Consider the following 57,671-nt stretch of genomic DNA (forward strand, 5'->3'; position numbering starts at 1 on the left):
TCTACATTTTCAAATTTCGGTTTCCGTGCAGTACAGGTCGGTCTGCAGAATATTCCTGTGGTTTTTACACCCATCCAGAATATCCCTTCAAATGAAACATCTTTGATATAAGATGCCTCGTACATTATTTTTTCTGTAAGTTCCATCATGAGATAAAAAGAGGTGAAAAACTTCTTACGTTTGTAATTTCCTGACTTGCTTTTTCGAGCTCTCGGTAGATATGTCTGTACATAAAAGCACCTGAAGTAACTCTTTTTACCCCTAATGCTTTAAGCGTATCAAAATCGGGTAAATCAGGAAGAGCCATAACATTCACGGGAAGAAAAGTAGCTTCTGTAATAGTTCTGATCTCCTTTTCAGCTGTCATGCCCGGAATGAAAACGCCATCGGCTTTAAGTTCTTCAAACAGTTTGATTCTCTCTAAAGTTTCTTCCAGCGCATTTTCAATATTCAGTAAAAAAGGATCTGTGCGTACATTGATAAATACCTTATCTCTGTTTTCTCCTAATTTGATAAAAATATCTTTTAATTTTTCATAGAAAACATCTCTGTTTATGAGTTCTCGTATTCCGTCAATAACGTTGGTATCTTCAATATTAATCCCCGATATTCCAATTTCTATAAGTTTCATGATATTTGAAACTACCGTATCATTTTCAATACCATATCCGGATTCCAGATCTACCGACAAAGGAATTGAAACGGAAGCTCTGATTCTCTTGATGATATAAAAATATTCTTCAAAGGTCATCTCTTCTCCATCTTCATATCCTAAACTCAGTGCGACTGCCGAACTTGAGGTTGCCAATGCTTTATAGCCCAGCTTTTCGTATACCTTTGCGCTTTCTACATTCCATACATTACCCAAAAGTAACGGTTCTTCACCATGATGTAACTGTTTAAAACTGATCATAATTTTTTTATTCAAAAGTAGAAAGATTACTACCTGTTCTACAACCGAAAAATGAACACCTATTTTTTATAATTCTCCGAATGTAAATTTTGGTTTAAAATAAGATGGCCTTTTCAAGCTCCAGCAGTTTTTGTTTTCTCCAGATTCCTCCTGCATAGCCTACCAATTCACCGTTTGAGCCTATCACACGATGACAGGGAATCAAAATCGCAATTTTATTGATTCCATTGGCTGTTCCTACGGCACGTATCGCCTTGGGGTTTCCCAGTATTTCTGACTGCTGCTTGTAGGTTCTTATCTCTCCCATCGGAATTTCACGCAGCAGCTGCCAGACCTTCTCCTGAAACTCTGTTCCGGTAGTAAACAACGGAACTTCAAAACGGGTTCTTCTTCCCTCAAAATATTCTTTCAGTTCCTTCTCCAGCTGTACAAAATGAAAATGTTCTCTTTCTACAATATCAGCTTTTAAAACTTTTGACAGTGCCTTCAGCTGTTTTTCGATATTCTTCCGGTCTGTAAATTCAAGCAGACAGATTCCCTGATCCACGGCACAGGCAATCATTTCACCCAAAGGGGTTGATATATTTTTTTGGTGTATCATTTCCATTCGTTTAAAAGTAAGCATTTTTGGAAATCATACTTGTTTTTAATCCGTTAAAATTCTTTTTATCTGTTCAACATGCCTTTGATTGTGGTAAATAACAAACCGGAAAGTATCTCCCAACTTCAATTTGATCAGCTTTGAGATACTGATATTTGTTTTTGTCTTTTCCAGATCAACGTTTTGTGCTTCTTCCAATAACTCAAGCATTTTTGTCTGCTGTTTTATGAATGTATCCACTACACCTTTATCCAGATTACTGTGGATAGGATTCATGGCTTTAAGCGTTTTCATTGTATTCAATTTTTCTTTGGGAAGCATGCTTTTAGCAAAATAGTTCCCGAGAATTCCGGGCTTAAAAAATGTTGATGAGGACTTTCCGGCAGAAGAAATAGCACGGCTTATTTCAGGAATATAGAAATCACCATAGCGGTTGAGATGTTCCAGGCATTCCAATATACTCCAGCTGTCTGCGGAAGTTCTGAAATTCAGATCATGTTCAGTCTTTGAAGACAACATTTCAGCAAACTGTAAATGCTGCTTTGTTCTGTTTTTTAACTCATCCAGTAATTCTGAGGTTGAAATTTTCATTACGTTTTTTATGCAAATATGCTGATCTGGTTGTTCTTAAATCTTGACTGAACTCAAGATTTTTTCAGTCTGGACAAGGTTTCCGGTGACATTCTCAGATAATTGGCGATATATTTATTGGGAACTTCCTGAAACAGCTTCGGACTTCGTTTTAAAACTCTTTCAAAGCGTTCTCCGGGAGCATTGATCAGCAGATCTTTTTCTCTTTCAAGCTGCTGTAATACGAGATCTTCAAGGACATTCATCCAGAATTTCATATGTTCTTCGTCCGATTGTACGAACGCATAGAAATCCTGTTTTGAAGCTATTCTTACCGTTGTTTTCTTAATCGCCTGAATATAAAGATCCGAAGGCTTTCCCGATAAAAAAGAATCCAGGCTGACAATAATATTTCCTGTGTATCCGAAACGAATGATCCTTTCTTCATTTTCATCCATCATATAAATCCGGACACTTCCATTTTCTATACAATAAATAGAGGTATCTGTACTGCCTGAAATCTTCAGGAACTCATTTCGTCTGAATGCTTTCTTTTCCCAATGGATTCCACTTTGAAGCAATTTTTCAACCATTTCATTTTATTATTTGCTTTTCCAAAGATAATAGGTAATTTTAAAGTTTTAAAACACTAATCACTGATAATGCTCAAAAGAACAGTACTTTTCATACTGCTTTCTGCCGGATTGTATGGTATGAAAGCACAGCAGACCATCCCCTTCCGGATCACAAAACACAATAATATCATTGTAAAGACCCTTGTCAACAAAAAAGATTCGCTCAATCTCATGTTCCAGATTGCCATGAAAGATTATGCAATTTCTCCTGATGGCAAACAGAAAGCAGCACATATTATTTTCAATAAAGAAGAACTCAGCGATAATAATACTGTTGAGATCGGAAAGATCATCCAGGAAAATGTGCGTTTTTTTGACAATCAGCTGACAGGTCATGAAGCAGACGGAAAAATCGGGACCGGAATTTTTGAAGGGAAAGCCTTTAAAATTGATTATGACAACAACCAGTTTGTGATCTACGACAAAATGCCGGATCTGAAAGACTACCAACCCATCAATATCATTCTGGATCATGAAGGGTTTTATCTTGCTGCAGACAATATCCTTGAAGGCGATCAGCAGCAGGAAACCTATTTTGTTTTACAATCCGGGTTTTCAGGAGCTATTCTTTATAGTAATGAGTTTGCTGAAGAAAAACATCTGGAGAAAAAACTAAAGGTAACAGGAGAAAAAACACTAAAGAATTCTCAAGGTAAAACGTTAACGACCAAACAAGCTGTTCTACCCTATTTCAAATTGGGAAATAGCGTGTTCAAAGATGTTTTCGTAGGATATTTCTCCGGGGAACTGAAAATACAAAATGTAAGTTATCTCGGTGCTGATATGCTTCGCAGATTCATCTGGATCTTTGATGCTGAAAGGAAAATGGCTTACATTAAACCCAGCAAATATTTTTCAGAACCTTATTACAAAATGAATTAGAATATGATAAACACTTTAATGCTAAAAAAGATTATAAAACCCCAAACCGTCGCTGCGCTTTTATTTTTGCCATTGGCTATTGTAAGCTGTAAGAAAGAAGAAAAAAAAACTGTTACCACAGAAACACATCTGACGAATGATTCTGTAAAAACGGTAAAAACTGAAGAGAAAATAGATTATACGGATTTTAATATTTTCAGTCTGTCTGTCATTTCATCCGCAGAAAAAGATTCTGATATGGATATTTTCATTTCTGTTTCGGATATCTATAAGGGAGTACAGCCTGTACCTGAAGCTATTATGAAAAACCAGAAACATATGACTTATGAGGAACGCCAGCATTTTGAACTGGATGCTCCCAGCAGAAAAAAACTGCTTGAAGGAATTCATCTCACAGAAAATGATTCTCTGTACATCTATGAGTATCGTTCTAATCAACTTCAAAAAATGCCAGTCAGCCAATTAAAAGCCGTGGCTTATTTAAGTCCTTATTCCGATGATCAGGATTTAGACCCGGATTCTTATATGATGGGATTCCAGGTAGCCACTCATCAAAAAACAACAGAATACGACCGTTATACTAATGCTATCGCTTATTTTGGGAATAAAAATCCTTTCGTAAACCATAAAATGAAAGCTGTGAAATGGCAAAAAGCTGATGCGGCCAGTTCAGGAAAATATTTTAGTCAGTCCAAACTTACCAAGGGAAAAACCTACCAGGCACAATATGAAAATCTGACCTATTATCTTCAGGATTATCTTGAAGAAGGAAATATCACAGAACGTAAGCTTGCGGTCATCAATGATCGTAAGGAAAAAATTGCGGAAAAGACCTTCAGCCTTGCAGGAAGTGATGGCGGAGAGTTTCTTCCTCTGTATGGAATAGATGCTGATGAAGCCAATGTTTTCCAATATACCGGCCACCTGTTCAAAGGAAAGCCTCCTGTTATTTTTGGATTCATGGCACAGTCGTTTGGCTGTCCTTCCATCAGCTTTTTAGATCAAAAGGAGAAGGATTTCCCGATTAATTGTGATAACAGGCATTAATTCACTGAAAAATTATTCAGATTTCTACCGGAATAATCCATTATACACTCAGTTGTCCATTCCGTAGGAATCTATACTCTTATCATCTAAATAAAAGAAATCGGAATGACAAACTGTGAGGATAGTTCTTTAGAATAAATCTGCTTTAGCCAAAGCTTACTTTAGAATCAAGATATAAAAAACCAAATCTGTTGGTAAACGGATTTGGTTTTTATTTTCAATGCATTATTGCTCAGGATAATAGTTGTCTTTCAGATTCATAAAATAAGTTTCGGGCTCTTTAAAACCATTACTTTTCATAAATTTGATCACTACATTCAGATAGGCCTCTGAAGGAATAAAATCTGTTCCCATCTTTTCGGAAAACTTTTTATAGTCTTCTTCAAGCAGTTTGGGATTTTTGGCAAGTTGTTTTATATCGGTTCTGAAACCTTTGAATATAAACTTTAATGCTTCATAATTTCCGGGATAGGAAACAGTTCCGTGGGTTTCTCCTTCGAAAAAGCTATGTTTATAGTTTAATGATCCGTTTTTTTCTATCATTCCTTTAAATTCTTCAATAGCCTGGGTCATATCGGAGTTCCAGTTTTTCTGCTGTTCTTCATTGTCTGCCTGAGAAACATACAAAGATTTTTTTGCAGGAAAGTTCTTATTCTTTTCCAGATACTCTTTCGTTCTTTTGATGGTTACTTTATTGTCCCACCATAAACTGGGATCATTCGCAACATAAGCATTGAAATAATCCGGATGTAAAAGGAAGGTATTGATCGCAAACAGACCTCCGAAAGAATGGCCTACCAACACTGAATAATCCTGTGTTCTGTAGTTTTTATTAACGAATGGCTTCAATTCTTCCTGCATGAATTTCAGAAAGTCTTCACTTCCGCCACTGTCTGCAAAAAGAGTGACATTAGGGTTTACAGGACTTTTCTTTTCAGACTTTGTCGGGGTAAGATCTCTTGTTCTTTCTGTATTTTTTATGCCTATCACAATACATTCAGGAATGTCGGCATAGGGAGTTCTGGCAATGAAATCCGTTAATCCTGTGTAATATTCAAAATTGATTTCTCCATCCAGAAGATAGATCACCGGATATTTAGCAGGATTGATAGTATTGTCGTTATAGGTTTTAGGAAGATGAATCCAGATTTCTCTGTTTTCGTTTAAAACTTTTGAAAATAGTTTTTGTTTTTCTCCTATCACCAGTTTGTCCTGAGCTTTTCCGGAAGTAAATACTAAAAGTAGTGAGAGGGCAATAATTTTAAACCAGCTGTTCATGGTGCGAATCTTTTCTGTGTTGATGAATGTTCTTAATTTCTTTATTCTTTTTGGGCGATTTGTTTCCTCTGCCCCACCAGATCAGGAATCCGGTAACCGGCAGACTTGTACAGATGATTCCGATAATGAATGTGAATATTTTACCGAACATTCCGCCCCAATACCCTACATGAAGGTCAAAGTTCATGTGCTCTATCACTTCGTGCTTCTGTACTTCTTCAGGATAATCAATTTCTTTTCCGGTGTATTTGTTGGTTTCCATCCTTTTTCCGTTGATAAGGCTTTTCAGACCAATAAACTGAGCTGCCACCACATGATAGACCGTTGCAGAATCATTTCTCGGAATACTCATTCTGAACTGTTTTGCATCAGGAAACTCCTTAAATTTTCTGTCAAGAAAATCAGTATAGGTCAGAGCTTTTTTCTCCGGATCAAACTTAGGTTCATATTTTTCTGCAATGGTATGGGCATCCACGGCTCCTCCGAAAGCCTGCTGGGTAAGATCGGTTAAGACCTTGTATGCCATAATCAATCCTGTAATGGTAATAAACACAGCCGGAAGCAATGAATAAAACCCAAAGACATTATGGAAATCGTAGTTTTTCCTGCGCCATTTCGTTCCGGATTTGATTTTAAAAGCAGTTGTTCTGGTTGTTTTGTTCCATTTTTTTGGCCACCAAAGAATCAGTCCACCGATAAGCTGAACAAAAAAGATGATGGAAGCAACGCCAACCACCGTTTTCCCAAACTTTCCTGCCAATAGCTGCGCATGAATATGGGCTACAACATAGAAAAACTCATAGCTTTTGGTAGAACCGATTACTTTTCCGGTGTAAGGGTCAAGATAATGATAGGCAAATACACCTCGTGGACCACGGCCTTTTTTCTTTGGTTTGTCTGCCTTGTCCGCACTTTTATCTTTAGGAGGCTTCGTTGCTGAAGCTACTCTGAAACTTCTGTCAGCATCTTTGTAGGTATCAAAATAGAACGCTTTTCTGTCCGGAACCTGCTGGTGAAAGTGGGCAAGCAACTCTTCGGGGGTCATTTTTTCTGCATTAGCCGGAGCCTGGACATATTTTGCGCTTCCGCCGCACAGATCAATGATTTCGTCACAGAAGACAAATACAGTTCCCGAAAGAGTAACAGTAAGCACAATGATTCCGGAAACCAGGCCGAGCCATAGATGCAGCCAGCCGGTGATCCTTTTGGTAAGGGATTTACCCTGCTTTTTTTTAGGATTCGTTTTATTATTTTTCATATCTGTTTTCATCCAATCAACAATGTAAGTGTAGAAAATGCAAAGGCGCAATTGTATTTATAATGGCGTGTTTGTAAAGTGAAAAGAGTTATTTCTGCTGCCGTTTACTTTAGCATATTTCAAGGCTTCAGAAATAGATATATTATAAATCAAAGCTTTGCACCTTTGCGGTTTTCCTCCTTATATTTTCGTTGAGATTATTTTTGTTTTTTTAGATTTAAAATTTGAATGCAAAATTGGCAAGAATTTCTCTTGGCTTCTGTGGCTGTCCGTAGAAGTTCCAGTATTTTTCATTCAGCGCATTATTCATTTTCAGACCGATTCTGTATTTTTTCCTGTCATAAAAAACTGTAGCACCTACCGTAGTATAAGAAGGAGCAAGAAAATGATTGGTGATGTTGATATAGGTCTGGTCTACAAAATTAAATCCGGCTCCGAAACCAAGTCCTTCATATGCACCATCCATAATTTTGTAGCTTGTCCATAGATTGGCAACATGTTTTGGAGTCCAGGCAATTCTTTTTCCGCTGTCTTTGCTGCGGTCATCATATTTGTTATCGTTATAACCATATCCGGCAACGATATTCCATCCTTTGAAAGGGTTGGCAATGATGCCTATTTCCAGTCCCTGACTTTTGATATTCCCATCCTGAATACTTCCTATTCCGCCTGGATCTGCAACCAGTCTGTTTTTAACATTAATATTATAGTAACTCACGGTCGTCAGTAGTTTTTTATGGAACAGATCCACTTTAAAACCAGTTTCAATCTGATTTCCCTGTTCAGGATCCCACTTTGTCAGGATACCCACTTCATTCAGTGATGGAGCATAGTTTTTAAATCCATTCACATAATTGGCAAAGAATGAGATCTGATCTTTTACAATTTCATACACCAATCCGAACTTTGGTGAAAACTGGGTCTGGCTGTAACCGGAAACTTTATTTTCAGGATATCCGTTTTTGGTAGAGATCTCTACACCATTTACCACCATATCATCATTTTTATAGCTGTCTACTCTCAAACTGGCCATTACCAGCAAATTATCTGTGATATTTAAAACATTGGAAATATAACCGCTGATGGTTCTGAATCTTGTAATATCCGATTCTGTGGATTTTCTTTCCTTATTCATGAATTTGTTTCTTGAGATAGGATCCCATGCGGAAGAGCTGTCGAGATTCACTTTATCATAAGGCATGAAAACATTACTGTATCCGTTGGCCTCATAGTAAGGGAACTGATATTTTGTTGTTTGCTGGAAGTAATCTATTCCTACTACCAGACGGTTTCTTAACCCTGCTATTTTAAAATCTCCTGTAAAATTCTGCTGGATATTGTCTGTGGTCACTTTAAAGCTGTCAAAAGGACGGATCATTCTTTCTACCTGATTATTATTCAGATATCTGAGTACTAAAAAGATAGATTCGCTTTCATTGGCTTCTCCTCTTTGGTAAGATGTCCTTGACGTCCACTGGTCATTGAATTTATGGGTAACCTCAGCCATCGTTACAAAGTTGGTTCTTTTGGAGCCGATATCATTACTAGTAAACGCTCTTTTGTAGGCTACTTCCAGGTCTTTCATGGAGTGTAAGGTCAGCTTTTCTGAGTTTCTTACATAAGCATTCAATGTTTTATCCGGAGCATGGAACTCGGTATCAAGTGTCACTGTGGTTTTGTCGCTTACTTTATACAGAACGCTTCCGGAGAAGAATAATCCTTTGTTATACCCTGCATCCTGAAAAGAATCCTGGGAATAGGCTGCCACATTGAATCTTGCCAAAGCTGTTTTTTCTTTGTTCAAAGGGGTGTTTACATCGGCTGTGATTCTGTTCATTCCCCAGCTTCCGGTGGTATAATTGATAATTCCTCCGAAATTTTCCTGTGGTTTTTTCGTAACGATATTCACCACACCGCCATAATTGGCTAATGTTCCTCCGAATAAAGTTCCGGATGGACCTTTTATTACTTCTACTCTCTCGATATTAGCGATCTCAGACTGCACTCTTGGGTTTTGAGTCAGTCCGTTTCTGAAACTGGCATTGGAACTGAAACCTCTCATAAAAATATCATTTCCACTGTCGTTTACACTATTGCTTACGACCACTCCTGGAGCAGAAGCCATCGCTGTGTTGAAATCCATGGCTCCCATTTCACTGATGATTTCTTTGGGAACAAGATTATAAACAGTAGGGTTTTCAAGATTTTCCAGAGGAAGCCTTGCGATAGATTCAGATTTTTTTGTTCTGTAATTGTGAGTTCCCTGGAGCGATACGGATTGAATTTCAGCCACTTTAATGGTATCTGTTTGCTGGGCACTCAGCATCGTTACGGCTAATAGAGCTGCAGAAATAATAGTTTTTTTCATGTTTATAATTAAGTTAGTTCTACAAAATTATTTTATTTTTATTAATTCTAAATAAAAACATGACACAAATCATAAAACTTCTACCATAGAATAGCCTATAAATAAAGGGTTTTCGAAAATTCCGAAAACCCTTTATTCAATCAATATATAAGTTTTTTTATTTATTTTTCCAATTTTTAATCATTTTCATATAGCGATCAATATTAATTTTTTCCTCCCGCAAAACATTACCTTCTATTTCTTTTGCGTTTGTATTATCCGCATACACAATTGTTTTGCCCAATACGGGATATATAATGAATAATGAGTCAAAAGTTTTGCCACAGCTTTCATTATAATAATTTTTCTCAATAACAATCTTCTTTATTTTTTCATTTTCAGAAAAAAAATATCTTTTGGTATTTTCTCCACATTCTGGATGATTATTAAACTCAAGACCTTTTAATTTTCCATCTTTAAGATAGGCATAAGCAGGATGTAAAATATCACCATTGGATAAAACCTGATCAGAATCAAAAACAAATTTTTCAAATTCTTTTTTGTAATTTTTGCTAACAGGATTACATTGAAATAGTAATAGCAGTCCGAAAATACTCAGGACACAATTCTTTTTTACCATAAGGCCAATAAAAATAAAGGTAACTTATTGCTAAAGTTTTAATTTAACTGTCTTATATAACAGCAGCGGCCATCATCGACATATAATAATTGGCGCAATGCAGTGCATTAATTAAAACGATTTCTTTTTCCGGAAGGGTTTCATAGGCATCAGAGGTGGTGATCTGGTATTCGTAATTCATAGAAGTCCATTTCAGATGGGGTTTTATGATCATCAGCTCGATGCCGTCCTGAGCTGTAAGGACAAATGATTCTTTAAAAATGCCTCTGTGTTTAAAAAGATAGCCATTCTTCACGCCGTCAAAATAAGTCTGCACTACAATTTCCCCGTTCCAGTTCATTCTGAATTTCAGAAGGACTCTTTCCTGATCTTTCAGCTCAATGGTAGTTCCCCAAAAACCTTTCGGCTCTACCTGATAGATCTTACCATTTGCAATTTCAATGACAGCATTAAATTTAAACCAACTTGTGTAAGCAAGTTTCCCAATTAATTTTTCTTCTTTTGTAATTTCAAAAGTTAAAGAATTGCTTGATTTTGCATAATATTCTGCCATGGTTATATTTTGATTTGGTGGAATTGTATTAGTTTTTAAATAATAATAACAGCTTGAATTTTAACGCTCTAATTTATAAATAATTCGGCAAACATAAATGCATTTTTAGGTTGATGTGATTAAAATAATTGATAATTAATCGAAAGTTGTGTGTTTTCAATCAAGTTTTTCATAATAATGGTTTGAATCTGCATTTAGACTAATTTTAGGCTTTTCAAAAATCCCATTTAAAAAATAGGTTTTGTAAGCAGCTGGTTGACCAAAATCAGTATAATGAAGTTCTATTTCAGGATTTATTCCATTATATAATTTATATGTACCCATTCCATAAAATTTACTTCTAAATGTATTGTCTTCATATAAAACTAAAGTATCAGCAGTGTGAGGAGCTTCCACACAGCAAATTGGCTTATCAAAATTCATGTTAATATATTTTCCATAGATATCCTGCTTTTTTAATGGAAAATTGATATTGAGAATACATATAACTCCTAATACAAAAGTGAGCGCAAATAGTGTTTTTTTCATAGAATAATTGATAATACCACAATATTCTTTTTAACCGAAATATTGACTAAACTAAATTATAGAATTTATATAGAAAAACCTCATAAATTGCTGAAATGTATGAGGTTTAAACTGTTTTTCAGATCAATTTCATTTAATCTTTGTAAGTGTCATTGTTTCATCATGATCTATACTTTCAGGCCGTTTCCCATTCATGTTGATCAGCATAAGGAATTTTGAATCGTTAACAGGTACGATAATTCCTAGCAGTCTTCCTTTTTCCTGATTATCTTTTAGTGCAATAAAATCAATATGAATTGGTGTCGTTTCCACATCAATTTTATATTTGAGTTCACCCTTTTGTCCATTATTAGGACCTCCGTGAATGATAAAATTCTTGCCGTCAATTTCTTCCCCGTTAATTGTAATAGATACATATCCATCTTTAGTAAAGCCTGCTTTGCCTTTACTCTTCCAGTAATCAATGGATTCCCAGTTTCCAACAATATTAAACTGGGATTTTTGAGCTTTGGCCTGAAAACCCATAATAAGTATAAACGCTATTACGCTTTTTAGAAAAGTCTGTTTTATTTTCAAATAAAAATTCATAGTAAACTTTTAATTAATTTTATAAACATAACCCTTACTGATATATCTGCTTTTATTTATTAATTCTGAAGGATAAAAAATGGTTCCATTAATCTCAACACTTTTAATCCTATATCTCCAACTACCATTATGGCTTGTGTAAATTTTTGTTGTTGAATTTGGATAAAGTTCAAGGACAATGGAAGAATCTTTTATTTCTATTTTTTCAAGAGACTTTGGATTTTTGATTTTATAGAAAGATCGAGGGGACAATATTCTATTTTCATAATTAAATGCAAAGCTATTAACCTCATTATCAATTGATTTTGAGATAGGATAACTGTAATTGATCTTAATTATTTTTTTAGATCCAGTCAGGTTTTGAATATAGAAATCAGTTATCCAGGAACATCCTGAAAGCACTGTTATGAAAATACAACATAGAAATCCTATCGTAATTGATTTTATACTCATTATATTGAAGTTTAAATGGCTTTTGCAAAAATAAACAGAATCCTCTCTGTTTAGATTAAATGATAAAAAAATTCCGCAAGAAAACTTGCGGAATTTAAGTATTTATTCTGGCTCGAAATTACATTGTCTCCATTTTGAAGCTCATGCTTTCGATTACTTTTAGAATTGCTTCTACCGTATCCATTGAAGTTAAACAAGGAACACCGTTTTCCACACTCATTCTTCTGATCTGGAATCCGTCTCTTTCTGCCTGCTTACCTTTTGTAGTGGTATTCACAACATACTGAACTTTTCCTTTCTGGATCAGGTCGATAAGATTTACACTTTCTTCTCCTATTTTGTATCCGATCTTGCAAGGGATTCCTTTTTCTTCGAAGAACTTCGCAGTACCTTCCGTAGCCCAGATTCTGAATCCAACTTCATGGAATCTTGCTGCAAGAGCTGCTGCTTCATCTTTATGCTTATCAGCTACTGTGAACAGGATAGATCCGTGCATAGGAACTTTTCTTCCCGCTGCTACCAATCCTTTGTAAAGTGCTTTTTCAAGGGTTGTATCTTTTCCCATAACTTCTCCTGTAGACTTCATTTCAGGGCCTAAAGAGATATCAACTTTCGTTAGTTTTGAGAAAGAGAATACCGGCACTTTTACAAATACTCCTTCTTTGTTTGGAACTAATCCGTTTTCGTAGCCTAAATCTTTCAGTTTTTGTCCCAGAATTGCCTTTGTAGCAAGATTCGCCATTGGAACTTCTGTGATTTTAGATAAGAAAGGAACTGTTCTTGAAGAACGAGGGTTTACTTCGATTACATATACATTTCCTTCGAAAAGAACGTACTGGATATTCATTAATCCGATAACATTCAGTCCTTTTGCCAGTCTCTGCGTATAATCTACCAAAGTATCGATTTCACTCTGAGAGATATTCTGTGGAGGATATACCGCGATTGAGTCTCCGGAGTGAACCCCTGCTCTTTCGATGTGCTCCATAATTCCAGGAATCACTACCGTTTCACCGTCACAGATTGCATCTACTTCAATTTCCTTTCCTACCATGTATTTGTCTACCAATACAGGGTGCTCAGGGCTTGCTTCTACTGCATTTTCCATGTAGTGAGCCAGTTCTGCTTCTGCGTATACAATTTCCATTGCTCTACCTCCAAGAACGTAGCTTGGACGTACCAATACCGGATATCCGATTTCGTTGGCAATTTTTATAGCTTCTTCTTTCGAAGTTGAAGTTCTTCCTTTTGGCTGAGGAATTCCAAGCTCCTGAAGTGCTTTTTCAAACTTATCTCTGTTTTCAGCTCTGTCAAGATCTTCCAGTGAAGTTCCTAAGATCTGTACTCCGTGAGCGGCTAGTTTATCGGCAAGGTTAATCGCTGTCTGCCCTCCGAACTGTACCACTACTCCTTTTGGTTTTTCAAGCTCGATGATGTTCATTACATCTTCTTCTGTAAGCGGTTCGAAGTAAAGTTTATCTGAAATTGAGAAGTCTGTAGAAACTGTCTCAGGGTTGTTGTTGATGATAATCGCTTCGTAACCCATTTCTTTGATTGCCCATACCGAGTGAACGGTTGCGTAATCAAACTCAACACCTTGTCCGATTCTGATAGGTCCTGAACCTAGTACGATGATTTTTTCTTTGTCTGAAACAACACTTTCGTTTTCTTCTTCGTAGGTTCCATAGAAGTAAGGTGTTTCACTTTCAAATTCAGCAGCACAAGTGTCTACCATTTTGTAAACCGGCATGATTCCGTTTTCTTTTCTGAAGTTGAAAACCTCACGCTCTTTTACATCCCAAAGAACAGCGATATTGATGTCTGCGAAACCTAATCTCTTCGCTTCAATCAGGGTTTCTTTATCAAATTTGTTGTCAGCGATTACTTTTTCGAAATCAACCAGTTTTTTTAGTTTCCAGATAAAGAACTTGTCGATTTTACTCCATTCTACAATCTGCTCCCAGTCGTATCCTCTTCTTAAAGCATCTCCGATGATGAATAATCTTTCGTCATCACATACTCTGATTCTTCTTTCGATTTCTTCAGCAGTAAGTGCCTGAGCCTGCTTTGTTTTTAATCCTAAATGTTTGATTCCTGTTTCTAATGAACGGATCGCTTTTTGTAAAGATTCTTCCAGGTTTCTTCCGATCGCCATTACTTCACCAGTTGCTTTCATCTGAGTAGAAAGTCTTCTGTCTGCCGTTTCGAATTTATCGAATGGGAATCTTGGGAATTTCGTTACCACATAGTCAAGAGCCGGCTCAAAACATGCGTATGTTTTTCCTGTTACCGGGTTCATGATTTCATCCAGAGTTAATCCAACTGCGATCTTCGCAGCAATCTTTGCAATCGGGTAACCTGTTGCTTTACTTGCCAATGCTGATGAACGGGAAACTCTAGGGTTTACTTCGATGATATAGTAATCGAATGAATGCGGATCCAAAGCTAACTGTACGTTACATCCACCTTCAATTCCTAATGCTCTGATGATTTTCAGTGAAGCATTTCTCAGTAACTGATATTCTCTGTCTGAAAGCGTCTGAGAAGGTGCTACTACGATTGAATCTCCTGTGTGAACACCTACAGGGTCTATATTTTCCATGTTACAAACCACAATGGCGTTGTCGTTTGCATCACGCATTACTTCGTATTCAATTTCTTTGAAACCTGCGATTGATTTTTCGATAAGACACTGTGTAACCGGGCTGTGTTTTAATCCCAATTCAGCGATTTCTTTCAATTCAGCTTCTGTGGAAGCGATACCACCTCCGGTACCACCCATTGTAAAGGCAGGACGAACAATTACAGGATATCCGATTTCATCTGCGAAAGCAAGCGCTCCTTCTACCGTATTGACAATATCAGATTCCGGTACCGGCTCGTTCAGTTCTCTCATCAGCTCACGGAAAAGGTCTCTGTCTTCTGCTCTGTTGATGGCAGAAAGCTTGGTTCCCAATACTTCCACTTTGCACTCTTCAAGAATTCCTGATTTCTCCAGTTCTACCGCCATATTCAGACCTGTCTGGCCTCCAAGAGTTGGTAATAAAGCATCCGGACGTTCTTTTCTGATGATGTGGCTTACAAACTGTAATGAAATCGGCTCGATATATACTTTATCAGCGATTTCCACATCCGTCATGATCGTTGCAGGGTTTGAGTTGATCAAAATTACCTTGTAGCCTTCTTCTTTCAGAGACAGACAAGCCTGCGTTCCTGCGTAATCAAATTCAGCAGCCTGACCAATGATGATAGGTCCTGAACCGATTACTAAAATTGTTTTTATATCTGTACGTTTTGCCATTTTTCTTTTTTTAGATACAAGATGTTAGATGTCAGATTTCAGACTTCCAACAGGTTGTTTTACTTTTTTAAATTAGATTTGAATGTATAAATCATTCTTTGAATTTCATTTAGATTTGATATTAAACCATTAACATTTTCTGCTTCAAGTAAATTTAATTCTCTAGTTAAAATTAACTGGGTCTGTAACTCAAAGGAGGATGCATTTGCTATTCCAAGAAAATGATAAAATTCTCTATCATTATTTCTTCCTGCACCTTCAGCTATATTTGAAGGAATAGAGATTACAGATCTTTTAAATTTGAGAAATCAAACCAAACTTTTCATCTTTAGGTAACTCTGCACAAATGATATAAACCTGTTTTGCAAGTTCAATAGATTTCTGCCAAAAGACTAATTTTTCAAAATTATGCATGATAAAGTCTGCTATCTGATGTCTAATATCTGAAGTCACTCTTATTTCTTAAAGTCCTCCATCATTTGAATAAACTCATCAAACAGGTAGTTTGCATCTTCAGGACCAGGGCTCGCTTCAGGGTGATACTGAACGGAGAAGCAAGGGTGGATTTTGTGTTTTAATCCTTCGTTTGTTCTGTCATTCAGGGCGATGTGCGTTTCGATAAGGTCTGTCCCTTTTAAACTTTCCTGATCTACCGCATATCCGTGGTTTTGAGAAGTAATGGCTACTGTATTTTTCTCCAGATCCAATACCGGGTGGTTTCCTCCTCTGTGTCCGAATTTCAGTTTGAAAGTTTTGGCTCCACAAGCAAGACCAATTAACTGGTGTCCTAAACAGATTCCGAAGATTGGGACTTTTCCTAATAATCCTCTGATCATGTCTAAAGCATGGGGTACATCTTCAGGGTCACCAGGACCGTTTGACAACATAATTCCGTCCGGATTCATCAACAGGATTTCTTCTGCTGTGGTATCCTGAGAAACCACGATGATGTCACAGTTTCTCTGAGACAGTTCTCTGATAATTCCCAGTTTGGCTCCGAAATCTACCAATACTACTTTGAAACCTCTGTTTGGATTAGCATAAGGTGTTTTTGTAGAAACCTCCTCAACCTGATTGGTAGGGAAAGTTGTTGATTTCAATTCAGAAGCTACTGCCGTTTCGTCAGCATCAGCATTTACAATTTTTCCTTTTACTACTCCATGGTTACGAAGAACTCTTGTCAGTCTTCTGGTGTCGATTCCTGAAATTCCTGAAAGGTTTTTCTTTTTAAATAATTCATCTAAAGTGATCTGAGTACGGAAATTGGAAGGAAGATCGCAAAGTTCTTTTACGATAAGCCCTTTGATTGCCGGCTCGATACTTTCATAATCATCACGGTTAATACCATAATTCCCGATAAGCGGATAGGTCATACAAACTATCTGACCGCAATACGATGGGTCAGAAATCAATTCCTGATACCCTGTCATTCCGGTATTGAAAACTACTTCCCCTGCAGTTTCCAATTCTGCTCCGAAACCTTCTCCATGAAACACTTCACCGGACTCCAGTATTAATTTTTTCTTCATTTTAAACTTTTATCTCTTATTATTTTATTATACGTCATTAACAGGTCGCCCTTACAGGGCTCTTTACCTTTTTACTTTTTACTTTTTACTTTCACCTTGGCTCTTTCACCTTGGCTCTTATTTAAAAGTATACCCTTTGCTTTCCAATGCTCCTTTTAAGATGGCCATTCTTGCGAATACTCCGTTTTGCATTTGCTTGAAAACTCTTGATCTTTCGCATTCCACAAGATCCGAATCTATTTCCACTCCTCTGTTGATGGGAGCCGGATGCATGATGATCGCTTCTTTTTTCATCGCCTTTTCTCTTTCTTTCGTCAGACCATATCTTTTATGGTATTCTGAAGCGGTGAAGCTCATTGCGGAATCATGTCTTTCGTGCTGGATTCTTAATAGCATTAACACATCCACTTCGCCGATCAGTTCATCTACCGACATATAAGTTCCGTTGATCAAAGCTCCTTCGTCAAACCACTGTTCCGGTCCTGAGAAGTATACTTTGGCTCCCAGTCTTCTTAGCGCCTCTGCATTTGAGTTGGCTACACGGCTGTGTTTTACATCTCCTACAATTCCTACTTTCAATCCTTCAAACTTTCCGAATTCCTGATAGATAGTCAGCAAATCCAGCATACATTGTGAAGGGTGGTTTCCTGTTCCGTCTCCTCCGTTGATCACCGGAATGTTAATATTTTTCAGTTCTTCAAAGTATCTGTCTTTCTTATCGCGGATTACTACAAGGTTCACTCCTATACTTTCAATAGTCTTTACAGTGTCATAAAGACTCTCCCCTTTGTTTACCGAACTGTGTGATGCATCAAAAGGAACTACCTGAAGTCCCAGTTTTCTTTCTGCAAGATCAAAACTTGTTTTTGTTCTTGTACTGTCTTCGAAGAAAAGATTTGAGCAAAAAACTTCTCCTTCAATTTTAGCAGTTTTACCGTTTGCAAAAGCCAGTGCTTCTGTCAGTATACTGTTGATTCTCTCGGTGCTTAGTTCTGTAATCGTAAACATATTTCTAATTTTTGGGCATAAAAAAAGCGAAGACAACAATCTTCGCTAATAACAATAAATATCGTAAAGGGCGCTTTCGCCCGGTAAATCTAATGATATAAATGCTTTTTTATTCATTAGGTGCAAAGATACAACAATTTTATGAACTGGCAAAAATTATGTTTAAAATAAATTAAAAACTTCAGTCTTCCCTTATTCTCATTTAAAATTAATATTTTTGTTAACACTCAAATTTATTCTATGGATTTAAAAGACAAAATGATTCTCAGCATTATTCAGGAAGACTCTACATTATCGGTAAAAGAAATTTCCGAAAAGATAGGTCTTACCTTTACTCCTACGTATGAGCGAATCAAACAACTGGAGAAACAGGGGATCATTCAGAAGTATGTGGGACTTTTAAACCGTGAAAAACTGGGTTTAAATATTGTAGTCTATTGTAATGTGCGTCTCAAGGAACAATCCAAGAAAGTTTTGGAAACTTTTGAGAACCATATCGGAAAATATGATGAAGTACAGGAAATCATCAGTCTTTCCGGAGAGTACGACTATATGTTGAAGATTATTGCCAAGGACATCAATTCTTATAACGAATTTGCGGTTAATGTTATTTCAAACATTCCCAATATCGGGCAGTACCACAGTTCCATTGTCCTTCACGAGGTAAAAAAATCTACCAAATTTAAAATTGATCTGGAATAATCCCTTCTATTTTAAACTCATTATTCATTCCTATTTCAATTGCTGAAAATCTTTGATTTTCTTGCGTCTTAAAAGAGTAATATTTATTATACAATTCCTTGCGCCTTTGCGTATACCAACCTTTTCATTTCTACTATTTTGTTAGAAAACGCAAAGACGCAAAAGAAATTTATAAACTTTATGCTGTAAGGCGCAAAGATTTTATCTCCGGTAAAATTTTATACAGCAGATTTAATCTCAATTTCCAACCATAGTCAGTTTAAAGATCAATCATCAAATTCAAAGAGCAGAGTAAAATCCAACCATTAAGATCACTTAAGCAGATAAGATTTAAGATTAAGGCTTCCACAACGAAAAGACAGCAGGCTAAAATAATTTTAGAAATTCTACTGATTTTTGCCTAAGTTTTGATGACCTTAATGGCTTAGATTCTAACCCAATAATTTATTTTTCAGTTTATTGAACTGATATTCTATTTTATCCAGACAAAGATTTCCTATACTTCCCTGATGGGTATGTTCAAGATTTCCGGGTTCAAATTCAAACGTATTGTTTTCAATCTCCTGCCCTACTTTTACATAAGCATCACGGAAAGAGCTTCCGCTTTTCACCTCTTCATTGATCTTTTCCACACTGAAAAGGTATTTGTATTTCTCGTCCTCCAGAATCCCGTCTTTCACCTTAATATTCGGTAAAGTATAGCTTAAGATTTCCAGACATTCCTTTAAAGAATCTATCGCAGGGAAAAGAATTTCTTTTGTCAGCTGTACATCTCTGTGATATCCTGAAGGCAGATTGCTTGTTAAAAGGATCAGTTCGTTTGGAAGTGACTGAATTCTGTTGCATCGTGCACGAACCAGCTCAAAGATATCCGGATTTTTTTTGTGCGGCATAATACTGCTTCCCGTAGTAAATTCTTTTGGAAAACTGATAAAATCAAAGTTCTGGCTCAGATAAAGACATACATCATAAGCGAACTTGCCAAGCGTTCCCGCTAAAGTAGCCATCGCCATGGCCAGCATTTTTTCTGACTTTCCACGGGTCATCTGAGCATATACAGAGTTGTAATTCATGGACTGGAAGCCTAAGTTATAGGTGGTACTTTCACGATTGATCGGAAAAGACGAACCATAACCAGCTGCTGATCCCAGTGGATTTTTATTAATGATATTCTTCACTGAAAACAGCATTTCCACATCATCCAAAAGCGCTTCTGCATAAGCTCCGAACCACAACCCAAATGATGAAGGCATCGCAATCTGAAAATGGGTGTATCCCGGAAGCAGAACATTTTTATGCTGATCTGCCAGCTGAATTAAAATCTGAAAAAACTCGTCTGTAAGGGCTGTAATTTCACGGATTTCATCCAATAAATACAATTTGATATCCAGTAAAACCTGATCATTTCTTGATCGTGCCGTATGGATTTTCTTTCCCGTATCTCCTAATTCTTCAATCAGGATCGCTTCTACCTGAGAATGGATATCCTCAGCTTCTTTATCAATTTCAAAAGTCCCATCCTCAATTTGATTTAAAATACTATTTAAAACAGATAACATCTGCTCTGATTCTTCTTTTGTAATAATGCCGGTTTCTGCCAGCATTTTACAATGTGCCATAGAACCTTTAACGTCATATTTGGCTAAACGCTCGTCGAAGTCAAGATCTTTACCGACTGTAAATTGATTGACTAATATATTGGTGGCAAGGTCATCCTTCTGCCATATTTTTTTCATGATAATATTTGATTTAAATATTTGTTGGTTTTGACATGCCCGGCAAGGCAATCCTTATTACTAATAACTATAAAAAAACATTTCCTTATGTAAAGCTTTCATTTTTAATTTTCTTTTTGCATAAATCTTATTAAAAACTGAACTTCTAGAGCCTGCCGGACGGAGTCAAAACATATATTGAGCTGGAAGCCTGAGGCTGGAGGCAGGAAGCTAATAACATACTGCAAAAACTTCCCTCTTCCTACACCCATCTTCCATTTTTATAACACTTTTTCTAAAATGCTGATGTAAATTTCTATTCCTTCTTCTATTTCATGGATATAGATAAATTCATCTGCTGTATGAGAGCGCCTGCTGTCTCCAGGACCTATTTTCACTGATGTACATGGAATAATCGCCTGATCTGAGGAAGTAGGTGAACCATAGGTTGTCCTTCCGACTTCAATTCCTGCTTTTACAAACGGGTGATCCATTTCGATCTTGGAGGAATTCAGCCTGAACGATCTTGCTTTTAATGTAGATTTCATCTGAGACTGAATGATTTCAAATGCTTCCTGATTGGAATATTCATCCGTTACCCTCACATCCAATGTAAAATTGCACGATTCCGGAACCACATTATGCTGTACTCCTGCATGGATTCCTGATAAAGTAACTTTAACTTCGCCCAGATATTCTGAAACCTTCGGAAATTTAAAGGAAAGAATATTCTGCAGATCCTGCATACATTTTACAATTGAGTTATCATCATTAGGATGAGCGGCGTGAGAAGGAGTACCTTTCATTTCTCCATCAATCACAAGAAGTCCTTTTTCTGCAATCGCCAGGTTCATCTGCGTGGGTTCTCCTACAATGGCGAGTTCTACGTTGGGTAGCTGCGGAAATAAGGCTTCGATTCCATCAAATCCTGAAATCTCCTCCTCTGCCGTCAAAGCAATAACTAAATTATATTTTAAATCTTCTTTATCATAAAAATGTAAAAAAACCTGTGCCATAGAAACCAGAGAAGCTCCTGCATCATTGCTTCCCAATCCGAACAGTTTACCTTCTTTTTCGATCGGTACAAACGGATCAAGTGTATAAGCTTTATTAGGCTTTACCGTATCATGATGGGTATTCAGTAAAACAGAAGGCTTAAACACATCAAAGTGTTTGTTCACCGCCCAGATATTGTTTTTAAAACGTTTGGTAGGAATCTGATGTTTTTTGAAAAAATTTTCAATCTCTACCGACGTATTGAATTCATCTTTACTGAATGAAGGAATCTCAATCAAATTTTTAAGCAATCCGACCGCGTTATTCAACAGTTCTTCTTTATTATAAACAGATTTCAGTTCCTGCATGATGATTTTCTATATGGTTTTTCAGTTCTGTTTCTTTGATCAGAAACACTTTATTTACATTATTTTTTATCGCTCCAAGAGCATTTTCAAGTTTGGGTAAAATCCCTTTATGAAGTTTTCCTTCTTCTTTTAATACCGTGAATTCTTCTTCATTGACACTTCTGATCACCGATTCCGGATCATTCACATCTTCCAAAACACCTTCTTTATCAAAACAATACAACAGTTCAACTTCATATTTCTCAGACAAAGCCTGCGCCATCACAGAAGCAATGGTATCTGCATTGGTATTGAAAAGATTTCCTTTTCTGTCGTGGGTAATCGCAGAAAATACAGGAACAAGATCCAGTTTGATGAGTTTTGAAACCAGCTTTCTGTTTACACTTTTCTTGGTAATATCCCCCACAAATCCAAAATCGATTTCAGGATGTTCTCTTTTCTTAGCTTTAATTAAATTTCCGTCTGCCCCCGAGAATCCTATGGCATTGCATTTTTTCTGCTGCAGCTTTTCAACAATATTTTTATTAATTCCTCCCGCATACACCATCGTTACAATGTCCAAAGTTTCTTTATCCGTAATCCTCCTGCCATTGATCATTTTCTGCTCAATGCCCAGTCTATCAGCCAGCGTTGTTGCCAGCTTGCCACCGCCATGAACAAGGATTTTCTTTTCAGTAATTTCAGAAAACTGTTCTAAGAATTGGCTTAATAATTCCTCATCATCAATTAAAGCTCCGCCAATTTTTATGATGTATAACTTTTCTTTCATTGTAAACATTTTGGGATACTTGATCTTTTCTATCCTTGTCAAGGTTTTGAACCTTGACAAGGATTATTTTAAGCTTTTAATTCATCTAAAATTTCACTGAATACGGCTTGTGCAGAGAAAATCCGGTTTTTTGCCTGCTGATAAATGATAGAATGGTCTCCATCCATCACCTCATCACTCAATTCTACATTACGGCGAACCGGAAGGCAGTGCATTACTTTCGCATTATTGGTATTGGCTAATTTTTCATTCGTGAGCATCCAGTTTCCCCTCACTTCTGGCATTGCAGCATAATCATCAAAAGAAGACCAGTTCTTCACATAGATAAAGTCTGCATCTTTCAACGCTTCATCCTGATCATGGATTACTTTCACATCTTTGGTAAAGTTTTTATCTAAATCATACCCTTCGGGATTAGCAATCACCAATTCCACATCCATTTCCTGCATCCATTCTGCGAAAGAATTTCCAACAGCATGAGCGATAGGCTTGATGTGTGGCGCCCATGTTAATACTACTTTTGGTTTATAGTCTTTTTTCCAGTTTTCTGTAATGGTGATGCAATCTGCAAGACTTTGTAAAGGATGGCGTGTAGCTGATTCCAGAGAAATGACAGGTACTTTTGCATGCTTTTCAAACTGGCTCAGGATGCTTTCATTCACATCATCTTCTTTGCTCTTCATCCCTGCAAAACAACGTACCGCAATGATATCACAATATTGATTTAACACTTCAATAGCATCTTTGATATGTTCTACCGTGTCTCCGTTCATTACCGCTCCATCAGCAAATTCAAGATTCCAGGCTTCCTGTGCTGCATTTAACGTCAATACATTCAACCCAAGATTTTGAGCTGCAATCTGACTGCTCAGACGGGTTCTCAAACTTGAATTTAAAAATACAAGTCCGATTGTTTTTCCCTTTCCTTTTTGTGTTTCAGTAAGGGGGTCTGCTTTTATCTGTAAAGCTTTTTTTATGATTTCCTGTAAGTTTTCTACATCACTTACAGAGGTAAATTTTTTCATTTTAAACTAATTTTAAAGATTGTGTTTACACATTGATTGTTGATCTAACCACAAAAGGCACAAAAGTTTTTACTAAAACACTTTAGAACACTTAAGTTTTAAAAGTTGATTATTTTGAAAATATATAAGCTCACAGAAGAAGAAAATCAAAGATTTTCGAAAACTTAAGTGCACTTCTTAAGCCTGTAGTATTTTCTTAAAATCACTTAAGTGTTTAAATTCTTTTGTGACTTTTATGGTTTAAATATTTCCAAGCACTGCTTTCAAAGCATTGATGAAAAGATCCGTTTCCTCTTTTTTGATATTCAGTGCCGGAAGAATCCTCAACACGGTTTTATCATTAGAGTTTCCTGTAAAAATATAATGATCAAAAAGGAGTTCTTTCCTTACTTCTGAACAGTCTCTGTCGAGTTCTATTCCGATCATCAATCCTTTCCTTCGGATAGATTTAATATGTGGTAAATCTTTAATTTCATTTTCAATATACTCACCCATCTGTTGCGCATTTTCAAGAAGATTTTCATCTTTCATGACATCCAGCACAGCAATAGAAGCGGCACAGGCAAGGTGGTTTCCTCCAAATGTCGTTCCCAGCAAACCGTTGCTTGCCTGGAATTTAGGATGGATTAAAACTCCGCCCACAGGGAAACCATTCCCCATTCCTTTTGCTGTAGTAATAATGTCTGCCTCAACACCAAATTCCTGATGGGCAAAGAAATATCCACTTCTCCCATACCCGGACTGCACTTCATCCAAAATAAGAACAGTATCATATTTTTCACATAATTCTTTGATTTTAGATAAAAATTCCGGTGTTGGAATCATAATTCCTCCTACTCCCTGAATTCCTTCGATGATTACAGATGAAATTTCATTTCCAAATTTTTCAAAGGTTTCTTCAAGCTCTTGTATATCATTCCATTCTGATTTGATAAATCTTTCAGAAAAATTAACCGGAGCTACAATTTTCGGATTATCAGTCACTGAAACCGCTGCAGAGGTTCTGCCGTGAAATGAGCCTGAAAAGTAAAGCACTTTGCTTTTTCCGTTATGAAATGAAGCCAGCTTCAATGCATTTTCATTGGCTTCTGCTCCGGAATTACACAGGAAAAGGTTATAATCTTCATATCCTGAAAGTTTACCCAGTTTTTCCGCTAACTCCGTCTGCAATTCATTCTGAACAGAATTGGAATAGAAAGAAATTTTTTCAAGCTGATCTTTCAGCTTATTCTGATAGTGTGGATGGTTGTGCCCGATAGAAATCACAGCATGACCTCCGTAAAAATCAAGATATTGCTCTCCTTTGTCATCCCACAGAAAAGATCCCTGTGCTTTAACCGGATTTATGTTGAATAATGGATATACGTTGAATAAATTCATTTTTTTATTTTTTATTTTTCTTTTGTCTTAAAACAAAAGAAACAAAAGTTCAAGACCTGGAAACTTCCGCTAAAAATTAGTTCTATTCACTAAAAATTCTAAAACTTGTGCGAAATTCGAATTGGTTCTTCGGTTCTCTATTTTCCTCGCACTTCGAACAGTAGAATTTTCTTAACGTTCATAGAATTAATTTTCTTAACGCTCCATTTTCCTAAGTCGGATTTACTTTCTGTTAAAATTCTCAATTACTTACCGTCAATTTAAAATGCTATCGGTTTCAGGTTTAATCCTGCATTTTCCTCCCAGTTCATAGCCAGATTCATATTCTGTACGGCCTGCCCCGAAGCACCTTTTAACAAATTGTCAATCGCTGAGTGAATAACGACCACATTTCCACTCTTTTCGATTTGAATCACACAGCCATTGGTATTGACAACCTGCTTTAAATCCACTGCCTTCCTGCTTACTGTAACAAAAGGCTCCTCTGCATAAAAATCCTGATACAACTGTTCTATTTCCTCCAGCTCCAGATCCGTCTTCATGGTGGAACTTGTAAAAATCCCTCTTGCAAAATCTCCTCTCCAAGGAACAAAGTTCAGGTTTACTTCTTTATTATTGAATGAAATCAGCTGCTGTAAAATCTCATCCACATGTTGATGTGTTAAGGTTTTATAGGCTGAGACATTATCATTTCTCCAGGTAAAATGAGTCGTTGCCTGCAGAGACTGCCCGGCTCCTGTAGAACCCGTAATCCCTGTGGTAAAGACTTCATTCAACACTCCTTTTTCCGCCAATGGCAGCAAGGCCAACTGAATAGCCGTAGCAAAACATCCCGGGTTGGCAATACTCTTAGCACCCGTTAGTTGTTTTTTATTAATTTCAGGCAATCCGTAGATAAAATCTCTTTTTCCGAAATTTCCTTCTAAACGAAAATCGTTTCCAAGATCAATCACCAGCGTTTCATCTTTGACAGGGTTCTGCGTTAACCAGTTTTGACTTTCTTTATGTGGAAGACACAGAAAAAGAATATCTACGTCTTCAGGCTTATCCGTCAAAACCATTTCACAAACCGTCGTTAAATCCGGGTACAGATCCGAAATTCTTGTTCCCGAATTCGAACGACTATATAAAAAACTCAATGTCACATGGGGATGAAAAGCCAGTAAGCGTATCAGCTCACTTCCTGTATAACCGTTGGCACCAATAATTCCTACTGTTTTCTTCATTTTAATTCTGACAGCATTTTGTTCTGCCTTTCATTACATCGTCCTTGCGGAACTAGTTGATATTTTGGTTAATCTGGTGGTAAATATTTAAAGAATTGCTTACAATCTTCGTATATCCTTTTACATCTTCTCCCGTCCATGCTCTGTTCGCTTCTCCATAGCTTCCGAATTTGTCGGACATCAGATCATGATCAGATTCAATTCCATTCAAAATAAATCTGTAAGGATGAAGGGTTACAAATACTTTCCCGGTTACTGTTTTCTGAGAATCTACCAGGAAAGACTCAATATTTCTCATGACAGGATCTAAGAAAAGTGCTTCATGAAGCCAGTTTCCATACCAGTCGGATAACTGCGACTTCATCATTTGCTGATATTTTGAAAGCGTATGTTTTTCTAATAAATGATGCGCTTTGATAATCACCGATGCTGCAGCTGCTTCAAACCCCACACGTCCTTTAATTCCAACAATAGTATCACCTACATGGATATCACGGCCAATCCCATATGCTGAAGCTAATTCTTCTATTTTTTGAATGGCATATACAGAGTGCTCAAAGTTTTCTCCATTGACAGCTATAACCTCTCCGTTTTTAAACTCAATTTCAAGTTCTGAAGGCTGAGTTTCTTTAATCTGGGATGGAAAAGCTTCTTCCGGCAGGTAATTTCTGGATGTCAGTGTTTCTTTACCACCTACTGAAGTTCCCCAAAGGCCTTTATTGACAGAATACTGCGCCTTCTGGAATTCCATTTCATAACCGTGTTCTTTCAAAAACTCAATTTCTTCCTCACGGGACAAAGCCATATCACGAATTGGAGTAATAATTTCAATATTTGGACACATCACCTGGAAAATCAAGTCAAAACGAACCTGATCGTTCCCTGCTCCTGTACTTCCGTGAGCAATGGCATCTGCCTGTACTTCAATGGCATATTTTGCAATCTCTTGCGCCTGAATAGTACGTTCAGCACTTACCGATAGAGGATATGTATTATTTTTCAATACATTCCCGAAAATCAAATATTTCACACATGAATTATAGTAATCTTCCTGAGCGTCTACACACCTGTACTCTTTTACTCCAAGGTTTAAGGCTTTTCTTTCCAACTCTTTTTCTTCTTCTTTTGAAAAACCTCCGGTGTTTACAGTAACAGCATACACATCATACCCTAGTGTTTCACTAAGATATTTAGCACAGTAGGAAGTATCTAAACCTCCGCTAAACGCTAAGATGACTTTCTTTTTCATCTGGACTCTTTTTATTATTATTAATGGTCGCGTGGAATTCATCAATTTTTTTTTGAATCATTACATCATATTTATTTTCAGGCAGATTATTCACTACCTCCTCTTTTTTTTTATCATTTTCAGGAACAAATAACATAGCTGTACACAGACAGTTTTTGCGCTCCTTCATCATTAAAATCTCATAGTTCACGCAGTTTTTGCAGCCGTTCCAGAATTCTTCATCCTGAGTCAGTTCAGAATAGATCACGGGTTTATATCCCAAATCACTATTTATTTTCATTACTGCCAAACCTGTTGTTAATCCAAATACTTTTGCATCCGGATATTTATCTCTAGATAACTGGAAAACTTTCTGCTTGATCTGAGTCGCTACTCCCCCGTTCCTGAATTTCGGTGATACAATCAGGCCCGAATTGGCCACAAACTTCCCGTGCGACCAGGTCTCTATATAACAGAAACCTACCCACTCACCGTTTTCAGTGGCTACCACAGCATTGCCTTCTGAAATCTTCTTACTCAAATATTCTATGGAACGTTTTGCGATACCCGTTCCTCTACGCTGTGCAGAATCATACATTTCCTGCTGTATTTCACTCACATACATTAGATGTTCGCATGAGGAAATTTCTATTTCCATTTATTTATCTAAATTTTTTGGCAAATTTAAAATATAATTTCTTTTAAATCCAAATAAAAAAGATATTTTTTTTGTTTTAAAATTTTAAACAGGTAAAATTATCTTTATTGAAAAATATACATTTGCTAATTTATTATATATTTGCTAAAATAATATAGTTATGGAAAATACCTGTCCTAAATGCAAGAGTATCAAAGTAGTAAAAAGCGGCATTATCAACAATAAACAGCGCTTCCACTGCAAAGACTGCAATTATTATTTTACCGTTAAAAAACTGGGAAAGCAAATTGACGATTACTACGTAACCAAAGCTCTTCAGCTTTATCTGGAAGGCTTAAGTTACCGTGAAATTGAAAGAATTATCGGGGTTTCCCATGTTACCATAAGCTCATGGATTAAAAAATACAATATCACCAGACCGCCCCATTCTGAATTCCATCCTGTTTATAAGATACTAAAGCAAAGCGAACTGATTGAATATATCGCCCAGGAAGAGAATATTAAAAACTCCGGAATTATCATCACCCAATTTGCCGATAAGTATATGCTGATTAAGTGGGAACGGTTTAAGAAGTAGTACGGGGTACGGGGTACGGGGTACGAGTTACGGGGTGCGGGGTTTCGGGATGCGAGTCATGAGGTTTAAAAACAGAGGTAAAAATACTCTTATAAATAACTGTATATCAAATATTTAAAAAAAAGTATGATTTTAAAATCTTAAACACCAAACCTCGAACCCCGAATCCCGAAAATCAAAGTCTATCAAATACCAACTATACTATTACCACTAATATATATTAAATTTTCATAAATAAATTATTAATTACAATTTGGCATTCACAAAAAACAACGCCAAAAATTGATAATTTATGAAGAAATTACTTACATTCATTGGATTAGCTTTAATCAGTAGTTCCTTATACTCACAAGGTTCTCCTGATTATGGCAGTGGCTTAAAACTTAACCTCAACCAAAACGGGGATAAATTCGTCAGATTTATTTTATGGGACCAGTTTTGGGTAAGAAATACATCTATGAACCCCGGAACCATGGTAGGCGGTGAACCCACTGACAACTCATGGAGTCTGGGAAACAGAAGGTTACGTGCATTAACATACGCACAGATCTCTAAGAGATATATGATCCTGCTCCATTTCGGAATTAATAATCAGACTTTCATCAATGGCGGCGCTTCAGGCACCTCAGGAACAGGAGGTTATGGAAACGGAAAGAAAACCCAGCTGTTCTTTCATGATGCCTGGAACGAATATGCAGTTATTTTACCTGGAGAAGCGGGAAAATTCAGTTTAACTTTAGGGGCCGGACTACACTACTATATGGGGCTTTCCCGTATGACCATGGCTTCCACGCTTAACTTCCTTACATTAGATTCTCCTGTTTTTTCATGGCCTTTGATTGATAATTCAGATCAGTTTGCAAGACAGCTTGGAATGTTTGCCAAAGGAAAGTACGGAAAACTGGAATATCGTTTCAGTTTAAATAAACCTTTCGCCACAGATCTTGTTCCTGTGAATGTAACAGATCCTTCAAAAGCAGTAGCCGTAGACAATAATGGAAATCCAAGTTTTTCAAAAGCAGGGTATGTTGAATATCAGTTCCTTGATGAAGAATCCAACACACTTCCTTTTAAAGTTGGATCTTACCTGGGAACAAAAAAAGTCTTCAATGTAGGTGCCGGTTTTTATCATCAGGCTGACGGAACAAGAACTTCTGTCAATTCAAACATTGAAAAACATGATATTACCCTTTTTGCTGTAGATGCGTTTGCAGATATTCCTTTGGGTGAGGCAAAAAATAAAATGGCCGTTTCTGCCTATGCCGGATATTATAATTACAATTTCGGACCGAACTATGTAAGAAATCTGGGAACCATGAATATTGGCGCCTCTGATCCTAATTTTATAGGGAATAAAGCCATTGCAGGACCAGGAAATCTACAGCCAACCATTGGAACAGGTAATATTATCTACGCTCAGGCAGGTTTACTATTACCGAGTCAGGCAGAAAAGCCAAAAATCAGAATACAGCCTTTTGCTGCTTATACTCATAAAAGTTTTGAGGCTTTTGATAAATCTTCATCTCAGTTTGATGTCGGAGCCAATTGGTTTATAGACGGACATCACGCAAAAATAACGACACAGTATTCCACAAGACCTGTTTATACAAATCCTACGGAAAGTCCTTCTTCTAAAGGAGAATTTATTGTACAGTTTCAAATCTACCTTTAAAATTTGAACCATTAAGAATTAAGATGGATTGGGAATTGACTAAGTCGAATCTTCGATTTCTGACGAATGAAGAATCTTACTGACATCCAGACACACATGAGATTCTTCATTACATTTCATTTCATTCAGAATGACACTTTTTTGAAATAGTTTCATTCAAAGCCCTTAACGGTTCAAAAAATTCAAATTAATAATCCTATTCCACTAACATCAAAAACTAATCAATATGAGCGAAAATCATCACGAAAGCTACGAAAATATGACCGACAGGCAGAAAAACCGCACCATCTGGAGTGTGATCACTGCCTCATCTCTCGGAACATTGATAGAATGGTATGACTTCTATATCTTTGGAAGTCTGGCCGTTGTTTTAGCCACCAAATTTTTCCCTGCGGATAATCCTACTGCCGCATTTTTATCTACCCTGGCCACTTTTGCTGCCGGATTTGTAGTAAGACCTTTCGGGGCATTATTTTTCGGGAGACTGGGAGATCTTATCGGAAGAAAATATACTTTCCTGGTTACGTTACTGATTATGGGATTTTCAACTTTCCTGATCGGATGTATTCCAAGTTATGAAACCATTGGATTTCTGGCGCCGGTTTTGGTTTTAATTTTAAGATTACTTCAGGGGCTTGCTTTAGGAGGTGAATACGGAGGTGCTGCCACGTATGTCGCAGAATACGCACAACCTCATCGCCGCGGATACTGGACCTCCTGGATCCAGACTACAGCAACAGCCGGACTTTTCATTTCATTAATTGTTATTCTGATCACCAAGACCACTCTTTCTGCAGAAGAATTTGATACGTGGGGATGGAGAGTTCCATTCTGGATCTCCATTTTGATGGTGGCCGTATCTTACATTATCAGAAAGAACATGAAAGAATCTCCTCTTTTTGCGAAAGCCAAAAGTGAGGGAAAAACATCCAAAAACCCTTTAAAGGAAAGTTTCGGAAACAAATACAATTTCAAATTTGTACTATTGGCTTTATTCGGGGCTGCGATGGGACAAGGTGTGATCTGGTATACAGGACAATTCTATGCCATGAGTTTCCTTCAAAAGGTCATGAATGTAGAATCAGCGCAGGTAGATTCATTGATGGCTACGGCTTTATTTTTAGGAACACCCTTCTTTGTATTCTTTGGATGGCTTTCTGACAAAATCGGCAGAAAAGCAGTGATGATGACCGGAATGCTGATCGCTATTTTAGCGTACAGACCTATTTACGACAGCATGTTTAAAAGTGTAAACCTCGAAAACAAAACAATTGCAGCAAATGGAATTACAGAAAAAAGAACGGCGAAAATCCACAATGATATTGCGACAGACAGCCTGGTGACTTTTCACAAAGAAACACTTTATACAGACGGAACTTTAATTAAAAAAGACAGCGTAGTTCATTGGTCTCCATCAGGAGTTGCTATGAAAGACGGAAAACCGGAGGAAGCCAAAGTTTCTCAAAGTTTAAAATTAAGTGACAACACCAAATGGTACCTGGTATTCCTTGTTTTCATCCAGGTGATCTTTGTAACCATGGTTTACGGACCTATCGCGGCTTTCCTTGTTGAAATGTTCCCTGTGAGAATCCGTTACACCTCAATGTCATTACCTTATCATATTGGAAACGGGGTATTCGGAGGACTTCTTCCGGCGGTAGCCACTTATCTGGTAACTACAGGAAAAGAAGCAGGACATACAACATGGTATCTGGAAGGACTCTGGTACCCGATTGGAGTCGCTGCCGTATGTTTGATCATCGGATTATTTTATCTTAAAAATAAGAACAATAATCTTCACGATTAGGTACTGAATCACTCAAATTTTTATTAATTTTAAAACTACTAAAATGAACGGACTAAAAAAAATATTAGGCATTCTCTGGATCGCAATAGCAGTAATTGTGGGTTACTTCGGAATTACCGTACTGGGAATCCCGAAAATAACTTCCGGAAAACAGGAAGATCTGGTTTTTGGCATCATCATTCTTTTTGTACTGATGCCGATTATCTCAGGCGGAATGGCAGTTTTCGGTTATTACGCCTTAAAAGGAGAATATTCTGACGATAAAATTTAAAAGCAAAAAACAGATCATTGATGAATGCGGCATTCATCAATGATCTGTTATCAATTATAAAAAAATGGATATCACGATTAAAGCAATTCCCCGTCCTTCTCAGGATAAGAACGTTATTAACCTCATCTGCAGATTAAATACTTCTCTTATTACAATCTCTGGTGAGAGTGGAAGCAAAAGTGCAAACCTTGATGACTTTTCTCAGGAGAAAGCTTTGTTCCTCATTGCTGTAAGTGATGAAAAACCCATAGCCTGTGGAGGTTTTCGCCCCCTTTCACCAGAAATATGTGAAATTAAACGCATGTTCTCCCTGGAAAAAAACATAGGCCTGGGCGGAAAGATTCTCTCGGCGTTAGAAAAAGCCGCAAAACAATTCGACTATAAATACATCTATCTGGAAACCCGTAAAAAAAATGACAATGCCGTAAAGTTTTATCTGAAAAACGAATATAATGTCATTGAAAATTATGGAATTTACATCGGACGTGAAGAAGCGATATGCTTCAGTAAGGAAATAAAATAATTATGAAAAAAAGACACGAACAAAAACTTATCATACTGAGCGTAGGGCTTATGATTGCTTTCAGCATTCCTATTTCACTGCTTTTCAATAGTGACAGGGAAGTTTTGGGCTATCCTATGATCCTTATTTACCTGTTCGTGGTCTGGATGATTTCCATTGTGATTTCTTTTGTAATTGTAAAAAGACATGATGAGTAGTTTCGCATTATTTTTTGTCGTTCTGTTTTATCTGGCCCTCCTTTTCTTAGTTGCCTACCTGGCAGAGAAGAAAAGAAGCAAGCTTTGGATCAATAATCCATACATCTATGCTTTATCTCTTGCTGTATATTGTACTGCCTGGACGTATTATGGAAGTATCGGTGTGGCAGCGACAAGCGGATTAAACTATTTGCCAATTTACATTGGACCTATTATGATTATTCCGGCATGGATCTATATCAATACCCGGATTGTAAGAATTTCAAGGGTCAACAAAATAAGCAGCCTGGCCGATTTCATTTCATTGAGATACGGGAACAGCAGAAGCCTGAGTGCCATTATCACGATAGTCTGCCTTCTGGCGATAGTTCCTTATATCGGCCTGCAGATTAAAGCCATTTCTGAAACCTTCCATCTGGTAACTGAAACTCCGATGTCGAAAGACATTCTGACTGATAATGCAACTTTCGTGGTAATTTTAATCGCTTTATTTTCTTCTTATTATGGAACACGATATGTAGATGCTTCAGAAAAAAGGCTTGGAATTATCTCCGCCATTGCTCTGGAAAGTTTTTTAAAGCTATTTTTTATTATTATTCTCGGATTTTTTGTCATTTATTATGTTTTTGATGGTTTCTCAGATATTTATGAGAAAGCCAGTAAATTTGAAGATTTTAAAGAAAAAAACACCTTCAACGGAATTGAAGGTGCCCTGAACTGGATGGTTCTCTGCATGATTTCCGCAACAGCGATCTGCATTCTCCCAAGACAGTTCCACACTGCTATTGTTGAAAACAGGCAGGAAAAGCACATCAGAACAGCTATTTGGTTTTTTCCACTTTACCTTCTAATCTTTACTGTATTTATTTTCCCGATTGCCTGGGGAGGAAGATTAATTTTTGACGGACAGAAAGTAAATCCTGAGTTCTACTCTATTCTGATTCCACAACATTTCGACAATACTTTGATCACAGTATTCGTCTTTCTTGGAGGATTAAGCTCATGTATCTCCATGATCATTATCTCTGCCATTACTTTATCCATCATGCTTTCCAACAACCTCATCATTCCATACGGATTGCTGGGAAAATTAAAATCTGAAAGCGAGGAGCAAAATACAAGAATCATCACCAATATCAGGAAGTTCAGTATTTTCGCATTGATCATTATGGCTTTTGCCTTCTACAAGTATTTCATTTTGAAAACTTCCCTGGATTCGGTAGGATTAATCTCATTTGTCGTGATTGCACAGCTGGCACCTGCATTTTTCGGAGCTTTATTCTGGAGAAGAGGAAGCTATAAAGGTGCTGTTACAGGACTTTTAGCCGGATTGGTAATATGCTATTTCGGGTTGATTATTCCCCAGTATTATTTTTCGTACAATCAGGAATTTAAAGGGGTATTGAGGGATATGTATAATGCTTTCGGTTTTTTTACCATTCCTTATTTAGGAAGAATTCCACAGATCTTTTTCTGGTCGATGCTGGTCAATACAAGCCTGTTTACCATTGTTTCCGTAAGTTCAAAAGGAAATTACCGTGAAAGAAACTTTGCTGAGCTTTATGTAGACATCGATAAGTACATTCAGAATCACGAAAATGCTTTTATCTGGCGCGGAACAGCCTACATATCTGATATTCAGAATATTCTGGAACGTTTCTTAGGTAAGAATAAAACGGAACAGGCCTTAAGGATTTTTAATTTAAAATATAACATCGACTCCAATACTGAGACTGCCGATTCAAGGTTTATCAAATTCTCAGAAAACCTTTTGGCCGGAAGAATCGGTACAGCTTCCGCAAAAATATTGATTGAAGGAGTAACCAAGGAAGATAAAATATCTTTAAAAGAAGTTTTAAACATTCTCGAAGAATCGCAGGAAAATATCAGCTTGAATAAAAAGCTTACCGAACAGTCTGCAGAACTTCAGAAACTGTCTAATGATCTGAGGACTGCCAATGAAAGTCTGATTATTAAAGACCGTCAAAAAGACGATTTTCTGGATTCTGTCGCTCACGAGCTAAGAACTCCGATTACGGCCATCCGTTCAGCAGGAGAAATTTTAGCGGATGACGATGATATCCCTTTTGACATCAAACAGGAGTTTTTAAACAACATCATCACAGAATCCGACAGATTAAGCGAAATCATCAATGATATTCTTTATCTGGATAAATTGCAGCATGGTGAAATCTCTTTGCATATTCAGGAAAATAATATTGTTGACACGTATAAAAAAGCATTGAGTCCGCTCCTTCACCTGATACAGCAGAAAAATATTCATTTAAGTGAAGTTAATCTCCTGAATCAGTCTATATTTGAATATGATGAAGCAAGAATGATTCAGCTGTTTCAGAATATCTGGGGAAATGCTTTAAAATTTACGGAAGAACACGGCACCATTCAGACCAAATTGTTTGAAAAAGATCAGCAGCTGATCATTACCATCTTCAATACCGGAAAGCATATTCCGGAAGAGGATCTGGAAATGATTTTTGATAAATTTTATCAATCGAAAAACCAAAACATATTAAAGCCTACAGGAAGCGGACTGGGATTAGCCATTTCCAAAAAAATTGTAGAGGCACATGGAGGAAGTATAAAAGCAGAAAACAGCGGGCTGGGCGTAACTTTCACCATCAACATTCCCAAAAAAACTAAAAAAGAGATTACAGATGAAGTTGAACACCATTAAAACCTTCTTATGAGAAAGATAATCATTGCGGATGACGAACACAAAATATTGATGTCGTTGGAATACAGCTTTAAGAAAAACGGATATGATGTTTATATTGCCCGTGACGGAATGGAAGTCCTTGACTTTTTGAAAACCATGGTTCCGGATGTGATTCTTCTCGATATTATGATGCCGAATCTGGATGGCTACAGCACCTTGGATCTTATTAAACAGGATGAAAAACTGAAAGACACCAAAGTGATTTTTCTAAGTGCTAAAAATAACCCAAGAGATATTGAAAAAGGATTGGAAATGGGAGCTGACGCTTACGTTACAAAACCCTACTCGATTAAGAAACTGATGCAGCAGATTGAGGAGATGTTTTAAGAGATTGCTTCGCCTGCGGCTCGCAATGACATGCAGACACTAAACACAACTATTGACCTTGATATTGATATGAATAAAGATACCTTATTTAAACAAAGCATAGAAAACAAAGAAGACTTCTGGAAGGAACAGGCCGGGAAAATACAATGGTTTGAATTTCCGCAGCAGATTCTTTCCAATGGTAAGAACGATTACCCACAGTGGTTTTCTGACGGAAAGCTCAATATGTGTTACTTATGCATTGACAGACATATTGAAGACGGCTTCGGAGATCAGGTTGCGATCGTTTATGATTCTCCTGTAACCCATCAGAAGAAAACCTACACATTTCATCATGCAAAAGAGGAAATAGCAAAACTGGCTGGAGGATTGGTTTCTTTAGGATTAAAAAAAGGAGACACAGCGGTTATTTATATGCCTATGATTCCGCAGACGCTCTTTGCCATGCTGGCATGTGCAAGAATCGGAGTTATTCATAATGTGGTTTTCGGAGGCTTTGCTCCTCACGAGCTTGTTGTCAGAATTGATGACTGCAAACCGAAAGTTTTAATCACAGCCACGGCAGGTGTCGAAATTGCAAAGAGAATCCCCTATCTGCCGCTGGTAGAAAAAGCGATCGAGCTGGCTCAGGACAAAGTAGACAATATCGTTGTATACAACAGAAAATTAGTAGATAATCAGGATGAGATGTTTGACGGATTGATTGATTATGAAGAACTGTTAGAAAAATCAGCTCCTGCGGACTGCGTTTCTGTAGAATCCACTCATCCGCTTTACCTTCTTTACACCTCAGGAACTACCGGAAAGCCTAAAGGGATCGTTCGTGACACGGGAGGTTATGCCACTGCATTACAATTCTCAATGACTTATATCTATGGTGTAGAACCGGGAGAAACGTATTGGGCTGCTTCAGACTTCGGATGGGCGGTTGGCCATAGCTTTTCCGTGTACGGACCCTTAATCAATAGAAACACGACTGTTATTTTTGAAGGAAAACCCATCATGACTCCTGATGCAGGAACTTTCTGGAGAATTATCTCAGAATATAAAGTTTCGGTGATGTTTACGGCCCCTACTGCTATCAGAGCTATTAAAAAAGAAGATCCGAACGGAGAACTGGTAAAAAAATACGATTTAACCCATTTTAAAAAACAGTTTCTCGCTGGTGAAAGATGCGATGTTGCCACTTTGGACTGGTTTGCAGAACATATTGGTGTTCCGGCAATAGACCATTGGTGGCAGACAGAATCCGGCTGGCCAATGCTGGGGTTGTTGACTCATGATGAAAATTATCAGATCAAAAGAGCATCTGCAGGAAAGCCTGTTCCGGGATATGATATTAAAATATTTGATGAAAACGGTTACGAACTCAATCCTCATCATGAAGGTTATCTGGTGATCAAACTTCCCCTCCCACCTGGCGCCATGCTTGGAATATGGAAAGACTACGCCCGTTTTGAAAGCAGTTACCTGTCTCAGTATAAAGGGTATTATTTTTCGGGAGACGGTGCTATTCAGGATGAAGACGGCTATATTTTCATTACAGGAAGAGTGGATGATGTGATTAATGTAGCAGGACACAGGCTTTCGACCTCTGAAATGGAAGAAATTGTTTCCTCACATCCTGATGTTGCCGAATGTGCCGTTGTAGGTATTGATGATGATTTAAAAGGACAGGTTCCTTTTGCCACAGTGGTTTTGAAAAACGGCTCGGCGATTTCTGAAGAAGATATTGAAAAAGATATCGTTCAGATGGTTCGCAACAAAATCGGAGCAGTTGCTTTTTTAAAAAACGTAATGGTTGTCAAACGTTTACCCAAGACGAGATCCGGAAAAATTTTAAGAAAGCTGATCCGGACACTGCTGGACGGTAAAGATTTTCAGATTCCATCCACTATTGATGATGAAAAAATCATTGAGGAAATCCAGGAAAAAATCCAGGTTTATAGAGCTTAAATAGGAAATTAAACATAAATTTAAAATATAATAAATTCAAATTTCAAAAAACGATAGGGATATGAGAAATTACTTAATAGAAGATTTACCACAATATTTTGAAGACTATAAGAAGTCTATCAAAAATCCTAAAAAATTCTGGGATAAAGTTGCAGATCAAAACTTCGTGTGGTATCAGAGATGGAGCAAGGTTGTTAAGTACGACATGAATGAAGCGAAGATCACCTGGTTTAAAAATGCGAAACTCAATATTACCAAAAACTGTCTCGACAGACATCTTACCATCAGAGGAGAAAAAACAGCAATCATCTGGGAACCCAACGATCCTAAGGAAGAAGCACAGTATATTTCTTACAGCGAATTATACACCCGGGTGAATAAAACGGCCAATGTTTTGCGCGATATGGGTATTGAAAAAGGAGACAGGGTCTGTATTTATCTTCCTATGATTCCTGAACTGGCTGTTACGATGCTTGCCTGTGCAAAACTGGGAGCTGTTCATTCTGTTATTTTTGCAGGATTCTCAGCTTCAGCAGTGGCTTCAAGGGTCAATGACTGTGAAGCCAAAATGGTTATCACATCGGACGGAAGCTACAGAGGTAATAAAGTTCTGGATCTGAAAAGCATTGTAGATGATGCGCTGGAAAAAACGCCGACCGTGGAAAAAGTTCTTGTGGTAAAAAGAACCCACAACGAAATTAAAATGCAAGAAGGAAGAGATTACTGGATGGCCGATCTGTATGAAAAAGCTTCTCCTGATTTTGTTACTGTCATTATGGATTCTGAAGATCCTCTTTTCATTCTTTATACTTCCGGATCTACAGGAAAACCTAAAGGAATGCTGCACACCTGCGCCGGGTATATGGTGTACACCGCATATACTTTTAAAAATGTATTCAACTATAAAGAAAATGACATTTACTGGTGTACGGCAGATATCGGATGGATCACAGGACACTCCTATATTCTTTACGGGCCGCTGCTGAATGGTGCTACTACAGTGATCTTTGAAGGCGTTCCTACTTATCCGGAACCGGACCGTTTCTGGGAAGTGATTGAAAAACACAAGATCACTCAGTTTTATACGGCACCTACTGCGATCCGTTCCTTAGCAAAAGAAAGTGCTGAATGGGTGGATAAGCATGATCTGAGTTCTCTGAAAGTCATTGGTTCTGTAGGTGAGCCCATCAACGATGAAGCATGGCACTGGTTCAACGATCATGTGGGAAAGAAAAAATGTCCGATTGTAGATACATGGTGGCAAACGGAAACCGGAGGAATTATGATTTCACCTCTTCCTTTTGTGACGCCTACAAAGCCTACTTATGCTACTCTTCCACTTCCAGGTGTACAACCCGTTCTGATGGATGATAAGCGCAATGAAATCACAGGAAATCAGGTGACAGGAAATCTTTGTATCCGTTTTCCATGGCCGGGAATCGCAAGAACCATCTGGGGAGACCACCAAAGATATAAAGAAACTTATTTTACAGCTTTCCCTGGAAAATATTTTACAGGAGACGGAGCTTTGAGAGATGAAGTGGGCTATTACAGAATTACCGGGCGTGTAGATGATGTAATTATCGTTTCAGGGCATAATCTTGGGACAGCTCCTATTGAAGACAGCATCAACCAGCATCCGGCTGTTGCAGAATCCGCCATTGTAGGTTACCCTCATGACATCAAAGGAAATGCGCTGTATGGCTATGTAATGCTTAAAGAAACCGGAGAAGGACGTGATAAGGAAAATCTTAAAAAGGAGATCAATCAGTTAATTTCGGATCAGATCGGACCCATTGCGAAACTGGATAAGATACAGTTTGTTTCCGGGCTTCCGAAAACCCGTTCCGGAAAGATCATGCGTAGAATTCTAAGAAAAATTGCCGAAGGTGACTTCAGTAATTTTGGAGATATCAGTACGCTTTTAAATCCTGAAATTGTAGAAGAAATTAAAAACGAAAGAATTTAATTAATCATTATTTAACCAATGGAAGCCCCGGAATTTATTTCGGGGCTTTTTATTATAGTACAGTAAATAAAGGAATTTAAATACATCATCATCCGATGCTATTGTCTATTATCCAATTGTTAAAATTAAACACCCGTTCAATAATTATTTTTAAATATTATCTTTTTCTATTAAAAACAGAATGTTAATTAACAAATTATATTGCCTTAAATGCAATGATAATCAGAAAATTATTAGTAACTTTAATGGGAACTTAAAACCAATTAACTATGTCACATATATTAGCTGGAGTATTTGGTCATCACAGCGACTACAAAAAACTGGAAAGTGATCTGGAAAATTCAGGATTTGAAAACTCAGATTATATTGTATACCTTACTGATGGTTCCGGTAATTCTCAATTTCTGGCAAGTGTTACCGTAAATGACCTTAATCAGATTGATCTTGCACGTAATGCATTTATTCAGAATGCTGCATTGAAATCCTATTTATTTGAAAACATGAAGATCAATGAAACCAATTATGATACCATCAAAAAATATATTGATGCAAGAAACAGAGCAGAAATCCACAGCAGCCCTGATATTAAAATCAAAACGTCAAGTGACGGTATGAATTCTGAAGTGAAATTCTAATCGATATAAAATCTAATAGCCGGAGATCCGTAGTGTTATACTGCGGATCTTTTATATTTGAAAAAAGTAAAAAATTTCGTATTTTCGTCTAATTATAGGCATGTGCACAAATGAGCTACGATTTAGAACAAGAGAATAAAGAGATCCTTGCCAGATATAAGGACCTGATCTCTAATACATACAGAACATTGGATGAGGAAAATAACAAGCTCATCCGAAAGGCATTCGATATCGCGCTGGATGCTCACAAGGATCAAAGGAGAAAATCCGGAGAACCTTACATCTACCACCCTATTGCTGTTGCTAAAATTGTAGCAACAGAGATTGGTCTGGGTGCTACTTCTATTGCCTGTGCACTTCTGCACGATGTGATTGAAGATTCTGATTATACCTACGAAGATCTGAAAAAAATCTTTGGTGAGAAGATTGCCAATATCGTGAATGGACTGACGAAAATTTCCATCATGAACCACCAGAATATCTCTGTGCAGTCTGAAAACTACAGAAAACTCTTACTGACATTATCTGAGGATTTCAGAGTGATTCTGATTAAAATTGCAGACCGTCTCCATAATATGAGGACTCTGGAAAGCATGGCTCCGGATAAGCAGAAAAAAATTGCTTCGGAAACAGTGTATATCTATGCTCCCATGGCTCACCGTCTTGGATTGTATAATATCAAATCTGAGCTTGAAGATCTTTCTTTAAAGTATAATAATCCGGAAGTCTATAACGAGATCACGGAGAAATTGGAACTGGCCAAGGAAAGCCGTGAAAGGTATATTGAAGAATTTAAGAAGGAAGTATCCGAAAGACTTCATGAAGAAGGCTTAAATTTTAAAATCAAAGGCCGCGCGAAAGCTATTTCTTCCATCTACAGAAAAATGCTGAAACAGGGAGTTTCCTTTGAAGAGGTTTTTGACAACTACGCCATCAGAATTATTTATAAATCGGATGCGAAAAATGAAAAATTCCTGGCCTGGAAAATTTACTCTATTGTTACGGATGTATACCACAGTAACCCATCCAGAATGCGTGACTGGATTACCCAGCCCCGCTCTACAGGATACGAAAGTTTACATTTAACGGTTTTAGGTCCTGATAAAAAGTGGATTGAAGTACAGATCCGTTCCGAAAGAATGGATGAAATTGCTGAGAAAGGGGTTGCTGCACACTATAAATACAAAGAAGGTTACAAACAGAGTTCTGATGACAGAAATTTTGAAAAATGGGTAACTGAGATCCGTGAAGTACTGGAACAGCAGCAGAATCTTTCCACCTCGGAGCTTCTGGATAACATTAAGCTTAACTTATATTCCAAAGAAGTATTTGTCTTTACGCCAAAAGGAGAAATTAAAATCCTTCCGACTAATGCTACCGCTCTGGATTTTGCCTTCTCTGTTCACTCCGATCTGGGAATGAAATGCTTAGGTGCCAAGATCAATGGAAAACTGGTTCCTATTTCCTACATCCTTCAAAACGGAGATCAGGTAGACATCCTGTCTTCTCAGAACCAGAAACCTAAATCGGACTGGCTGGAATTTGTTGTGACATCTAAGGCCAAATCCAAGATTAAAAGTTATCTGAACTCTCAGAAAAACCAATTGGTGGAAGAAGGAAAAGAAATTCTGCAGAGAAAACTTCGTCATGCCAAAATCAATTTTAATGATGAAGAAATTAATAAACTGCAAAAGTTCTTTAATTTAAAATCATCTCAGGAGCTCTTCCTTAAATTCCAAAGTAATGAACTGGATGTAAGCAGCCTGAGAAAATATATAGAAAGTAAAAACGTATTCAACAACTTACTTTCAAGATTCAGAAAATCGCCCAACAAAAATCTGCATTTTGACGATCCGAAAGAGGAAAACCTTGATATGATTGTGTTTGGGAAGGACGAAGAGAAACTTAACTACACGTATGCAAAATGCTGTACCGTAATTCCGGGAGACAAAATCTTCGGATTCATCACGATTTCAGACGGAATCAAAGTGCATAGTGACAACTGCCCGAATGCCATCAATCTGAGAGCTCAGTATGATTACCGTGTTATTCCTGCCAAGTGGGTGAATGCGGAAAGCTTCAAAAACAGAGTAAAAATTGAAATTGAAGGGCTGGACAGAATGGGGATGATTAATGATATCACCACTGTCATCAGCGGAAGTATGGGGATGGATATGAAAAGTATGTCTATTGAATCCAACAATGGTGTTTTCACGGGAAATATCAACCTCGAAGTCAAAAATAAAGGTCAGTTAGAAGAGACCTTTAGAAAACTTAAAAATATTAATGGTGTTTCCAGAGTGAGACGGGTACAATCGTAAACATGAATTTATCTCTTTATTTTAAAAAATTTTTCAACAACAGTCAGTCCTCAGGAATTATTCTTATTTTCTGTGTGCTTATTTCATTGCTTATTGCCAATTCGTCTGCTGCAGAAAACTTTCAGCATTTTTTAGACCAGGAAGTGGGCACTCATCTTTTTGGGTTGGAATATCCTGTCAGCATCTGGATCAATGACGGATTAATGGCAGTTTTCTTCCTTCTGGTTGGCCTTGAAATAAAACGGGAATTGGTAGAAGGTGAGCTTTCTTCTTTTAAAAATGCCTCCCTTCCTATTTTTGCAGCCGTAGGCGGAATGCTTATTCCCGCTGTTATCTACAGCATTTTCAATACAGGAACGGAATACAGCAATGGCTGGGGAATTCCTATGGCAACCGATATTGCCTTTTCTCTGGCTATCATTTCGATGTTGGGTAAAAAAATTCCCAACTCTATTAAGATATTTTTAGCGGCATTAGCTATTGTAGATGATCTGGGAGCGATCCTCGTGATTGCTATTTTCTATACAGAGCAAATTCACTGGAGCTATCTCCTGCTATCTTTTGGGGTAACAGCCTTACTTTTTATTTTAAACTTTTTAAAAGTAACTAAAACAATATTGTACATCATCCCGGGACTGTTTTTATGGTATTTCCTTCATCATTCCGGAATTCATGCAACCATAGCAGGTGTTTTGCTGGCGTTCTCCATTCCTACCAATGCTTCGAATGTAGAAATTTCACCTCTGGAAAAACTGGAGCATCAGCTTCATATTCCGGTAAGTTTTCTGATCATGCCGATATTTGCTTTAACGAATACCAATATCACTTTTTCCAGTGAAATGGTGGCAGGAGTTACAAGCACATTAGGATTGGGAATTATCTGTGGATTGGTATTGGGTAAACTGATTGGGATCAATCTGTTTTCATTGATTGCTATTAAATTAAAGCTCAGTTCACTGCCTCAAAACAGCAACTGGCTTCAGATGATTGGTGTAGGATTGCTGGCCGGAATCGGGTTTACTATGTCTATTTTTATTGCATTGCTTTCTTTCAAAGAAGAAATTCCGATTCAGGATGAAGCGAAGTTTGCAATTCTGATTGCGTCCTTTATCGCCGCCATTGCCGGATTTATCATACTTAGTCTAAGTTCAAAAGAAAACCCTGAACTGGAAGAGAATTAATCTTCCTTCCGGTTCTCCAATTTTCTTTTGTGTTCCTCATCACTATCAAAGTCCGGTTCAGTAATCTGTGCATGATATTCTGAGGCTTCTTTCTTAATCTCATCAGACAGCAGCTTTTCTATTCTGAGTTTTCGGATCGCCATATTCAGCTCATTTCCGAATAAAAGGAGATATACATTTACATTTACCCAAACCATCAGTAGAATCATACTGCCAATGGATCCGTAAAGAACATTATACCGGGCGATATCCTTTACATAAATCGCAAAAATATACGTTGTAACCACAAATAATACTGTAGTCAGAATAGCTCCCGGAACCGCTTGTCGGAACCTTGTAATCTTCACGGTACCCAACCAGTAAAATAAGGTCAGAAGTATAAAATAAAAAAGCGGAAAAGAAACAAACCCGATAATTTTGGAAAGGTTGTCTACAAGCCACGTTACATCATAAGCCGGCGTAAAAAGCTTCATTACAACCTCTGCGTAATACACTCCAAACAGTGTTAAAAAAACGATGGTAATAAAGCCTATCGTGATAAAAAACGAAAGAATAAACTCTTTTACGTCACTTAATTTTTCATCTGTATTTTCATTAAATCCGTTGATCAGGGAAAATGTACCGTTCGTTGCAAAAACAAGAGCCAGAAGAATGGTCAGGTTACTGATTCCTTTCATATTTGGTATGATATTGCTTACAATGTATCCTTTTACATCTCCTTCCATGTTGGATGGAAAAACATTATGCATCAGCACATCAAAAATATAGAACTGAAGCTCATCATACAGCGGCATATGAGGCAGTACAGAAAGCAAAAACAGAATAAACGGAAACAGACTTATGGTAAAACTCCACGAAATAGCAGCCGCTTTTCTCCCTATTTTGCCTTTAAAAATCCCGGAGATATAAATCTGAAACATCTGCCAAAGTGATATTCCCAAAACAGGAATATGGATGCTGTCAAAAAAATCTTGAATCTTTAAAATAAATTTAGGAACCTTTACACTCATCGATCTGTTTGTCTTTATACAAAGGTAGGGGAATTAAATTAAATGGGGAAAAGATAGGTGGCAGATATTAGGTAGCAGGTGGCAGGTTTTAGGGATTAGGGATTTGAGAGTGGGAGAATTTGAGAGTTTAACGTTGAGAGTCAAAGGTTCATGATAACCCGCAACTAATATAACCTACAACTCGAATCCCGAAACCCGAAACAAATAACCTTGAATCCCGAAACTGCAACCCAAAAACCGGCAACAAATTAACCGGGAAACCCTATCTTTGCCCTCTGAAACTTCTTACAATGCGAATCAGCTTACTTTGTATCGGAAAAACAGATGATAAGGAAATTACCTCTTTAATCAATTATTATCTCAACCGTTTACCCAAACACTGGAATTTTGAAATTACAGAAATTCCGGATGTGAAAAATGCCAAAAACCTATCCCCAGACCTTCTTAAAAAGGAAGAAGCCAAATTATTCTTAAACCATATTGACAAAAACGATCTGGTGGTAATTCTTGATGAAAAAGGAAAACAGTTTACCAGCCGCGAGTTTTCACAGAAAATTGACACCTGGATGAATTCTTCTGTCAAGAAAGTACATATTCTGATCGGAGGCGCTTATGGCTTCGCCGAAGAAATCTACAGCAGAGCCAATGAAAAAATGTCTTTATCCAAAATGACTTTTACCCATCAGATGATCCGTCTGTTTATTGTAGAACAGCTTTACCGCGCTGACCAGATTTTGCAGGGCAAACCTTATCATAACGATTAAAACAAAAGGTATTATCTCAAAAGTCAAATAATTGTTTTTTGTCATTGACTACGTCGAATCTTCGATTTCTGACGAAGGAAGAATCTCATTGACAAACTGAAACATGAGATTCTTTATTACATTTCTGAACTACGTTCGCAGACTTTCAGTCTGTGTTCAGAATGACATTTCTGAAACAACCTCTTTTTTATTTCAGACTGATCTGCCTCTTGGCTTCACCCACCACAAAAGCAACGGAATTGGCAATATTAAAGCTCCTGATGAGTTTTGACATAGGAATGGTCAGATGATTTTCAAAACGGTCCAGAACCTCTTTACTCAATCCTACACTCTCCTTTCCGAAAACCAGCCAGTCTCCGTCCTGAAAATCAGTTTCAAGATATGATTTTTCGGCATGGGAGCTCATTAGAAAAACCCTTGATCTGTCAGGGATTGTACTGATCCATTCATCCACATCTGCATATTCAGAAACATCCAGATGCACCCAATAGTCCAATCCGGAACGCTTCAGGTTTTTATCATTAATTACAAATCCAAACGGATGAACAAGGTGTAATCTGCTTTCAGTTCCTACACACAATCTTCCGATATTTCCTGTATTATTGGGTATTTCGGGCTCTACAAGAACAATATTTAACATCTCTTTCTATCTCTTTATTTGTTTTAGTGTGGATTTATTTAATGATTTGGCAGAGTATTTTTTTAAATTTATTTCTTTACACATTTAGCATAAGAATCACTGAGGATGGCTTTTTCATAGCCTAAAGCCACTGCTTTATCCAGGTTTTCACAGGCTTCCTTAAGTTTGGAAGTGTCCATCAGAATCATGGCTTTGCTTACATAAGACTGGGCAAATTTCGGATCTATGGAAATTGCTTTATTAGCATCTGCCAGCGCTTCCTTATATTTTTTCATTTTAAAATATACGTCTGATCTTCCGTTATAAAGTAATGATTCCGGTTTTTCAGCAAGAAGTTGATTATAATCTTTCAACGCTCCATCCAGGTCACCACTATTTTTTTTCAGATTGGCAAGCCCTGTTTTTGCAAAAATGTTATCCGGAGCAAAAGTGAGAATCTGATTAAGGTCTTTGATGGCAAGGTCTTTTTTTCCCTGGTTGTCGTATATTTTGGAACGGGTAAGATACAAATCAGCTGTTTCAGGATTTACTTTGAGTCCTTTCTCTACATATTCCAATGCCTTTACTTTGTTTCCTTTCTGGCTGTAAAGCGATGACAGATTCACATATACAGAAATAGACATAGGGTTTGCTTTTAAAGCAGAATCATAAGACTTAAAAGCCTGAGTCGTTTTTCCAAGTCTTCTCTGAGCTGTTCCGAGGTAATTGTAATATTCAGATTGAAATTTTTGGATCTGTTCTTTTTCTGCCAGTTTTAAATACTGTTCTTCTGCACATTTATAATCAGCTTTTTGGAAACATTCTTCAGCCAGTTTTTTATTCTGGGTATAGAAATTAAGGGATAAACAGAGGGAAGTTACTACCAGTAAAGTTTTTTTCATGAGTTTATAGTTTGTTTGTTGATCACTTTTTTGGCGAGTGCACCAAATATCACTCCCAATAAAGATCCAACAAACGCCCCCACCAAAATATCTATCGGGAAATGCACTCCTAAATATATCCGGCTGTAGGAAACCACCAGAGCCCATACAAATATAGCATATGGAAACCATTTAAGCTTATTTTTTAATAAAATACTTAAAAAGGATGCCAAAAAGAATGTATTGGAAGCATGAGCAGAATAAAAACCATATTGCCCACCGCATTTCACGATTCTCATATGATGTTCCAGTGTAGGGTCATGACAGGGTCTCAACCTTGCTACACCATATTTGAAAACACTGGCCAGCTGATCAGAAACCGTCGCACCGATGGCCAGAAATATAAGGATAAAAACTAATGATCTTAGTTGATGGTTTTTGTATAAAAAATAAAGAAATATAATATAGAGAGGTACCCAGATCCAGGTACTTGAAATCAGCATCCAAAACTGATCAAAAGATGAATCCCCCAAATTATTAAGGTAAAGAAATACCTTCTTATCTTCCTGAATGATTTCCTCCATGATTATCTGCTTACAGGTCCTTCATAAGTCTCATCATCTGCAGGCTTCGGTTTTGGAGGCTCATTGGAAGCAACAGAAGAAGAAGGTTCCGTCAGAATATTTTTTTGAATATCATTCATCGGATTGAAATCCTTTGCAGCATCTTTTACCTTCTCAATCTCACGTTTGATTTCAGAAACAGGGTTATCTGTTTCTTTCATAATTTCAGTTTTAATATCTTCCACTGCTCCACGCATCTTTCTAACGCCTGCACCTAAGTCACGCGCAATCTGGGGCAGCTTATCCGGACCGAATAATACAACGATTGCAATGGCAATGAGTGCCATTTCTCCAATGCTTAATTCCATGGCGTAAAATTACGAAAGATTATTGCATTTATGGACTGTAAACTAAAAATTTAAACAAATTTTAAGATTTTATAATGAAGTTCAGGATTCAAGGTTCAAGGTTCAAGGTTCAAGGTTCAAGGTTCAAGGTTCAAGGTTTAATGTTTTGTAGACGGGTTGCGGGTTTCGCTATTATTTGGTGCAGGTTGCTTGGTAGCGAGTTTTTGGTGTTGTTACAAGGGGCGAGTTGCTGGTTCTTTTTATTCCTGTTTACCCACAAACTTGAACTTAGAACCTGAACCCTCAGACTCTTCCACTCTCAAACTTAGATACCTAACATCTGCAACCTCCACTTATTAATTAACAAATATTTAATTCAAAACATAGAGAATTAAGTAATAATTATGTATATTTATAATACACAACCAAATCAATATTCATTATGAAAAAACTAGTGACTACTTTTAAAGTTTTCGCCGTATTATCGGTAATGGCACTCTACAGCTGCCAGAATGAAAACAATGAAATGAACCAACAGGAAGCTGTTCAGGCTAAGACAACCATCGATGAGCTGAAAAAAGAAATTACTCCTTCGTCTTCTCAACTTATTCCTGAAGCAGTACAGCTTCAACTGAATGAATCCACCAAAAATCTTGAAACGTATTTAAAAAATGATTTACAGATTGTGGGAGTGGCTGTATTGGGAAAAATTTCAACCCAACAAGGGGTAGAACTGTCTAAAAAACTGATTACGGATAAAGATCAGTTCATTGCTTCCGGAAATATTTTGGATCCATCCTCTGTAAAAATCGGAAAAATTGGAGATTTATATCATGGTGAGGATTTAACAATCGCCCAACAAGGATTAAAAGAAGCCATCACCGGAGAAGTAAAAGCGGGCACCCAGGTTATGGAAGTAACATGGAACGGCAAAAACGGAAAATTTACCACCTTATGTTTTTATGGAGATTCAGGGATTATCTGGGACAATATCTTCGGAGGACTTGTGATGATGGATACCCGAGGAAATTCAGAAACATCTGACAGAGAAGCTTCAAAAGTAGCTTCTACATGGTATAAACAGTGGTGGACAGCCAATTGGCTTTGGGGTTCTAAACGAGGTGAAGCCGGATATAAGATTACCATTTACTATTCAGGATCCACCGTTTCCAATGCAGATGTAAGTGATTGGGGCTATATAAGCTTAGGGAAAGCAAAAAGCGAAAGTAAAATAACCAAAAAGACAGGAGCTTACGGGCAATGTCGCTATGCACTGGGGCTTTGTACACCAACAGGTTCTTTAAGCTTTAACTCCACTAATTTCTCTGTATCATTCTCCGGATTAGGCAGCAATATTGTAAGTAACGGGACAAAATCCCTTTATCCATAGTTATTTTCATAAAAATCAGATTTTAATCAAAACGGGAAGCTCACTGAGCTTCCCGTTTATTATATTTTATAAGTCTTACCAGATTCTGACTTTTGACTTTAGTGCTTCTATTGCATTTTCTTTAAGGCCGAAAGTATTCATCAGTATTTCATAAAGCTGTACATCATTTTCTATCGCTACAGCTTCTTTTTCACCATCGCCGGAGCGTATATTCAGTACATGATCCGTATAGGTATAGCGGGCATTTTCATCTACTTTTGAAAGAATCAGTCTGTTTTTAAAATGGGAATCCGGATGGGTAGACAGATACCAGTTGGAAATATCAAGATCAATTGGTTCTACATGCTCAGGAATAAACCGGTACACCGGAAGCCATTGCTCTTTCCACATCCAGAGTGTATAGGTTTCCTCCTTGTGGGAAACTTTAAATATTCCGTTGGGTGTTTGCTGCTGATCTTCTTTATTTAAAAGTATGGGTGAAGTAAGCGTAGCTGTTCCAAATCCGCAATCCACTATATATTGATCACCATCAAAATCCACAATAAGCAAGAGATGAGTCTGTGCCGCAATACTGTCTTCCTCTCTTCCCCACACTACCCTTCCAAGCTGAAGCTTTACATTGAAACCTAATGTTTTCAAAACTTCACTTAAAAGCAGGTTTTGTTCATAGCAATATCCGCCTCTGGATTCGATCACCAGTTTTCTGAAAACATCATTTAACTTTAAAGAAGGAACCTTCCCTGTATAAGGGTCAATATTCTCAAAGGGTATATGTTTCGGATGGAGCTGATGGATCCTTTTTAATGTTTCCATGCTCAATTCCGGAGTTCCGGAGAAATGAATCCGTTCCAAATACTTTTCCAGATCTGATGTATTCATAATTTGGTTTTTTGTTTCAAAATAAATAAAAAATACTTGTAAAATTATTGAAAGATAACCCGAAAATCAATTATAGCTCATCAATAGACCTATGACTTATGAAAATCCTTTTCCGAGGTTACATCAACTAAATTTTTATTTTTTTTCTGAAAAGCAGAATACGTAATCACGACACTGACTGCCATTAAAATAAAGGCTAAAAAGAAAGGTGCACCGGAAAATTTGAACGGTGCTTCATCATGCGTGAAATAGTAAAACAAGTTCGTCATCATCGGAGGTCCGATAATGGATGTAGCACTCATTAAACTCGTTAATGCTCCCTGAAGTTCTCCCTGTTCATTAGAAGGAACACTTTTCGTGATAACCGATTGTAAAGCCGGCCCACAGATTCCTCCCAGGCAGTAAGGCACCAGAAACACAAACATCATCCAGCCTTCTGAAGCAAAGGCAAACAATAGCATTCCTATTGCATAGAAAGCCAATCCGTAATAAATACTTTTTTGTTCTCCCAGCCTTGGAGTTGTATATCGGATAAGGCCACCCTGTACAAGGCCTACCAATAAACCTACTACACCTAATGAAATCCCAACCATTCTTTCTGTCCAGCTGAATTTATACATCGTAAAGAAGCTCCAGTTACTCTGTACCGCATGGCCTGCAATATAGATCAATATCAACGAAACAATCAAACCTGAAATTTCAGGGTGCTTGCCTAAAAACTTAAATGAACCAATAGGGTTGGCACGTTTCCAGTCGAATTCTCTTCTTTTATCTTTATCAAGACTTTCGGGAAGGATAAAATAACCGTAAAGGAAATTAAGTAAGCACAGACCTGCAGCAGCATAGAAAGGAACTCTTGCTCCATAATGCCCGAGAACTCCGCCCAGAACAGGCCCAATGATAAATCCAAGACCAAAGGCTGCCCCTATCAGTCCAAAATTCTTGGCACGGTCTTCATCAGTGGAAATATCGGCAATATAAGCACTGGCCGTAGTGACACTTGCTCCTGTGATCCCTGCAATGATTCTTCCTAAAAACAGCCACCAGATCGTTGGAGCCAGCGCAAGGAAAATATAATCGATTGCAAATCCGAAAAGAGAAATCAGAATGATGGGTCTTCTTCCGTATTTGTCACTAAGATTTCCGACTAACGGAGAGAATATAAATTGCGTAAATGCATAGGCAAATCCAAGCCAGCCACCATATTTTGCTGCCTCACTGATATCTGCGTGAATAAGTTCCTCTATTAATTTGGGAACAACAGGAATGATGATTCCCCATCCCGTAATATCGATCAGTAAAGTAATAAATATGAAGCCTATAGCTGCTTTTTTCTTTGAATTTTCCATGATGGTGCAAAATTAATCAAATCTGAAAAATAATGATTCTAAATTATCAATAGTTAATATGTATACTAAAAAAAGTAAAGCAATACGAGCACGAACAGCTGACCACTATTTGTGCTTTCATTAAAAAAAGGCCGTTTCTTTCGAAACGGCCCTTACTAATTTATTGTAGTTTGTATTACTTAGAAGCGAGTTCTTCTTTAGCAGAAGTAGATTTTCCATGTACCTCTTCTTCTTTCCCAGTCTTAAGGAAGTCATAAGCAATTGCAGACGCCACAAAGATGGATGAATAAGTACCAAATCCAATACCGATTAGCATCGCAAACATGAATCCTCTTAAGTTATCACCTCCGAATATGAAGATCGCAAGGATCACCAAAATCGTAGTGAATGAAGTGTTGAATGTTCTACCCAACGTACTTGAAATAGAGTCATCAAACAGACCAGCTAGTGTTAATGATTTTTTCTCTCTCAGGTATTCTCTGATTCTGTCGAAGATAATTACCGTATCGTTAATTGAATATCCTAACACAGTAAGAATCGCAGCAATGAAGTCCTGATTGATCTCCATGTTGAACGGCATATATTTGTGAAGCAATGAATATGCTCCTAAAATAATTACCGCATCGTGGAATAGAGCAGCAACTGCTCCAAGAGAGAACTGCCATTTTCTAAATCTTACAAGAATATAGATGAAGATCATTGCTAATGCAGCTAATACCGCATAGATACCGTGAGTCTGGATATCATCAGCAACAGAAGGTCCTACTTTCTCAGAAGAAATGATTCCTGCGTGGTCTTTATCAGCAGATTTGAAATCTTTCAATGTCGTTCCTGCCGGTAAGTTTGATTTTAAACCTTCAAATAATTTCTGTTCGATAATCTGGTCAGCTTTTAAAGATTCATCTTCGATAAGGTAATCTGTAGAGATCTTTAATTGTTTGTTGTTTCCGAAAGTTTTAGCTTCTACAGAAGAGTTCTTACCGTCTTCAGTTTTGAATAATGCTACTAATTTTTCTTCAACATCTTCAGCTTTTACATCTTTATCAAATCTAACGACATAGTTTCTACCACCGGTAAAGTCGATACCGTATTTGAAACCGTGTGTTGCGATAGAAATAATACATACAACTGTAAGAACAGCAGAAACGATGTAAGCATATTTTCTCTTTCCGATGAAATCGATCCAGGTATTTCTGAACAGGTTCTTCGTTGCCGGAGTCCATACAGAAAGTCCTTTTCCTTTATTTAATCTTGAGAAGATCATTACTCTTGAAAGCAATACAGACGTGAATAATGTCATTAAGATACCGATCATTAACGTCAATGCAAAACCTTTAATAGGCCCTGTTCCGAAGAAGAACAATACAACTGCCGTTAGGAAAGTCGTAGTGTGACCGTCAATAATCGCGTTTAATGCATGTTTGAAACCATCTTTGTAAGCTTCAAGAATACTTTTCCCGGCGAATAATTCTTCTTTAGTTCTTTCATAAATGATAACGTTCGTATCCACCGCTACTGCCATGGTAAGAACGATACCCGCGATACCTGGAAGCGTAAGGGTAAAGTCACCCGAATCCATAATACCGAAAATATAGAATAAGTTGATCACCATCGCAATTACCGCGTATACACCAGCTCCACCGTAGTAGAAAATGATATAAACAATGATAATAGCAAATGCAATGATAAACGACATTAAACCAGAATCAATAGCCTCTTGTCCTAAAGATGGACCTACAACGGTAGCCTGAACTACTTTTGCACCTGCAGGCAATTTACCGGCACCTAACACGTCTACCAGTTCTTTAGCCTCTTCCTGAGAGAAGTTACCAGAGATCTGGGTTCTACCGTTAGGGATAGCATTAACAACGTTAGGAGCTGTGTATACTCTGTTATCAAGAGTTACAGCAACTGGTTTTCCAACGTTTTTCTCGGTTAATGTTTTCCATTCTTTAGCTCCTTTAGAGTCCATCTGCATATCTACCACTACTCTGCTTAGTTCATCGTAGCCGATGTTTGCAGTTTCAACAGCACCGTCTACCGGAGCTTTTTGGTTGATGTTACCTCTGATCGCATACAATACTAAACTTTCAGTATCGGTAGCTTCAGGCTTGTAACCCCACATGAACTGTGTATATTTAATGTTAGCCGGACGTAAAGACTGACCTACTTTGCTGTTTAAGATTTTGTTTACAACAGCAGTATCGGATAATTTTACGTTGGCAACACCATTCGTTCTTAATTTGTCAAGCTGTAAAAGGCTCATGAAGTTCACATTCTTTGCAACTCCCATAGAATCTCCTTTTGCAGCAACCATAGTTGTCAAAGTCTGGAAATAAGGCGCAATTTCAGGAACCTGCTGTACTTCCCAGAACTGAAGTTTTGCAGAAGTCTGAAGCATTTTCTTCACTTTATCGATGTCCTTCATACCAGGCATTTCTACAGAAATTCTCGCAGTACCAGGTACTCTCTGAACGTTTGGCTGGATCGCTCCAAGCTTGTCAATTCTCGTTCTGATTACCTCGAAAGCAGTTCCTACAGATGCATCGATTTTTCTTTTAACAATGCTTTTTACCTGATCATCAGGCGTGTTGTACTTCACTTCAGTAAGCGTTGTATTTCCGAAAATTTCCGGATCAGCCAACTTCAGGTTGGTACCTTTAGCTTTATTAATTACATCGAACTGCTCGAAGAAGTTGTCGATGTAAGGTTTAGTAGAATTCTTCTGTGCTTCATCAGTTTTGTTTAAAGCCTCAATAAGAACAGGATTTGTAGAATAATTAGTTAAATCATTCACAAGATCTCTTTGGTTAATTTCCAAAAGAACGTTGATCCCTCCTTTCAGGTCAAGACCAAGTTTCATTTCCTTGTCTTTGGCTTTAGTGTAATAAAGTTTTGTGAATCCTAAGTTCAAAGTATCCTTAGAAAGTCTTGCGATTTCTTTCTGATACTTCTCCGGATTGTCTCCTGCAAAAGCAGTCGCCTGCTTTTCAATTTTGCTGGCGTACCATGTTGGTAATAGCTCGTTTAAGCAAATCAACCCTAGTACAATAGCGACAATTGTAATAAGTCCTTTTCCTTGCATTTTGTTATAACTACGTTAAATTAAGTCGGCAAATATAATGATTTTCTTGTATTTTATGAATTTTTAACAACAGAAATGGTTTATTTCCAGATATATTGGTGTGGTGATTTCTATTTAAGATTTAACAATTTTTTCATACGATCATAATGAAGTCTTCAAAATCGATTGGTATAAAATTTTCATTTACTTTTCCAACACACTAACTCTCAAAATATTATGAAAAAATTACTTTTTTGCATCAGTGTTTTTTCTTCCTTAATTGTCAATTCTCAAAGCATTAATTTGGAAGAATTTGCCACAGGACTTACGAGTCCTGTAGAGATTACGAATGCCAATGACAGCCGTCTTTTTGTGGTTCAACAGAACGGTATCATTAAAATTATTCAACCCAATGGGACAATTAACGCTACCAATTTCCTCAATATCGGAACAAAGATCATTTTTGGCGGCGAAAGAGGCCTTCTTGGTCTTGCATTTCATCCTCAATACTCTGCTAACGGGTATTTTTTTGTGTACTACAACAACCCTTCGGGGAATATTATTGTTGCAAGATACAGTGTGAGTTCTACAGACCCAAACGTAGCAGATCCTGCTTCTGAAAAAATTCTGCTGAACATTCCCAAGCCATTCGACAACCACAATGGAGGAAGTATTCATTTTGCTCCTGACGGAAAACTCTGGATTATCACCGGAGACGGAGGAAGTGGTGGTGACCCGAATAATAATGCCCAAAATAAAAATGTTTTATTAGGGAAAATGTTGAGAATAGATGTAGATGCTACAGGCCCCTATAACATTCCTCCTGACAATCCTTTTGCAGGAGCCGGAGTGGATGGTGCAGACGAGATCTGGGCTTACGGACTCAGAAACGCCTGGAAGTTTTCGTTTGATCTTACAACTGGAAACGCCATGATTGCTGATGTCGGACAGGGAGCAATAGAGGAAATCAATAAAATGCCTATTACCCAGGGTGGCTTAAACTACGGCTGGCGCTGCTATGAAGGTAATAATACATACAACCCTGCAGGATGCGCTGCACAGTCCACCATGACCTTCCCTGTTGCCGTATACGACCATTCCGGTGGCAAATGTTCCATCACGGGTGGTTATGTCTACAGAGGAACGCAGTATCCTTCACTTCAGGGAAAATATTTTTTTGCAGATTACTGTTCTACCCAGATCGGAATTCTGGATAGCAATAATGCCATCACATGGACAACTCCTTATTCCGGAAATAACTTTTCCACTTTCGGAGAAGACTACCAAAAAGGATTGTACGTAGCTGCCGTAAACAGTGGAAAGATTTTTAAAATAACCGCTGGTACTTTGGGAACCCAGGAAAATAATGCTTTTGGAAATATAAAAGTTTATCCTAATCCGGCTTCCAAAGAAGTTTTCATTGATGGGGTGAAAGATAAAAAAGCAACCCTGGAAATCATCAGTGCAGACGGAAGAAAAGTGATGGAAACGGATCAGATTATTAATGGCAAAGGAATTAATATTTCAGGGATTCCTGCCGGAGTGTATTATATTAATCTGAAATCCGGGGAACTGAAATCATATAGTCAGAAATTGATTATCAAATAGTAATAGCCGGTTTTAAGCGCAGACGAAACGCTAAGGTTTTCACATTCTGTGAAAAAGGATCGCAAAGGCATTTCACTAAGCAAAAAACATTGGATATTTCTTAAACCATTAAGAAGGATTTAACGAGTAAAGCATCGTTAAGTTAAAATAAATCATTCTGATTTTTAAGCTTAAAGCGAAGCTCATCTTAATACTCTAAACACTTTACTACAATCTTAATGTTTCAAAAAAGTTTAAACAAGTTCAAAATAAGCCATAGGTCAATAAAAAAGCGGTTCAGAACTGAACCGCTTTTGCTTATATTGTCATAGAGAAAATCCTGGTTTCAGGTTTATTTCTCATCATTCTCAGGTCAAAAACCATGGCAACGTTCCTTGTGAATGCTCTTCCGGCTTCTGTAATTTTAACTTCAGTTCCATTGATCTCAACCAAACCGTCATTTTCCATTTCTTTCAGCATTTCCAGTGCATTTTCAAGCTCAGGGAAAGAGTTGTTGATATCAAAAGTGGTTTCAAGCTGGCACATCAGATTCAGAATATGTCTTCTTACTGTAAGATCCTCTTCGCTCAGAACATGTCCTTTTACAACAGGAATTTCACCTTCTTCAACCATTTTCTGGTATTCCTCAACTGTTTTTACATTCTGGGCAAAAGCATACCATGAATCTGAAATAGCAGACATCCCAAGTCCTACCATCAGCTGGGTTTTGCTTGATGTATATCCCATGAAATTTCTGTGAAGTTTTTTATGAATAAGAGACTGATACAGATCATCATGCTCAAGAGAGAAGTGATCCATCCCAACCTCAATATATCCTAAATCCTGA

The 57,671-nt window shown here is 37.4% G+C and carries 51 protein-coding genes and 2 pseudogenes (2 of these 53 only partly in view); 19 read left to right on the top strand and 34 right to left on the bottom strand.

Going from position 1 to position 57,671, the window contains the following annotated elements; genetic code table 11:
* The 5 genes and pseudogenes from JNG87_RS21670 to JNG87_RS09945 form a co-directional block, all read right to left on the bottom strand.
* Positions 1-149, bottom strand: a pseudogene (locus tag JNG87_RS21670) (bifunctional transcriptional activator/DNA repair enzyme AdaA); its annotated part reaches 361 nt to the left of the window's first position; the annotation flags it as partial.
* Entirely contained in the window at positions 146-913 is a 768-nt protein-coding gene (locus JNG87_RS09930; RefSeq protein ID WP_202843809.1) for an isocitrate lyase/phosphoenolpyruvate mutase family protein, read from the bottom strand. The gene JNG87_RS09930 and the pseudogene JNG87_RS21670, both read right to left, overlap by 4 nt.
* Positions 914-1,007: 94 nt before the next feature.
* Entirely contained in the window at positions 1,008-1,514 is a 507-nt protein-coding gene (locus tag JNG87_RS09935) for a methylated-DNA--[protein]-cysteine S-methyltransferase (RefSeq protein ID WP_238349705.1), read from the bottom strand.
* Positions 1,515-1,559: 45 nt separating this feature from the next.
* Positions 1,560-2,105, bottom strand: a complete 546-nt coding sequence (locus tag JNG87_RS09940) for a DinB family protein (RefSeq protein ID WP_202843811.1) — start codon at positions 2,103-2,105, stop codon at positions 1,560-1,562.
* Between the two features lie 53 nt (positions 2,106-2,158).
* Positions 2,159-2,677 (bottom strand): Crp/Fnr family transcriptional regulator, encoded by a 519-nt coding sequence (locus JNG87_RS09945; RefSeq protein WP_202843813.1) that lies wholly within the window; start codon positions 2,675-2,677, stop codon positions 2,159-2,161.
* Positions 2,678-2,746: 69 nt separating this feature from the next.
* On the opposite strand from JNG87_RS09945, the gene JNG87_RS09950 reads away from it, so the two are divergent.
* A complete protein-coding gene (locus JNG87_RS09950) occupies positions 2,747-3,601 on the top strand; it encodes a hypothetical protein (protein WP_202843814.1) in 855 nt (284 codons plus the stop codon).
* Positions 3,602-3,604: 3 nt separating this feature from the next.
* Positions 3,605-4,648, top strand: a complete 1,044-nt coding sequence (locus JNG87_RS09955) for a hypothetical protein (protein ID WP_202843815.1) — start codon at positions 3,605-3,607, stop codon at positions 4,646-4,648.
* 225 nt (positions 4,649-4,873) lie between these two features.
* Here JNG87_RS09955 and JNG87_RS09960 read toward each other — a convergent pair whose 3' ends face one another.
* The 12 genes and pseudogenes from JNG87_RS09960 to JNG87_RS10015 form a co-directional block, all read right to left on the bottom strand.
* Positions 4,874-5,926 carry an alpha/beta hydrolase gene (locus JNG87_RS09960; RefSeq protein WP_202843816.1) on the bottom strand — a complete coding sequence of 351 codons (1,053 nt, stop codon included), beginning with the start codon at positions 5,924-5,926 and terminating at the stop codon, positions 4,874-4,876.
* Positions 5,910-7,184, bottom strand: coding sequence for a PepSY-associated TM helix domain-containing protein (locus tag JNG87_RS09965; protein ID WP_238349706.1), 1,275 nt, complete (start codon positions 7,182-7,184; stop codon positions 5,910-5,912). The genes JNG87_RS09960 and JNG87_RS09965 overlap by 17 nt, the downstream gene beginning before the upstream one ends.
* Before the next feature lie 217 nt (positions 7,185-7,401).
* On the bottom strand, positions 7,402-9,552 hold the full coding sequence (locus JNG87_RS09970; protein WP_202843820.1) for a TonB-dependent siderophore receptor: 2,151 nt from the start codon (positions 9,550-9,552) through the stop codon (positions 7,402-7,404).
* A 157-nt stretch (positions 9,553-9,709) separates the two neighbouring features.
* Complete coding sequence (locus JNG87_RS09975) at positions 9,710-10,171, bottom strand: hypothetical protein (protein ID WP_202843822.1); 462 nt, start codon at positions 10,169-10,171, stop codon at positions 9,710-9,712.
* Positions 10,172-10,223: 52 nt separating this feature from the next.
* The gene (locus JNG87_RS09980) at positions 10,224-10,724 is read right to left on the bottom strand and encodes a hypothetical protein (protein WP_202843823.1); all 501 of its coding nucleotides are present in this window, start codon (positions 10,722-10,724) and stop codon (positions 10,224-10,226) included.
* 156 nt (positions 10,725-10,880) lie between these two features.
* Positions 10,881-11,252: a hypothetical protein gene (locus tag JNG87_RS09985; protein WP_202843824.1), complete on the bottom strand. Its 372-nt coding sequence runs from the start codon at positions 11,250-11,252 to the stop codon at positions 10,881-10,883.
* 129 nt (positions 11,253-11,381) lie between these two features.
* Complete coding sequence (locus tag JNG87_RS09990) at positions 11,382-11,840, bottom strand: hypothetical protein (protein WP_202843825.1); 459 nt, start codon at positions 11,838-11,840, stop codon at positions 11,382-11,384.
* A gap of 9 nt (positions 11,841-11,849) precedes the next feature.
* Positions 11,850-12,293, bottom strand: coding sequence for a hypothetical protein (locus tag JNG87_RS09995; RefSeq protein ID WP_202843826.1), 444 nt, complete (start codon positions 12,291-12,293; stop codon positions 11,850-11,852).
* Between the two features lie 118 nt (positions 12,294-12,411).
* Entirely contained in the window at positions 12,412-15,594 is a 3,183-nt protein-coding gene (gene carB / locus JNG87_RS10000; protein WP_202843830.1) for a carbamoyl-phosphate synthase large subunit, read from the bottom strand.
* Positions 15,595-15,653: 59 nt separating this feature from the next.
* Positions 15,654-16,008: pseudogene (locus tag JNG87_RS10005) on the bottom strand (four helix bundle protein).
* A gap of 41 nt (positions 16,009-16,049) precedes the next feature.
* On the bottom strand, positions 16,050-17,123 hold the full coding sequence (locus JNG87_RS10010; RefSeq protein ID WP_121487400.1) for a carbamoyl phosphate synthase small subunit: 1,074 nt from the start codon (positions 17,121-17,123) through the stop codon (positions 16,050-16,052).
* A 117-nt stretch (positions 17,124-17,240) separates the two neighbouring features.
* Positions 17,241-18,131 carry an aspartate carbamoyltransferase catalytic subunit gene (locus tag JNG87_RS10015; protein ID WP_110011104.1) on the bottom strand — a complete coding sequence of 297 codons (891 nt, stop codon included), beginning with the start codon at positions 18,129-18,131 and terminating at the stop codon, positions 17,241-17,243.
* A 240-nt stretch (positions 18,132-18,371) separates the two neighbouring features.
* On the opposite strand from JNG87_RS10015, the gene JNG87_RS10020 reads away from it, so the two are divergent.
* Positions 18,372-18,833, top strand: a complete 462-nt coding sequence (locus JNG87_RS10020) for an Lrp/AsnC family transcriptional regulator (RefSeq protein ID WP_002980286.1) — start codon at positions 18,372-18,374, stop codon at positions 18,831-18,833.
* 431 nt (positions 18,834-19,264) lie between these two features.
* Here the strand turns inward: JNG87_RS10020 and argH are convergent, their stop codons facing one another.
* From argH to JNG87_RS10060, 8 genes are all read right to left on the bottom strand, one after another.
* The gene (argH, locus tag JNG87_RS10025; RefSeq protein ID WP_110011105.1) at positions 19,265-20,569 is read right to left on the bottom strand and encodes an argininosuccinate lyase; all 1,305 of its coding nucleotides are present in this window, start codon (positions 20,567-20,569) and stop codon (positions 19,265-19,267) included.
* A gap of 260 nt (positions 20,570-20,829) precedes the next feature.
* Positions 20,830-21,912: a M20 family metallo-hydrolase gene (locus tag JNG87_RS10030; protein ID WP_202843832.1), complete on the bottom strand. Its 1,083-nt coding sequence runs from the start codon at positions 21,910-21,912 to the stop codon at positions 20,830-20,832.
* A complete protein-coding gene (gene argB / locus JNG87_RS10035) occupies positions 21,887-22,681 on the bottom strand; it encodes an acetylglutamate kinase (protein ID WP_202843834.1) in 795 nt (264 codons plus the stop codon). Before argB ends, JNG87_RS10030 begins: the two co-directional genes overlap by 26 nt.
* 68 nt (positions 22,682-22,749) lie before the next feature.
* A complete protein-coding gene (locus tag JNG87_RS10040) occupies positions 22,750-23,706 on the bottom strand; it encodes an N-acetylornithine carbamoyltransferase (RefSeq protein WP_202843836.1) in 957 nt (318 codons plus the stop codon).
* A gap of 240 nt (positions 23,707-23,946) precedes the next feature.
* Positions 23,947-25,086, bottom strand: a complete 1,140-nt coding sequence (locus JNG87_RS10045) for an aspartate aminotransferase family protein (protein ID WP_202843838.1) — start codon at positions 25,084-25,086, stop codon at positions 23,947-23,949.
* A gap of 260 nt (positions 25,087-25,346) precedes the next feature.
* On the bottom strand, positions 25,347-26,312 hold the full coding sequence (gene argC, locus JNG87_RS10050) for an N-acetyl-gamma-glutamyl-phosphate reductase (RefSeq protein ID WP_202843840.1): 966 nt from the start codon (positions 26,310-26,312) through the stop codon (positions 25,347-25,349).
* A gap of 52 nt (positions 26,313-26,364) precedes the next feature.
* Complete coding sequence (gene argG, locus JNG87_RS10055) at positions 26,365-27,561, bottom strand: argininosuccinate synthase (protein WP_202843842.1); 1,197 nt, start codon at positions 27,559-27,561, stop codon at positions 26,365-26,367.
* On the bottom strand, positions 27,533-28,198 hold the full coding sequence (locus JNG87_RS10060) for a GNAT family N-acetyltransferase (RefSeq protein ID WP_238349707.1): 666 nt from the start codon (positions 28,196-28,198) through the stop codon (positions 27,533-27,535). Before JNG87_RS10060 ends, argG begins: the two co-directional genes overlap by 29 nt.
* Positions 28,199-28,358: 160 nt before the next feature.
* Between JNG87_RS10060 and JNG87_RS10065 the strand changes: the two genes are divergently transcribed.
* The 13 genes from JNG87_RS10065 to nhaA all read left to right on the top strand — a co-directional run bounded on the left by JNG87_RS10065 (position 28,359) and on the right by nhaA (position 44,371).
* Entirely contained in the window at positions 28,359-28,775 is a 417-nt protein-coding gene (locus JNG87_RS10065) for a helix-turn-helix domain-containing protein (protein ID WP_062670701.1), read from the top strand.
* 292 nt (positions 28,776-29,067) lie between these two features.
* Complete coding sequence (locus tag JNG87_RS10070; RefSeq protein WP_202843844.1) at positions 29,068-30,447, top strand: porin; 1,380 nt, start codon at positions 29,068-29,070, stop codon at positions 30,445-30,447.
* Between the two features lie 226 nt (positions 30,448-30,673).
* Positions 30,674-32,254 carry an MFS transporter gene (locus tag JNG87_RS10075; RefSeq protein ID WP_202843846.1) on the top strand — a complete coding sequence of 527 codons (1,581 nt, stop codon included), beginning with the start codon at positions 30,674-30,676 and terminating at the stop codon, positions 32,252-32,254.
* 43 nt (positions 32,255-32,297) lie between these two features.
* Positions 32,298-32,525, top strand: coding sequence for a DUF6814 family protein (locus tag JNG87_RS10080; protein WP_062670707.1), 228 nt, complete (start codon positions 32,298-32,300; stop codon positions 32,523-32,525).
* 64 nt (positions 32,526-32,589) lie between these two features.
* Complete coding sequence (locus JNG87_RS10085; RefSeq protein ID WP_202843848.1) at positions 32,590-33,048, top strand: GNAT family N-acetyltransferase; 459 nt, start codon at positions 32,590-32,592, stop codon at positions 33,046-33,048.
* Between the two features lie 2 nt (positions 33,049-33,050).
* Positions 33,051-33,245: a hypothetical protein gene (locus JNG87_RS10090; RefSeq protein ID WP_062670711.1), complete on the top strand. Its 195-nt coding sequence runs from the start codon at positions 33,051-33,053 to the stop codon at positions 33,243-33,245.
* Positions 33,238-35,940: an ATP-binding protein gene (locus JNG87_RS10095; protein ID WP_395974924.1), complete on the top strand. Its 2,703-nt coding sequence runs from the start codon at positions 33,238-33,240 to the stop codon at positions 35,938-35,940. Before JNG87_RS10090 ends, JNG87_RS10095 begins: the two co-directional genes overlap by 8 nt.
* Before the next feature lie 9 nt (positions 35,941-35,949).
* Positions 35,950-36,309, top strand: a complete 360-nt coding sequence (locus JNG87_RS10100; RefSeq protein WP_110011117.1) for a response regulator transcription factor — start codon at positions 35,950-35,952, stop codon at positions 36,307-36,309.
* Positions 36,310-36,378: 69 nt separating this feature from the next.
* On the top strand, positions 36,379-38,265 hold the full coding sequence (locus JNG87_RS10105; RefSeq protein ID WP_202844266.1) for an AMP-binding protein: 1,887 nt from the start codon (positions 36,379-36,381) through the stop codon (positions 38,263-38,265).
* 61 nt (positions 38,266-38,326) lie between these two features.
* On the top strand, positions 38,327-40,234 hold the full coding sequence (gene acs / locus JNG87_RS10110) for an acetate--CoA ligase (protein ID WP_202843852.1): 1,908 nt from the start codon (positions 38,327-38,329) through the stop codon (positions 40,232-40,234).
* 269 nt (positions 40,235-40,503) lie between these two features.
* The gene (locus JNG87_RS10115; RefSeq protein ID WP_110011120.1) at positions 40,504-40,869 is read left to right on the top strand and encodes a hypothetical protein; all 366 of its coding nucleotides are present in this window, start codon (positions 40,504-40,506) and stop codon (positions 40,867-40,869) included.
* A gap of 110 nt (positions 40,870-40,979) precedes the next feature.
* On the top strand, positions 40,980-43,190 hold the full coding sequence (locus JNG87_RS10120; protein ID WP_202843854.1) for a RelA/SpoT family protein: 2,211 nt from the start codon (positions 40,980-40,982) through the stop codon (positions 43,188-43,190).
* Between the two features lie 2 nt (positions 43,191-43,192).
* Positions 43,193-44,371: a Na+/H+ antiporter NhaA gene (nhaA, locus tag JNG87_RS10125; protein WP_202843856.1), complete on the top strand. Its 1,179-nt coding sequence runs from the start codon at positions 43,193-43,195 to the stop codon at positions 44,369-44,371.
* On the opposite strand, the gene JNG87_RS10130 is transcribed toward nhaA, so the two are convergent.
* Positions 44,368-45,381: a YihY/virulence factor BrkB family protein gene (locus JNG87_RS10130; RefSeq protein WP_202843857.1), complete on the bottom strand. Its 1,014-nt coding sequence runs from the start codon at positions 45,379-45,381 to the stop codon at positions 44,368-44,370. The genes nhaA and JNG87_RS10130 overlap by 4 nt on opposite strands.
* A 290-nt stretch (positions 45,382-45,671) precedes the next feature.
* On the opposite strand from JNG87_RS10130, the gene JNG87_RS10135 reads away from it, so the two are divergent.
* On the top strand, positions 45,672-46,145 hold the full coding sequence (locus JNG87_RS10135) for a 23S rRNA (pseudouridine(1915)-N(3))-methyltransferase RlmH (protein ID WP_110011124.1): 474 nt from the start codon (positions 45,672-45,674) through the stop codon (positions 46,143-46,145).
* Positions 46,146-46,332: 187 nt separating this feature from the next.
* Here the strand turns inward: JNG87_RS10135 and JNG87_RS10140 are convergent, their stop codons facing one another.
* The 4 genes from JNG87_RS10140 to JNG87_RS10155 form a co-directional block, all read right to left on the bottom strand.
* Positions 46,333-46,785, bottom strand: a complete 453-nt coding sequence (locus tag JNG87_RS10140) for a tRNA (cytidine(34)-2'-O)-methyltransferase (RefSeq protein WP_202843859.1) — start codon at positions 46,783-46,785, stop codon at positions 46,333-46,335.
* A 68-nt stretch (positions 46,786-46,853) separates the two neighbouring features.
* The gene (locus JNG87_RS10145) at positions 46,854-47,666 is read right to left on the bottom strand and encodes a tetratricopeptide repeat protein (protein ID WP_202843861.1); all 813 of its coding nucleotides are present in this window, start codon (positions 47,664-47,666) and stop codon (positions 46,854-46,856) included.
* Entirely contained in the window at positions 47,663-48,229 is a 567-nt protein-coding gene (locus JNG87_RS10150) for a phosphatase PAP2 family protein (protein ID WP_110011127.1), read from the bottom strand. Before JNG87_RS10150 ends, JNG87_RS10145 begins: the two co-directional genes overlap by 4 nt.
* A gap of 2 nt (positions 48,230-48,231) precedes the next feature.
* On the bottom strand, positions 48,232-48,576 hold the full coding sequence (locus JNG87_RS10155; protein ID WP_202843864.1) for a twin-arginine translocase TatA/TatE family subunit: 345 nt from the start codon (positions 48,574-48,576) through the stop codon (positions 48,232-48,234).
* Between the two features lie 421 nt (positions 48,577-48,997).
* On the opposite strand from JNG87_RS10155, the gene JNG87_RS10160 reads away from it, so the two are divergent.
* Positions 48,998-49,945 (top strand): hypothetical protein, encoded by a 948-nt coding sequence (locus tag JNG87_RS10160; protein ID WP_062670738.1) that lies wholly within the window; start codon positions 48,998-49,000, stop codon positions 49,943-49,945.
* A 75-nt stretch (positions 49,946-50,020) separates the two neighbouring features.
* Here JNG87_RS10160 and JNG87_RS10165 read toward each other — a convergent pair whose 3' ends face one another.
* The 3 genes from JNG87_RS10165 to secD all read right to left on the bottom strand — a co-directional run bounded on the left by JNG87_RS10165 (position 50,021) and on the right by secD (position 55,258).
* On the bottom strand, positions 50,021-50,824 hold the full coding sequence (locus JNG87_RS10165) for an arylamine N-acetyltransferase family protein (protein ID WP_202843866.1): 804 nt from the start codon (positions 50,822-50,824) through the stop codon (positions 50,021-50,023).
* An 89-nt stretch (positions 50,825-50,913) separates the two neighbouring features.
* Positions 50,914-52,173, bottom strand: coding sequence for a TCR/Tet family MFS transporter (locus JNG87_RS10170; RefSeq protein ID WP_202843868.1), 1,260 nt, complete (start codon positions 52,171-52,173; stop codon positions 50,914-50,916).
* 175 nt (positions 52,174-52,348) lie between these two features.
* Positions 52,349-55,258 carry a protein translocase subunit SecD gene (gene secD, locus JNG87_RS10175; RefSeq protein ID WP_202843870.1) on the bottom strand — a complete coding sequence of 970 codons (2,910 nt, stop codon included), beginning with the start codon at positions 55,256-55,258 and terminating at the stop codon, positions 52,349-52,351.
* 216 nt (positions 55,259-55,474) lie between these two features.
* On the opposite strand from secD, the gene JNG87_RS10180 reads away from it, so the two are divergent.
* Complete coding sequence (locus JNG87_RS10180; protein ID WP_202843872.1) at positions 55,475-56,845, top strand: PQQ-dependent sugar dehydrogenase; 1,371 nt, start codon at positions 55,475-55,477, stop codon at positions 56,843-56,845.
* Positions 56,846-57,142: 297 nt separating this feature from the next.
* Here JNG87_RS10180 and hemN read toward each other — a convergent pair whose 3' ends face one another.
* A protein-coding gene (hemN, locus tag JNG87_RS10185; protein ID WP_202843877.1) for an oxygen-independent coproporphyrinogen III oxidase crosses the window boundary here: on the bottom strand, positions 57,143-57,671 show its 3' portion. The gene runs 830 nt beyond the window's last position; 529 of the gene's 1,359 nt are visible here — the last part of the coding sequence; the start codon falls outside the window, past its right edge — the gene reads right to left on this strand; the stop codon is at positions 57,143-57,145.

The organism is Chryseobacterium cucumeris, from assembly GCF_016775705.1.
In the GTDB taxonomy this organism is placed as follows: Bacteria; Bacteroidota; Bacteroidia; order Flavobacteriales; family Weeksellaceae; genus Chryseobacterium; species Chryseobacterium cupriresistens.

What these genes read in the sequence shown, in the direction of transcription:
- JNG87_RS09930 (WP_202843809.1), bottom strand. Translation starts at nt 913, where the DNA reads ATGATCAGTTTTAAACAGTTACATCATGGTGAAGAACCGTTACTTTTG.
- JNG87_RS09935 (WP_238349705.1), bottom strand. Translation starts at nt 1,514, where the DNA reads ATGATACACCAAAAAAATATATCAACCCCTTTGGGTGAAATGATTGCC.
- JNG87_RS09940 (WP_202843811.1), bottom strand. Translation starts at nt 2,105, where the DNA reads ATGAAAATTTCAACCTCAGAATTACTGGATGAGTTAAAAAACAGAACA.
- JNG87_RS09945 (WP_202843813.1), bottom strand. Translation starts at nt 2,677, where the DNA reads ATGGTTGAAAAATTGCTTCAAAGTGGAATCCATTGGGAAAAGAAAGCA.
- JNG87_RS09950 (WP_202843814.1), top strand. Translation starts at nt 2,747, where the DNA reads ATGCTCAAAAGAACAGTACTTTTCATACTGCTTTCTGCCGGATTGTAT.
- JNG87_RS09955 (WP_202843815.1), top strand. Translation starts at nt 3,605, where the DNA reads ATGATAAACACTTTAATGCTAAAAAAGATTATAAAACCCCAAACCGTC.
- JNG87_RS09960 (WP_202843816.1), bottom strand. Translation starts at nt 5,926, where the DNA reads ATGAACAGCTGGTTTAAAATTATTGCCCTCTCACTACTTTTAGTATTT.
- JNG87_RS09965 (WP_238349706.1), bottom strand. Translation starts at nt 7,184, where the DNA reads ATGAAAAATAATAAAACGAATCCTAAAAAAAAGCAGGGTAAATCCCTT.
- JNG87_RS09970 (WP_202843820.1), bottom strand. Translation starts at nt 9,552, where the DNA reads ATGAAAAAAACTATTATTTCTGCAGCTCTATTAGCCGTAACGATGCTG.
- JNG87_RS09975 (WP_202843822.1), bottom strand. Translation starts at nt 10,171, where the DNA reads ATGGTAAAAAAGAATTGTGTCCTGAGTATTTTCGGACTGCTATTACTA.
- JNG87_RS09980 (WP_202843823.1), bottom strand. Translation starts at nt 10,724, where the DNA reads ATGGCAGAATATTATGCAAAATCAAGCAATTCTTTAACTTTTGAAATT.
- JNG87_RS09985 (WP_202843824.1), bottom strand. Translation starts at nt 11,252, where the DNA reads ATGAAAAAAACACTATTTGCGCTCACTTTTGTATTAGGAGTTATATGT.
- JNG87_RS09990 (WP_202843825.1), bottom strand. Translation starts at nt 11,840, where the DNA reads ATGAATTTTTATTTGAAAATAAAACAGACTTTTCTAAAAAGCGTAATA.
- JNG87_RS09995 (WP_202843826.1), bottom strand. Translation starts at nt 12,293, where the DNA reads ATGAGTATAAAATCAATTACGATAGGATTTCTATGTTGTATTTTCATA.
- carB (WP_202843830.1), bottom strand. Translation starts at nt 15,594, where the DNA reads ATGGCAAAACGTACAGATATAAAAACAATTTTAGTAATCGGTTCAGGA.
- JNG87_RS10010 (WP_121487400.1), bottom strand. Translation starts at nt 17,123, where the DNA reads ATGAAGAAAAAATTAATACTGGAGTCCGGTGAAGTGTTTCATGGAGAA.
- JNG87_RS10015 (WP_110011104.1), bottom strand. Translation starts at nt 18,131, where the DNA reads ATGTTTACGATTACAGAACTAAGCACCGAGAGAATCAACAGTATACTG.
- JNG87_RS10020 (WP_002980286.1), top strand. Translation starts at nt 18,372, where the DNA reads ATGGATTTAAAAGACAAAATGATTCTCAGCATTATTCAGGAAGACTCT.
- argH (WP_110011105.1), bottom strand. Translation starts at nt 20,569, where the DNA reads ATGAAAAAAATATGGCAGAAGGATGACCTTGCCACCAATATATTAGTC.
- JNG87_RS10030 (WP_202843832.1), bottom strand. Translation starts at nt 21,912, where the DNA reads ATGCAGGAACTGAAATCTGTTTATAATAAAGAAGAACTGTTGAATAAC.
- argB (WP_202843834.1), bottom strand. Translation starts at nt 22,681, where the DNA reads ATGAAAGAAAAGTTATACATCATAAAAATTGGCGGAGCTTTAATTGAT.
- JNG87_RS10040 (WP_202843836.1), bottom strand. Translation starts at nt 23,706, where the DNA reads ATGAAAAAATTTACCTCTGTAAGTGATGTAGAAAACTTACAGGAAATC.
- JNG87_RS10045 (WP_202843838.1), bottom strand. Translation starts at nt 25,086, where the DNA reads ATGAATTTATTCAACGTATATCCATTATTCAACATAAATCCGGTTAAA.
- argC (WP_202843840.1), bottom strand. Translation starts at nt 26,312, where the DNA reads ATGAAGAAAACAGTAGGAATTATTGGTGCCAACGGTTATACAGGAAGT.
- argG (WP_202843842.1), bottom strand. Translation starts at nt 27,561, where the DNA reads ATGAAAAAGAAAGTCATCTTAGCGTTTAGCGGAGGTTTAGATACTTCC.
- JNG87_RS10060 (WP_238349707.1), bottom strand. Translation starts at nt 28,198, where the DNA reads ATGGAAATAGAAATTTCCTCATGCGAACATCTAATGTATGTGAGTGAA.
- JNG87_RS10065 (WP_062670701.1), top strand. Translation starts at nt 28,359, where the DNA reads ATGGAAAATACCTGTCCTAAATGCAAGAGTATCAAAGTAGTAAAAAGC.
- JNG87_RS10070 (WP_202843844.1), top strand. Translation starts at nt 29,068, where the DNA reads ATGAAGAAATTACTTACATTCATTGGATTAGCTTTAATCAGTAGTTCC.
- JNG87_RS10075 (WP_202843846.1), top strand. Translation starts at nt 30,674, where the DNA reads ATGAGCGAAAATCATCACGAAAGCTACGAAAATATGACCGACAGGCAG.
- JNG87_RS10080 (WP_062670707.1), top strand. Translation starts at nt 32,298, where the DNA reads ATGAACGGACTAAAAAAAATATTAGGCATTCTCTGGATCGCAATAGCA.
- JNG87_RS10085 (WP_202843848.1), top strand. Translation starts at nt 32,590, where the DNA reads ATGGATATCACGATTAAAGCAATTCCCCGTCCTTCTCAGGATAAGAAC.
- JNG87_RS10090 (WP_062670711.1), top strand. Translation starts at nt 33,051, where the DNA reads ATGAAAAAAAGACACGAACAAAAACTTATCATACTGAGCGTAGGGCTT.
- JNG87_RS10095 (WP_395974924.1), top strand. Translation starts at nt 33,238, where the DNA reads ATGAGTAGTTTCGCATTATTTTTTGTCGTTCTGTTTTATCTGGCCCTC.
- JNG87_RS10100 (WP_110011117.1), top strand. Translation starts at nt 35,950, where the DNA reads ATGAGAAAGATAATCATTGCGGATGACGAACACAAAATATTGATGTCG.
- JNG87_RS10105 (WP_202844266.1), top strand. Translation starts at nt 36,379, where the DNA reads ATGAATAAAGATACCTTATTTAAACAAAGCATAGAAAACAAAGAAGAC.
- acs (WP_202843852.1), top strand. Translation starts at nt 38,327, where the DNA reads ATGAGAAATTACTTAATAGAAGATTTACCACAATATTTTGAAGACTAT.
- JNG87_RS10115 (WP_110011120.1), top strand. Translation starts at nt 40,504, where the DNA reads ATGTCACATATATTAGCTGGAGTATTTGGTCATCACAGCGACTACAAA.
- JNG87_RS10120 (WP_202843854.1), top strand. Translation starts at nt 40,980, where the DNA reads ATGAGCTACGATTTAGAACAAGAGAATAAAGAGATCCTTGCCAGATAT.
- nhaA (WP_202843856.1), top strand. Translation starts at nt 43,193, where the DNA reads ATGAATTTATCTCTTTATTTTAAAAAATTTTTCAACAACAGTCAGTCC.
- JNG87_RS10130 (WP_202843857.1), bottom strand. Translation starts at nt 45,381, where the DNA reads ATGAGTGTAAAGGTTCCTAAATTTATTTTAAAGATTCAAGATTTTTTT.
- JNG87_RS10135 (WP_110011124.1), top strand. Translation starts at nt 45,672, where the DNA reads ATGCGAATCAGCTTACTTTGTATCGGAAAAACAGATGATAAGGAAATT.
- JNG87_RS10140 (WP_202843859.1), bottom strand. Translation starts at nt 46,785, where the DNA reads ATGTTAAATATTGTTCTTGTAGAGCCCGAAATACCCAATAATACAGGA.
- JNG87_RS10145 (WP_202843861.1), bottom strand. Translation starts at nt 47,666, where the DNA reads ATGAAAAAAACTTTACTGGTAGTAACTTCCCTCTGTTTATCCCTTAAT.
- JNG87_RS10150 (WP_110011127.1), bottom strand. Translation starts at nt 48,229, where the DNA reads ATGGAGGAAATCATTCAGGAAGATAAGAAGGTATTTCTTTACCTTAAT.
- JNG87_RS10155 (WP_202843864.1), bottom strand. Translation starts at nt 48,576, where the DNA reads ATGGAATTAAGCATTGGAGAAATGGCACTCATTGCCATTGCAATCGTT.
- JNG87_RS10160 (WP_062670738.1), top strand. Translation starts at nt 48,998, where the DNA reads ATGAAAAAACTAGTGACTACTTTTAAAGTTTTCGCCGTATTATCGGTA.
- JNG87_RS10165 (WP_202843866.1), bottom strand. Translation starts at nt 50,824, where the DNA reads ATGAATACATCAGATCTGGAAAAGTATTTGGAACGGATTCATTTCTCC.
- JNG87_RS10170 (WP_202843868.1), bottom strand. Translation starts at nt 52,173, where the DNA reads ATGGAAAATTCAAAGAAAAAAGCAGCTATAGGCTTCATATTTATTACT.
- secD (WP_202843870.1), bottom strand. Translation starts at nt 55,258, where the DNA reads ATGCAAGGAAAAGGACTTATTACAATTGTCGCTATTGTACTAGGGTTG.
- JNG87_RS10180 (WP_202843872.1), top strand. Translation starts at nt 55,475, where the DNA reads ATGAAAAAATTACTTTTTTGCATCAGTGTTTTTTCTTCCTTAATTGTC.